42 protein-coding genes, 1 tRNA gene and 1 pseudogene (1 of these 44 only partly in view) are annotated in these 49,886 nt (G+C 72.0%); 25 read left to right on the top strand and 19 right to left on the bottom strand.

What is annotated here, in order from left to right:
• Positions 1–129 precede the first annotated feature (129 nt).
• From ppk2 to ACIGAN_RS24295, 5 genes are all read right to left on the bottom strand, one after another.
• Positions 130–1,086, bottom strand: coding sequence for a polyphosphate kinase 2 (ppk2, locus tag ACIGAN_RS24315; protein ID WP_365086031.1), 957 nt, complete (start codon positions 1,084–1,086; stop codon positions 130–132).
• A 30-nt stretch (positions 1,087–1,116) separates the two neighbouring features.
• Positions 1,117–1,359, bottom strand: a complete 243-nt coding sequence (locus ACIGAN_RS24310) for a DUF6411 family protein (RefSeq protein ID WP_365740488.1) — start codon at positions 1,357–1,359, stop codon at positions 1,117–1,119.
• 99 nt (positions 1,360–1,458) lie between these two features.
• Positions 1,459–3,144: a thiamine pyrophosphate-binding protein gene (locus tag ACIGAN_RS24305; protein ID WP_399860430.1), complete on the bottom strand. Its 1,686-nt coding sequence runs from the start codon at positions 3,142–3,144 to the stop codon at positions 1,459–1,461.
• Positions 3,141–4,121 (bottom strand): agmatinase, encoded by a 981-nt coding sequence (gene speB / locus ACIGAN_RS24300; protein WP_365740491.1) that lies wholly within the window; start codon positions 4,119–4,121, stop codon positions 3,141–3,143. The genes ACIGAN_RS24305 and speB overlap by 4 nt, the downstream gene beginning before the upstream one ends.
• Positions 4,122–4,177: 56 nt before the next feature.
• Complete coding sequence (locus ACIGAN_RS24295) at positions 4,178–5,635, bottom strand: sodium:solute symporter (protein WP_399860427.1); 1,458 nt, start codon at positions 5,633–5,635, stop codon at positions 4,178–4,180.
• A 132-nt stretch (positions 5,636–5,767) separates the two neighbouring features.
• Between ACIGAN_RS24295 and ACIGAN_RS24290 the strand changes: the two genes are divergently transcribed.
• Together ACIGAN_RS24290 and ACIGAN_RS24285 are read left to right on the top strand one after the other, a co-directional pair.
• Complete coding sequence (locus ACIGAN_RS24290; RefSeq protein WP_399860424.1) at positions 5,768–7,246, top strand: PucR family transcriptional regulator; 1,479 nt, start codon at positions 5,768–5,770, stop codon at positions 7,244–7,246.
• Between the two features lie 146 nt (positions 7,247–7,392).
• Positions 7,393–8,181, top strand: a complete 789-nt coding sequence (locus ACIGAN_RS24285; RefSeq protein WP_365086048.1) for a phosphatase — start codon at positions 7,393–7,395, stop codon at positions 8,179–8,181.
• Positions 8,182–8,464: 283 nt separating this feature from the next.
• Here the strand turns inward: ACIGAN_RS24285 and ACIGAN_RS24280 are convergent, their stop codons facing one another.
• The 3 genes from ACIGAN_RS24280 to ACIGAN_RS24270 form a co-directional block, all read right to left on the bottom strand.
• A complete protein-coding gene (locus tag ACIGAN_RS24280; RefSeq protein ID WP_399860422.1) occupies positions 8,465–9,349 on the bottom strand; it encodes an acyl-CoA thioesterase in 885 nt (294 codons plus the stop codon).
• A 44-nt stretch (positions 9,350–9,393) separates the two neighbouring features.
• The gene (locus tag ACIGAN_RS24275) at positions 9,394–10,551 is read right to left on the bottom strand and encodes an acyl-CoA dehydrogenase family protein (protein WP_365086054.1); all 1,158 of its coding nucleotides are present in this window, start codon (positions 10,549–10,551) and stop codon (positions 9,394–9,396) included.
• Between the two features lie 1,183 nt (positions 10,552–11,734).
• On the bottom strand, positions 11,735–12,334 hold the full coding sequence (locus ACIGAN_RS24270; RefSeq protein ID WP_365086057.1) for an SACE_7040 family transcriptional regulator: 600 nt from the start codon (positions 12,332–12,334) through the stop codon (positions 11,735–11,737).
• An 86-nt stretch (positions 12,335–12,420) separates the two neighbouring features.
• On the opposite strand from ACIGAN_RS24270, the gene ACIGAN_RS24265 reads away from it, so the two are divergent.
• Genes ACIGAN_RS24265 through ACIGAN_RS24250 form a run of 4 tightly spaced genes read left to right on the top strand, consistent with a single transcriptional unit; the run spans position 12,421 to position 18,081 of the window.
• Positions 12,421–14,037, top strand: coding sequence for a carboxyl transferase domain-containing protein (locus ACIGAN_RS24265; RefSeq protein ID WP_365086060.1), 1,617 nt, complete (start codon positions 12,421–12,423; stop codon positions 14,035–14,037).
• A gap of 14 nt (positions 14,038–14,051) precedes the next feature.
• On the top strand, positions 14,052–15,968 hold the full coding sequence (locus ACIGAN_RS24260; RefSeq protein WP_399860418.1) for an acetyl/propionyl/methylcrotonyl-CoA carboxylase subunit alpha: 1,917 nt from the start codon (positions 14,052–14,054) through the stop codon (positions 15,966–15,968).
• On the top strand, positions 15,965–16,915 hold the full coding sequence (locus ACIGAN_RS24255; RefSeq protein WP_399860417.1) for a hydroxymethylglutaryl-CoA lyase: 951 nt from the start codon (positions 15,965–15,967) through the stop codon (positions 16,913–16,915). Before ACIGAN_RS24260 ends, ACIGAN_RS24255 begins: the two co-directional genes overlap by 4 nt.
• Before the next feature lie 5 nt (positions 16,916–16,920).
• On the top strand, positions 16,921–18,081 hold the full coding sequence (locus ACIGAN_RS24250) for an acyl-CoA dehydrogenase family protein (RefSeq protein WP_365086069.1): 1,161 nt from the start codon (positions 16,921–16,923) through the stop codon (positions 18,079–18,081).
• 102 nt (positions 18,082–18,183) lie between these two features.
• Here the strand turns inward: ACIGAN_RS24250 and ACIGAN_RS24245 are convergent, their stop codons facing one another.
• Positions 18,184–18,495, bottom strand: coding sequence for an Imm53 family immunity protein (locus tag ACIGAN_RS24245; RefSeq protein ID WP_399860414.1), 312 nt, complete (start codon positions 18,493–18,495; stop codon positions 18,184–18,186).
• 570 nt (positions 18,496–19,065) lie between these two features.
• On the opposite strand from ACIGAN_RS24245, the gene ACIGAN_RS24240 reads away from it, so the two are divergent.
• From ACIGAN_RS24240 to ACIGAN_RS24215, 6 genes are all read left to right on the top strand, one after another.
• On the top strand, positions 19,066–20,109 hold the full coding sequence (locus ACIGAN_RS24240) for an ABC transporter substrate-binding protein (protein WP_365740499.1): 1,044 nt from the start codon (positions 19,066–19,068) through the stop codon (positions 20,107–20,109).
• A gap of 121 nt (positions 20,110–20,230) precedes the next feature.
• Positions 20,231–21,085: a siderophore-interacting protein gene (locus ACIGAN_RS24235; RefSeq protein WP_399860412.1), complete on the top strand. Its 855-nt coding sequence runs from the start codon at positions 20,231–20,233 to the stop codon at positions 21,083–21,085.
• Positions 21,086–21,261: 176 nt separating this feature from the next.
• Positions 21,262–22,704 carry a lysine decarboxylase DesA gene (gene desA / locus ACIGAN_RS24230; RefSeq protein ID WP_365086078.1) on the top strand — a complete coding sequence of 481 codons (1,443 nt, stop codon included), beginning with the start codon at positions 21,262–21,264 and terminating at the stop codon, positions 22,702–22,704.
• Positions 22,688–23,965: a lysine N(6)-hydroxylase/L-ornithine N(5)-oxygenase family protein gene (locus tag ACIGAN_RS24225; protein WP_399860409.1), complete on the top strand. Its 1,278-nt coding sequence runs from the start codon at positions 22,688–22,690 to the stop codon at positions 23,963–23,965. Before desA ends, ACIGAN_RS24225 begins: the two co-directional genes overlap by 17 nt.
• Entirely contained in the window at positions 23,962–24,492 is a 531-nt protein-coding gene (locus ACIGAN_RS24220; RefSeq protein WP_399860406.1) for a GNAT family N-acetyltransferase, read from the top strand. Before ACIGAN_RS24225 ends, ACIGAN_RS24220 begins: the two co-directional genes overlap by 4 nt.
• Entirely contained in the window at positions 24,489–26,261 is a 1,773-nt protein-coding gene (locus ACIGAN_RS24215; RefSeq protein WP_399860403.1) for an IucA/IucC family protein, read from the top strand. Before ACIGAN_RS24220 ends, ACIGAN_RS24215 begins: the two co-directional genes overlap by 4 nt.
• A 123-nt stretch (positions 26,262–26,384) precedes the next feature.
• Here the strand turns inward: ACIGAN_RS24215 and ACIGAN_RS24210 are convergent, their stop codons facing one another.
• Positions 26,385–27,983: a beta-N-acetylhexosaminidase gene (locus ACIGAN_RS24210; RefSeq protein ID WP_399860401.1), complete on the bottom strand. Its 1,599-nt coding sequence runs from the start codon at positions 27,981–27,983 to the stop codon at positions 26,385–26,387.
• Between the two features lie 80 nt (positions 27,984–28,063).
• Between ACIGAN_RS24210 and ACIGAN_RS24205 the strand changes: the two genes are divergently transcribed.
• A complete protein-coding gene (locus ACIGAN_RS24205; protein WP_399860398.1) occupies positions 28,064–28,948 on the top strand; it encodes a DUF4429 domain-containing protein in 885 nt (294 codons plus the stop codon).
• Between the two features lie 18 nt (positions 28,949–28,966).
• Here the strand turns inward: ACIGAN_RS24205 and ACIGAN_RS24200 are convergent, their stop codons facing one another.
• Positions 28,967–30,532 (bottom strand): purple acid phosphatase family protein, encoded by a 1,566-nt coding sequence (locus tag ACIGAN_RS24200; protein WP_399860395.1) that lies wholly within the window; start codon positions 30,530–30,532, stop codon positions 28,967–28,969.
• 186 nt (positions 30,533–30,718) lie between these two features.
• Between ACIGAN_RS24200 and ACIGAN_RS24195 the strand changes: the two genes are divergently transcribed.
• Positions 30,719–30,976, top strand: coding sequence for a hypothetical protein (locus ACIGAN_RS24195; RefSeq protein ID WP_031130491.1), 258 nt, complete (start codon positions 30,719–30,721; stop codon positions 30,974–30,976).
• 12 nt (positions 30,977–30,988) lie between these two features.
• On the top strand, positions 30,989–32,806 hold the full coding sequence (glmS, locus tag ACIGAN_RS24190) for a glutamine--fructose-6-phosphate transaminase (isomerizing) (protein WP_094052335.1): 1,818 nt from the start codon (positions 30,989–30,991) through the stop codon (positions 32,804–32,806).
• A gap of 113 nt (positions 32,807–32,919) precedes the next feature.
• On the opposite strand, the pseudogene ACIGAN_RS24185 reads toward glmS, so the two are convergent.
• Positions 32,920–33,236 (bottom strand): annotated as a pseudogene (locus ACIGAN_RS24185) (hypothetical protein).
• Between the two features lie 125 nt (positions 33,237–33,361).
• Positions 33,362–33,889, bottom strand: a complete 528-nt coding sequence (locus ACIGAN_RS24180) for a universal stress protein (protein ID WP_010047889.1) — start codon at positions 33,887–33,889, stop codon at positions 33,362–33,364.
• A 333-nt stretch (positions 33,890–34,222) separates the two neighbouring features.
• On the opposite strand from ACIGAN_RS24180, the gene ACIGAN_RS24175 reads away from it, so the two are divergent.
• From ACIGAN_RS24175 to ACIGAN_RS24160, 4 genes are all read left to right on the top strand, one after another.
• A complete protein-coding gene (locus ACIGAN_RS24175; protein ID WP_365740507.1) occupies positions 34,223–34,555 on the top strand; it encodes a hypothetical protein in 333 nt (110 codons plus the stop codon).
• Positions 34,556–34,932: 377 nt separating this feature from the next.
• Positions 34,933–36,177 (top strand): helix-turn-helix domain-containing protein, encoded by a 1,245-nt coding sequence (locus ACIGAN_RS24170; RefSeq protein ID WP_399860392.1) that lies wholly within the window; start codon positions 34,933–34,935, stop codon positions 36,175–36,177.
• Positions 36,178–36,417: 240 nt separating this feature from the next.
• A complete protein-coding gene (orn, locus tag ACIGAN_RS24165; protein WP_365740509.1) occupies positions 36,418–37,020 on the top strand; it encodes an oligoribonuclease in 603 nt (200 codons plus the stop codon).
• A gap of 115 nt (positions 37,021–37,135) precedes the next feature.
• A tRNA-His gene (locus ACIGAN_RS24160) sits at positions 37,136–37,208 on the top strand.
• 114 nt (positions 37,209–37,322) lie between these two features.
• On the opposite strand, the gene ACIGAN_RS24155 is transcribed toward ACIGAN_RS24160, so the two are convergent.
• Positions 37,323–38,378: a LacI family DNA-binding transcriptional regulator gene (locus ACIGAN_RS24155; RefSeq protein WP_365086109.1), complete on the bottom strand. Its 1,056-nt coding sequence runs from the start codon at positions 38,376–38,378 to the stop codon at positions 37,323–37,325.
• Between the two features lie 410 nt (positions 38,379–38,788).
• On the opposite strand from ACIGAN_RS24155, the gene ACIGAN_RS24150 reads away from it, so the two are divergent.
• The 4 genes from ACIGAN_RS24150 to ACIGAN_RS24135 all read left to right on the top strand — a co-directional run bounded on the left by ACIGAN_RS24150 (position 38,789) and on the right by ACIGAN_RS24135 (position 43,601).
• On the top strand, positions 38,789–40,111 hold the full coding sequence (locus ACIGAN_RS24150) for an ABC transporter substrate-binding protein (RefSeq protein WP_399860388.1): 1,323 nt from the start codon (positions 38,789–38,791) through the stop codon (positions 40,109–40,111).
• Positions 40,112–40,116: 5 nt separating this feature from the next.
• Positions 40,117–41,130, top strand: coding sequence for a carbohydrate ABC transporter permease (locus ACIGAN_RS24145; RefSeq protein WP_365740511.1), 1,014 nt, complete (start codon positions 40,117–40,119; stop codon positions 41,128–41,130).
• A gap of 11 nt (positions 41,131–41,141) precedes the next feature.
• Complete coding sequence (locus tag ACIGAN_RS24140; RefSeq protein WP_365086118.1) at positions 41,142–42,047, top strand: carbohydrate ABC transporter permease; 906 nt, start codon at positions 41,142–41,144, stop codon at positions 42,045–42,047.
• 117 nt (positions 42,048–42,164) lie between these two features.
• Positions 42,165–43,601 (top strand): GH1 family beta-glucosidase, encoded by a 1,437-nt coding sequence (locus ACIGAN_RS24135; RefSeq protein WP_365086121.1) that lies wholly within the window; start codon positions 42,165–42,167, stop codon positions 43,599–43,601.
• Positions 43,602–43,866: 265 nt separating this feature from the next.
• On the opposite strand, the gene ACIGAN_RS24130 is transcribed toward ACIGAN_RS24135, so the two are convergent.
• Positions 43,867–45,255, bottom strand: a complete 1,389-nt coding sequence (locus ACIGAN_RS24130) for a HAMP domain-containing sensor histidine kinase (RefSeq protein ID WP_399860385.1) — start codon at positions 45,253–45,255, stop codon at positions 43,867–43,869.
• Positions 45,252–45,956: a response regulator transcription factor gene (locus ACIGAN_RS24125; protein ID WP_365086127.1), complete on the bottom strand. Its 705-nt coding sequence runs from the start codon at positions 45,954–45,956 to the stop codon at positions 45,252–45,254. Before ACIGAN_RS24125 ends, ACIGAN_RS24130 begins: the two co-directional genes overlap by 4 nt.
• 132 nt (positions 45,957–46,088) lie before the next feature.
• Between ACIGAN_RS24125 and ACIGAN_RS24120 the strand changes: the two genes are divergently transcribed.
• A complete protein-coding gene (locus ACIGAN_RS24120; protein WP_365086130.1) occupies positions 46,089–46,601 on the top strand; it encodes a hypothetical protein in 513 nt (170 codons plus the stop codon).
• Positions 46,602–46,616: 15 nt separating this feature from the next.
• Here the strand turns inward: ACIGAN_RS24120 and ACIGAN_RS24115 are convergent, their stop codons facing one another.
• Positions 46,617–47,486 carry a spermidine synthase gene (locus ACIGAN_RS24115; RefSeq protein ID WP_399860382.1) on the bottom strand — a complete coding sequence of 290 codons (870 nt, stop codon included), beginning with the start codon at positions 47,484–47,486 and terminating at the stop codon, positions 46,617–46,619.
• Positions 47,487–47,561: 75 nt separating this feature from the next.
• Positions 47,562–47,957, bottom strand: coding sequence for a hypothetical protein (locus tag ACIGAN_RS24110; RefSeq protein ID WP_399860379.1), 396 nt, complete (start codon positions 47,955–47,957; stop codon positions 47,562–47,564).
• A gap of 301 nt (positions 47,958–48,258) precedes the next feature.
• On the opposite strand from ACIGAN_RS24110, the gene ACIGAN_RS24105 reads away from it, so the two are divergent.
• Complete coding sequence (locus tag ACIGAN_RS24105; protein ID WP_399860378.1) at positions 48,259–49,710, top strand: hypothetical protein; 1,452 nt, start codon at positions 48,259–48,261, stop codon at positions 49,708–49,710.
• Positions 49,711–49,769: 59 nt separating this feature from the next.
• Here ACIGAN_RS24105 and ACIGAN_RS24100 read toward each other — a convergent pair whose 3' ends face one another.
• A protein-coding gene (locus ACIGAN_RS24100) for a histidine phosphatase family protein (protein ID WP_399860375.1) crosses the window boundary here: on the bottom strand, positions 49,770–49,886 show its final stretch. The gene runs 477 nt beyond the window's last position; the window shows 117 of its 594 coding nt (coding positions 478–594); the start codon falls outside the window, past its right edge; its stop codon occupies positions 49,770–49,772.

The following is a 49,886-nucleotide window of genomic DNA, read 5'->3' as shown; positions in this document are numbered from 1 at the left end:
AGGGCGGGGGGGGGGGGGGGCCCCCCCCCCCGCCCGCCCCCCCCCCCCGGGGGGGGCGGGGCCCCCCCCCCCCCCGCCCGCCCCCCGCCCCGCCCCCCCCCGCCCCCCCCCCCCGGCACGTGCGCGGCGTCAGTCCGGCTCCGGGTGCCGTCCGGGGCCCTCGGCGCCGGCGGACAGCGGGGTGGGTGACAGCTTGCTGTCTTCCTCACCGGGCTCCAGGAGGGTGTCGGCGGCCCCGACGATGAGCGGGTCGGGGGTGCCGACCGCCTCACGGTCCTTGTTGGCGTAGTCGATGCGCGACAGCAGACTGCGCATCGTCTCCAGCCGGGCGCGCCGCTTGTCGTTGCTCTTGACGACGGTCCACGGGGCGTGCGCGGTGTCCGTGGCGCGGAACATGTCGACCTTCGCCTCGGTGTAGTCGTCCCACAGGTCCAGCGAGGCCACGTCGGTCGGGGAGAGCTTCCACTGGCGCACCGGGTCGACCTGCCGTATCGCGAACCGGGTGCGCTGCTCCGAGCGGGAGACGGAGAACCAGAACTTCACCAGCAGGATGCCGTCCTCGACCAGCATCCGCTCGAAGGCCGGGCACTGGTCGAGGAACAGCTCGTACTCGTCCTTGGAGCAGAAGCCCATCACCCGCTCCACGCCGGCCCGGTTGTACCAGGAGCGGTCGAAGAAGACGATCTCCCCGGCCGTGGGCAGGTGCGCGATGTACCGCTGGAAGTACCACTGGCCCGTCTCGCGCTCGGTGGGCTTGTCCAGGGCGACCACGCGGGCGCCGCGCGGGTTGAGCCGCTCGGTGAACCGCTGGATCGTGCCGCCCTTGCCCGCCGCGTCGCGTCCCTCGCACACCACGACCAGGCGCGCGCCGGTGTCCTTGACCCACCGCTGCAGCTTGAGCAGCTCGATCTGCAGGATGCGCTTGGTGCGCTCGTACTCCTTGCGGCTCACCTTGCGGTCGTACGGGTAGTTCTCGCGCCAGGTGCGGGTGGGACGTCCGTCGGCGTCCAGGACGATCGGCTGTTCGCGTCTGCTGTCGTCGACGGTGAGCCCGTCCAGCAGCTTGTCGGCGTCTTCGGCGTTCATGTCCTTGCTCCCGCTGTGCCGGTGCGCCGGTCAGAAGGGCAGGCGGCCGCGGGTGCGGCGACCCGCCGAGCCGCTGCGGCCGACCGCGCGCGAGCTGGTGTGGAAGGGCTTGCTGAAGAGCCGGCCCAGGGGGCCGGGCGCCTTGCCGCCGGCCCGGGCGCCGGCACCGAGCGTGCGCTGCGTGCCGCGTTCGGGACGGCGGGAGAGGCGGGGGACGAGGAAGGCCAGGACGGCCAGGACGACACAGACGCCTATGACGGCGGCGATCACCATGATGTGCTCCCCTTCACTGGTCGGCGGATACACAGGTGCCCCGTCCCGGCTCTCCCATGTGAGGAGCGGGAAACTCCGCCCGGCCGGTCCGGCCGCGCCTCAGCCCAGATGCGTCGGCGCGAACATCCGCAGCACGGCCGGGAGCAGGACCACCGCGGGCCCGGGTGTGCGCAGCGCCTTCGCGAGGTCCTGCTCCAGGTGCTCCGGGGAGGTGCGCACCCCCGGTACGCCGAAGGACTCGGCCAGGGCCACGTAGTCGGGCCGGGTCAGTTCGGTCGCGGTGGCCTCGCCGAACGCGTCGGTCATGTACTCGCGCAGGATGCCGTAGCCGCCGTCGTCGACGATCAGCCAGGTGACGTCCAGGTCGTACTGGCGGGCCGTCGCCAGCTCGGCGATCGAGTACAGGGCGCCGCCGTCCCCGGAGACGGCCAGCACCGGGCGGGTGGGGTCGGCCACCGCTGCGCCGAGGGCGGCCGGGAAGGCGTAGCCGAGGCCGCCGGCGCCCTGGGCGGAGTGCAGCTGGTTGGGGCCCTTGGCGTCGAAGGCCGACCAGGCCCAGTAGGCCAGGATGGTCATGTCCCAGAAGGAGGGGGAGTCGGCGGGCAGGGCCCGGCGCACGGACGCCAGCACGTCCTGCTCCAGGGTGAGGTCCTGGGCGGCGATGCGGTCGGAGACCTTGGCGAGCACGGCCCGGACGCGGTCCGCCGCCGACGGGTCCTCGCGGGGCGTGACCGTCTCCAGCAGGGCCTGCAGCGCCAGGCGGGCGTCCGCGTGGATGCCGAGGGCCGGGTGGTTGGACTCCAGCTTGCCGAGGTCGGCCTCGATCTGGATCATCCGGCCGCGCGGCTGGAACGTGTGGTAGTTCGAGGAGAGTTCGCCGAGCCCCGAGCCGACGACCAGCAGGACGTCGGCGTCCTCCAGGAAGTCGGTGGTGTGCCGGTCCTCGATCCAGGACTGGAGCGAGAGCGGGTGGTTCCAGGGGAACGCGCCCTTGCCGCCGGGGGTCGTGACGACCGGCGCGCGCAGCGCCTCGGCCAGCTGCCGCAGCTTGCCGGAGGCGTCCGCGCGGACCACTCCCCCGCCCGCGATGATCGCCGGGCGGGCCGCGTTCGACAGCAGGTCGGCGGCGACGGCGGTGAGTTCGGGGCGCGGCGGCAGCTCCTCCGGGAAGGCGTCGCCGCCCGTCACCACGGGTATCGCCGTCCGCGCGAGCAGCACGTCCTGCGGGATCTCCACCCACACCGGCCCGTGCGGGGCGGTCAGCGCCGACTTCCAGGCCGCCTCGATCGCGGAGGGGATCTGCGACTGGGTGCGCACGGTGTGCACGGACTTGACCACCCCCCGGAACGAGGCCGCCTGGTCGGGCAGTTCGTGCAGGTAGCCGTGGCGGCCGCCGCCGAGGCCCGCCGTCGGGACCTGGCTGCTGATCGCCAGCACGGGCGCGGACGCGGCCGCCGCCTCCTGCAGCGCGGGCAGGGACGTCAGCGCGCCCGGCCCGGTCGACAGCAGCAGCGGCGCGGCCTCGCCGGTGATCCGGCCGTAGGCGTCGGCCGCGAACCCGGCGTTGTTCTCCACGCGCAGGCCGACGTAGCGCAGGCCGGAGCGGCGCAGCGCGTCGAACATGCCGAGGGCGTGCTGGCCGGGCAGGCCGAAGACGGTCGTCGCGCCCAGGGCGGCCAGGGTCTCCACGACCAGGTCTCCGCCGTTGCGGCCGCCGGGAGGGTTGAGGGCGGCCTCCGTCTGGGCGGGCGTCGGGCGGAGCACCAGGTCGTGGTCGTGGGTCACTTGGCTTCCGAGTCCTTCCGGGCCGCGGCGATCTGGCGGGACATGATCGTGGTCAGTTCGTACGCCGTGTGGGACGCGGCCACCGATGTGATCTCCGCGTGATCGTACGCGGGGGCCACCTCGACGACGTCCGCCGAGACCAGGTTGCAGGACGCGAGGCCGCGCAGGATCTCCAGCAGCTCGCGCGAGGTCATGCCGCCGGCCTCGGGCGTGCCGGTGCCGGGGGCGTGGGCGGGGTCGAGGCAGTCGATGTCGATGGAGATGTACAGCGGCCGGTCGCCGATGCGCTGGCGGAGCTGGTCGGCGACCTCGTCGGCGCCGCGCCGGTAGACGTCCGCCGAGGTGACGATGCCGAAGCCCATCTTCTCGTCGTCGGTGAGGTCCTGCTTGCCGTAGAGCGGGCCGCGGGTGCCGACGTGGGAGAGCGCGGAGGTGTCGAGGATGCCCTCCTCGACGGCGCGGCGGAACGGGGTGCCGTGCGTATACTCGGCGCCGAAGTAGGTGTCCCAGGTGTCCAGGTGGGCGTCGAAGTGCAGCAGGGCGACGGGGCCGTGCTTCTTCGCGACCGAGCGCAGCAGGGGCAGCGCGATGGTGTGGTCGCCGCCGAGGGTCATCAGCCGGGCGCCCGTGCCGAGCAGGTCGTCCGCGGCGGCTTCGACGGTCTCCACGGCCTCGTTGATGTTGAACGGGTTCACGGCGATGTCGCCGCCGTCCGCGACCTGCGCGAGGGCGAACGGGGAGGCGTCCTGCGCCGGGTTGTACGGGCGCAGCAGCCGGGACGCCTCGCGGATCGCGTTGCCGCCGAAGCGGGCACCCGGCCGGTACGAGACACCGGAGTCGAACGGCACGCCCACGACGGCGACGTCGGCGCGGCCGACCTCGTCCAGCCGGGGCAGCCGGGCGAAGGTCGCGGGACCGGCGTACCGGGGCACGCGGGAGGAGTCGACGGGCCCGCGGGGAGTCTCGGTGCTGCTCATGGAGAAATGCCTTCTTTCCTACGCTTCATCGCGTATGTACTGCTTGCCTTATGACTCTACTGGGAAGCCGGGACCGGTTCGGACGCGAGTTCGGGGGACCGTCCGGCGAGCCGCTCGCGCCAGGCGGCCAGGACGGCGGCGTCGGTGGCCGGCGAGGCCAGGGAGACGATCACGTAGGCGGCCAGCGAGGCGAGCAGGCCGTAGTAGACGGGCTCGTTGGCGAGGATGCCGTGGGTCGCCATCAGCACCACGACCGCGACGCCGCCGACCACCACGGAGGAGAGCGCGCCGTAGACCGTGCCGCGCCTCCACACCAGGCCGCCGAGGATCGGCACGAGCAGTCCGCCGACGAGGAGGTTGTAGGCGACGGTCAGGGCCTCCACGACGTTGTCGATGGCGATGGCCGTGGCGATCACGGCGAGACCCATGAGCAGGATGAAGGCCCGGTTGCCGCGCACCTCGTCGCGTTCCCCCTCGGCGGCCCTCCCCCGCAGCCTCGACCAGATGTCGTTGTTGGCGACGGTGGCGCAGGCGATCAGCGCGCCGGAGGAGGTCGACATCACGGCGGCCAGCGCGGCGGCGAGCACCAACCCGCGCACGCCGACGGGCAGTTCGTCCTTCACGATGGTGGCGAAGGCGTCGTCCGGGCTGCCGAGCTTCGGGTACAGCACCTTGGCGGCGGTGCCGATGACGGCTCCCGCGAGTGCGTAGGCGAGGCAGTAGGTGCCGGCGACGGTGCCGCCCCACTTGGCGGTGCGGTCGCTGCGGGCGGTGAAGACGCGCTGCCAGATGTCCTGCCCGATGAGCATGCCGAACGTGTAGATCAGCACGTACGTGAAGATCGTCTCGCCGCCGATGCCGAGCGGGTCGAAGTACTCGGTCGGCAGCTGCGCCCTCATCTCGCCGAACCCGCCGGCCTTCACGACGGCGATGGGCAGCAGCAGGAGCAGCACGCCGACGGTCTTCACGACGAACTGCACCATGTCGGTCAGCGTGATCGACCACATGCCGCCGAGGGTGGAGTACGCGACGACGATCGAGCCGCCGAGGACGATCGCCAGGGTGCGGTCGAGGTCGAACAGGACGTCGAAGATCGTGGCGTAGGCGATGGTTGAGGTCACCGCGAGCATGAGGGTGTAGGCCCACATGACGAGCCCGGAGATGACCCCGGCGCGGCCGCCGCCGTAGCGCAGGTCGAGCATCTCGGAGACGGTGTACACCTTCAGCCGGGCGATGCGGGCGGAGAAGAAGACGGACAGGGCGAGCAGGCCCAGGCCGATGGTGAAGACCATCCAGGCGCCGGACAGGCCGTACTGGTAGCCCAGTCCGACCCCGCCGATGGTGGAGGCGCCGCCGAGGACGATCGCCGCCATGGTGCCGGAGTACATGGCCGGGCCGAGCCGCCGGCCGGCCACCAGGAACTCGCTCTTGGACCGGGCGCGGCGCATGCCCCACCAGCCCATGGCCAGCATCCCGGCCAGATAGACGACGATCACGAGGTAGTCGACGGCCATGGGGCCTCCTTCGCACGCGCTCGCTCGCCCGGGGACGAGGGGGACGAGGACTGACCCTAGGTGGCCGGAAAGCGACTGCGAAGTGTACGTTTCATCCATTCGAGGCGGCCGTGGATGGAGGGAACGCACACCGTGCCGGAGCCTGCCGTCCCCCCGACCCCGCCGGTGGAGCTGCCCGCCCTGCTGGCCCGCGAGGACCTGGCGCTCACGCAGATCGCGGGACCGCCCGCCGCCGGCACCGTCGTCCACTGGGTGCACACCTCGGAGATGTCCGACCCGTACCCGTATCTGCTGGGCGGGGAGCTGCTGCTCACGGCGGGCGTGCACATCCCGGAGGCGGCGGGGTCCGGCACCTACTTCGACGACTACGTGTCCCGGATCGTCGCGGCGGGCGGCGCCGCCCTCGGCTTCGGGGTGGCCCCGGTGCACGACACGGTGCCGAGGGCGCTGGTCGAGGCCTGCGAGGCGCACGGCCTGCCGCTGCTGGAGGTCCCGCCGCAGACCACCTTCTCGGGCGTGGCCCGCGCGGTGTGGCAGCTGATGTCCCGGGCCCGCCTGTCCGAGCTGCGCCGGGTGACCGAGGCCCAGCAGAGCCTCGCCTCGGCCGCGTCCCGGCCCGACCCTGTCCCGTCCGTGCTGCGCGGGCTGGCCCGGTGGCTGGGGGGCTGGGCGGTACTGCACGGTCCGGAGGGGTCGGTGGTCGCGGCCGGCGGTCGCGAACCGGACGACGCCACGCGTGCGGCGCTCGCCCGGCTTGCCGAGGTGGTGCGGCCGGCCGCGGACGGGGCCGGCCGCCCCGCGCCCACGTCCGCCGCGGACACCGTCGCCGGCACGCACCTGGCCTCCTACGCGCTCGGCGCCGGGCACGGCTTCGTCCTCGGGGTCGCCGCCCCGCGCCGGGCGGCCGGTGACCACACCATCGCCTCCGTCGCCGCCGTGCTGCTGTCCCTGCTCACCGGGGAGCAGCACAGCGGGACCGGAGCGGCCCGTTCCGCCGCGCTGGTGCGGCTGCTGCTGGGCGCCTCCCCCGAGGAGGTCGCCGGGCTGCTCGGCGGCGGGCGGTGGCTGGTCGTGCACGGGCGGCCCGAACCGGACGGCGCCCCGGACCCGGTCGCCGCCTCCGCGCTGGGAGCCGCCCTCGGCTCCGCCCTGGTCGACCCCGCGGGCGACGTCGTCCGCGTCCTGGTCCCGGCCGGCCGGGAGCCCGCCCCGCTGCCCGGCTGGACCCTCGGCGTCAGCACCGCCGTCGCCCCGGCCGGCTGGCCCCTCGCCGACGCCCAGGCCGCCCGCGCCCTGGCCCGGGCCCGCGCCACCCGGGCCCCGCTGGTGCGGCACGGCGCACGCCCCGCGCTGGCCGACCTGGTGCCGGGCGAGGAGGCGGCGGCCCACGCCCGGGCCCTGCTGGCCCCCGTCGCGGCGCATCCCGCGCTCACCGAGACCCTGCGCACCTGGCTCTCCCTGCACGGCAGCTGGGACCGCACGGCCGTCGCGCTGTCCGTGCACCGCAACACCGTCCGCCAGCGCATCGCCCGCTGCGCGCGAATGCTGGAGACGGACCTCGACGACCCGGACGTCCGCATGGAACTGTGGTTCGCGCTGCGGCACGTCTGAGTACGTGATCCGAGGACACTATCTGAGTACGTGATCCGAGGACATGATCTGAGTACGTGAGCGGGGGTCCCGCTGAGTACGTGACGCACGTCCCAGGGTGCGATACGCCAGGGGCGCCCCCGCAGGGCTGCCTCACAATGGATGCCATGCCGATATCCGGGACACCCAGCCGCGCCGAACTCGTCGAGCACCTCGTCGCCACGCGCATCGCGGGCGACGTCGCCACCCCGCGCGAGAACAACCTCTCCCACTACCGCAAGCTGGCCAACGGCGACCGGCACTACTGGCTCGGCCTGGAACTCGGCGACCGCTGGACCGACGAGCAGGACGTCCTCGCGGTGATGGCGGAACGCGTCGGCGTGAACGACGACCCCGGGCACCGGTACGGCCAGGACACGATCGACCCCGAGCTGACCGTGGCCGGGCTGGAGCGGCTGGCCGGGCGGCTGCGCAAGGCGGCGGACGGGCAGCAGCGGGTCCTCTTCGCCACCGGCCACCCCGGCGGCCTGCTCGACGTGCACCGCGCGACCGCGGCGGCCCTGCGCGCGGCCGGCTGCGAGATCGTCGTCATCCCGGACGGCCTGACGACGGAGGAGGGCTACGTCATGCAGTTCGCGGACGTGGCCGTCCTGGAGCACGGCGCCACCCTCTGGCACACCCACTCGGGCGAACCGATGAAGGCGATCCTGACGGCCCTGGAGCGCGAGGGCCGCCCGCTGCCCGACCTGGTCGTCGCCGACCACGGCTGGGCCGGCTACGCCGGACAGCACGGCGTGGACGCGGTGGGCTACGCCGACTGCAACGACCCGGCCCTGTTCCTCGCGGAGGCGGAGGGCACCGTCCAGGTCACGGTCCCCCTGGACGACCACGTGGTCAGCCCCCGCCACTACGACCCGATGACGGCGTACCTGCTGGCGGAAGCGGGGCTGGACTAGGGCGGGGCTTCGGCCGGGCCGGGACCGGGCTGGGGCCGGGCCGGGGCCGGGCCGGGGCGGAGGAAGTGGGGCTCGGGCCGGAGGAAGTGGGGCACGGGCCGGAGGAAGTGGGGCCCGGGCCGGCCGGTGAGCGCGAAGGCGGGGCGAGGGCGGCGGCGTACCCGCCGCGCGTAGCGGGGCCCGCGCAGGCCGCTGTCCGGTCGGCGCGAAAGCGGGGGCGGATGCGGGGCTCGGTCGGGGCCGGGCCCGGTGAGTGCGGAGGCCGGGCGGCGGGCCCGGGCCGTCAGCCTCCGTCGCGCGGGACGCGGACCACGCCCTCCTGGATCACCGTGACGGCCAGCTGTCCGTCCTGCGTGTAGATGCGGGCCTGCCCCAGCCCTCGGCCGCCGTGCGCGGACGGGGACTCCTGGTCGTACAGCAGCCACTCGTCGGCGCGGAACGGCCGGTGGAACCACATCGCGTGGTCCAGCGACGCCCCGACGACGTCCCCGACGGCCCAGCCGCCGCGCCCGTGCGCGAGCAGCACGGAGTCGAGCAGGGTCATGTCGGAGACGTAGGTGGCGAGGACGACGTGCAGCAGCGGGTCGTCGACCTCGCTGTCGAGCTTGCCGTTGGTGCGGAACCACACCTGCGAGTGCGGCTCGCGCGGCTCGCCGTACTGCCCGTAGGGCGGCTCGTCGACGTACCGCAGGTCGACGGCGGCCCGGGCCTCCAGGAACCGCTCGACGACCTCGGGGTCGAGGTGCCCGTAGCCGCGCAGCCGCTCCTCACCGGTCGGCAGCGTCGCGGGGTCGGGCGAGGCGGGCATCGGCGCCTGGTGGTCCAGCCCGTCCTCGTGGACCTGGAACGACGCCGACAGATGGAAGATCGGCTTGCCGTGCTGGACGGCGACGACCCGGCGCGTGGTGAAGGAACGGCCGTCGCGGATCCGGTCCACGGTGTAGACGATGGGCGCGCCGGGATCCCCGGGGCGCAGGAAGTACGCGTGCAGCGAGTGCGCGGGCCGGTCCGCGGGGACGGTCCGCCCGGCGGCGACGAGCGCCTGGGCCGCGACCTGCCCGCCGAAGACCCGGGGGACGACGGCGGACCGGGACCGGCCGCGGAAGATGTCCTCCTCGATCTGCTCCAGGTCGAGCAGATCGAGGAGGTCCTGAAGTGCCTGGCTCATGAGGTAGTGTACCGGCCAGTGAGCGCGTGCCGGTGTCGGGGGCCTTACAGGCCCATGTCCTTGGCGATGATCGTCTTCATGATCTCGCTGGTGCCGCCGTAGATGCGGTTGACGCGGTTGTCCGCGTACAGGCGGGCGATCGGGTACTCGTTCATGTAGCCGTAGCCGCCGTGCAGTTGGAGGCAGCGGTCGATGACGCGGTGGGCGACCTCGGTGCAGAACAGCTTCGCGGAGGCGGCCTCGGCGGGGGTCAGCTCACCGGCGTCCAGCGCCTCGGTCGCGCGGTCCGCGACGGCCTCGGCCGCGTCCACCTCGGCCTGGCAGGCGGCCAGCTCGAACTTGGTGTTCTGGAAGTGGGCGACCGGCTTGCCGAAGACCGTGCGCTCCTGCACGTACTGCTTGGCGAAGCGGACCGCGGCCTTGGCCTGGGCGTAGGCGCCGAAGGCGATGCCCCAGCGCTCGGAGGCGAGGTTGTGGCCGAGGTAGTAGAAGCCCTTGTTCTCCTCGCCGAGGAGGTCCTCGACGGGCACCTTGACGTCGACGAACGCGAGCTCGGCGGTGTCGGAGGTCTTCAGGCCGAGCTTGTCGAGCTTGCGGCCGACGGAGTAGCCCTCGGACTTGGTGTCGACGGCGAACAGGGAGATGCCGTGGCGGCGGTCCTCGGCGGTCGGGGCGGACGTCCGGGCGCAGACGATGACCCGGTCGGCGTGCACACCGCCGGTGATGAAGGTCTTGGCGCCGTTGAGGACGTAGTGGGTGCCGTCCTCGCTGAGCTTGGCGGTGGACTTCATGCCCGCAAGGTCGGAACCGGTGCCCGGCTCCGTCATCGCGATGGCCCACATCTCCTCGCCGGTGACGAACTTCGGCAGGTACCGCTTCTTCTGCTCGTCCGTCGCCAGCATCTTGATGTAGGGCAGGGCGAGCAGCACGTGCACACCGGAGCCGCCGAACTGGACACCGGCGCGAGCGGTCTCCTCGTACAGCACGGCCTCGAACTTGTGCGTCTCCAGGCCGGCGCCGCCGAACTCCTCCGGCACGTTGATGCCGAAGATGCCCAGCTCACCGAGCTTGTAGTAGAAGTCACGGGGTGCCTGACCCGCCGCGAACCACTCGTCGTACACGGGTACGACCTCGGCCTCGATGAAGGCGCGGATGGTCTCCCGGAACGCCTCGTGATCCTCGTTGAACACCGTACGGCGCACGCCGCCACCTCCACGACCTCTGTCTAAGCGCTTGCTCAGCCAAAGATACCGGCGAGTATCAACGACCGTCCAGGGTGAGGACGGGGTGGCGCTCGTCACGGTGGGGTGCGGGGTTGGGGGTCGGGGGTGGGAGATGGGCGGGGTTCGGCCGTACGACGGGAGCCCAGGGCCGGGCGAGACGGGCGGGGCCCGGAGGTACGGCGGGTCGCAGGGTCGGAGGGAGATGGGCGGGCTCGGCGGTGCGGCGGGACGCAGGGCCGGGGAGGACGAGCGGGGCTCGGAGGTACGGCGGAACGCAGGGCCTGCGAGACGGGCGGGCTCAGAGGTACAGCGGAGCGCAGGCCGGGCGAGACGGGCGGCCCGGAGGTACAGCGGAGCGCAGCGCCGGGGCCGGGCGCAGCCCATGGCGGCGCAGGGGTGAAGCCCCACCGAGCCCCGGGGCGGAGCCCCGAGGCGAGGCCGGCCTCTTGGCCGACCACATCGGGCAAACCGGGGGGTGCGGGGGGGCGAAGCCCCCACCGGGGCCGGGGGCAGCCCCCGGGACGAGCCCGGCCTCCCGGCCGACCGCGTCGGGCGGGTGCGCCACTCCCGGAGGTGCAGGGGCGAAGCCCCCGCCAACGCCCGGGGCGCAGCCCCGAGGCGAGCCCGACCTCTCGGCCGACCGCGTCGGGCGGACGGGTGCGCAAACTCCCAGGGCGCAGGGCGCAGCCCTCGCCGGGATCCGGGGCACAGCCCCGGGAGAACCCGGCCTCCCGGCCAACCGCATCGGGCGGGTGCGCCACTCCCGGAGGTGCAAGGGGCGAAGCCCCCGCCAACGCCCGGGGCGCAGCCCCGAGGCGAGCCCGGCCTCCCGGCCAACCGCGCCGGGCGGGCGGGTGGGGAAATCCGGGGGCGCAGAGGGGCGAAGCCCCAACCGGGGCCGGGGGCGCAGCCCCGGGACGGGCCCGGCCTCTCGGCCAACCGCGTCGGGCGGGCGGGTGGGCGAACCCGGGGCGCAGAGACAAGCCCCCGCCAACGCCCGGGGCGCAGCCCCGAGGCGAGCCCGCCCTCCCGGCCAACCGCGCCGGGCGGGCGGGTGCGCAAACCCGGGGGCGCAGGGGCGAAGCCCCCGCCAACGCCCGGGGCGCAGCCCCGGGACGAGCCCGGCCCTCCGGCCAACCGCGTCGGGCGGGCGAAGAACCCCTCAGACCCCCGCCGCCGCAAACGCCCCCCGGGCCATCCGGTGCAGCAACTCCGCCGTGGCCCCCCGCCCAGGCAACGACCCACCCCTCCCCAGATGCGGCGTCGAGTTCAGCAACCCGAACACCGAGTGCACGGCCGACCGCGCGGCCGGCTCCCCCAACCCCGGGTACACCCTCCGCACCACCCCCACCCACAGCTCCACGTACTGCCGCTGCAGCTGCCGCACCATCTTCCGGTCGCTGTCCCGGAGGCGATCCAGCTCCCGGTCGTGCAGGGTGATCAGAGGCCGGTCGTCGAGCGCGAAGTCGATATGCCCCTCGATCAGCGAGTCGAGGACCGCCTCAGCCCCCGCCCCACCCCCGTCCGCCTCGGCCACCCTCCGCTTCGCCCCGGTCAGCAACTGCCCACTGATCCCCACCAGCAGCTCCGCGAGCATCGCGTCCTTGCCCGCGAAGTGCCGGTACAGCCCGGGCCCGCTGATCCCCACCGCGGCGCCTATCTCGTCGACTCCGACCCCGTGGAAGCCCCGCTCGGCGAACAGCCGCGCGGCCTCCTTGAGGATCTGCTCACGGCGGGTGGGGGCGTCGGTTCTGGTGGCCATGAAATCAATTCTAGACAGCGAGGTTAGCGGTCGTTAACCTGAAGGAAATGCGTTAACGCTCATTAACAAGTGAGGGGACCCGCAGGATGCACGAGGCACCGGAGCTCACGAGCGCGGCAGACCCCGCGTCGGAGGCCTTTCGGGCCAACGAGGAGGCGCACCGCACCCTCGTGGACGAGCTGCGCGCCAAGCTGGCCGCGGCCGCTCAGGGCGGCGGCGAGAAGGCCCGCGCCCGCCACACCGCGCGCGGCAAGCTGCTCCCCCGCGACCGCGTCGACACCCTCCTCGACCCCGGCTCACCCTTCCTGGAGCTGGCCCCGCTCGCGGCCGACGGGATGTACGACGGCCAGGCCCCGGCCGCGGGCGTCATCGCCGGCATCGGCCGGGTCAGCGGCCGCGAGACGGTGGTCATCGCCAACGACGCCACGGTCAAGGGCGGCACGTACTACCCGATGACGGTCAAGAAGCACCTCCGCGCCCAGGAGGTCGCCCTCGACAACCGCCTGCCCTGCGTCTACCTGGTGGACTCCGGCGGCGCCTTCCTGCCCATGCAGGACGAGGTCTTCCCGGACCGCGACCACTTCGGCCGGATCTTCTACAACCAGGCCCGCATGTCCGGCGCCGGCATCCCCCAGATCGCCGCGGTCCTCGGCTCGTGCACGGCCGGCGGCGCGTACGTCCCGGCGATGAGCGACGAGGCGGTGATCGTCCGCAACCAGGGCACGATCTTCCTCGGCGGCCCGCCCCTGGTGAAGGCGGCCACCGGCGAGGTCGTCACGGCGGAGGAGCTCGGCGGCGGCGAGGTCCACTCCCGCGTCTCGGGCGTCACGGACCACCTCGCGGAGAACGACGCCCACGCCCTGCGCATCGTCCGCACGATCGTCTCCACCCTCCCCGCACGCGGCACACCCCCCTGGGAGGTCACGGAGGCGACGGAGCCCAAGGTCGACCCGCACGGCCTTTACGGCGTGGTCCCGGTCGACTCGCGCACGCCGTACGACGTGCGCGAGATCATCGCCCGGGTGGTCGACGGCTCCCGTTTCGCCGAGTTCAAGTCCGAGTTCGGCCAGACCCTGGTCACCGGCTTCGCCCGGATCCACGGCCACCCGGTGGGCATCGTCGCCAACAACGGCATCCTGTTCGCCGAGTCCGCCCAGAAGGGCGCCCACTTCATCGAGCTGTGCGACCAGCGCGGCATCCCGCTGGTGTTCCTGCAGAACATCTCGGGCTTCATGGTCGGCAAGGACTACGAGGCGGGCGGCATCGCCAAGCACGGCGCCAAGATGGTCACGGCCGTGGCGTGCACGCGCGTACCGAAGCTCACGGTCGTGGTCGGCGGCTCCTACGGCGCGGGCAACTACTCGATGTGCGGCCGGGCCTACTCCCCCCGCTTCCTGTGGATGTGGCCGAACGCCAAGATCTCGGTCATGGGCGGCGAGCAGGCCGCCTCGGTCCTCGCCACGGTCAAGCGGGACCAGCTGGAGGCCCGCGGCGAGTCCTGGCCGGCGCAGGACGAGGAGGCCTTCAAGGCCCCGATCCGCGCCCAGTACGAGCGCCAGGGCAACGCCTACTACGCGACGGCCCGCCTCTGGGACGACGGTGTGATCGACCCGCTGGACACCCGTCAGGTCCTGGGCCTGGCCCTGACCGCCTGCGCCAACGCGCCCCTGGGTGATCCCCAGTTCGGCGTCTTCCGGATGTGAGGGGACGGACGACGATGTTCGAGACAGTGCTGGTGGCCAACCGGGGCGAGATCGCCGTACGCGTCATCCGGACGCTGCGGTCGATGGGCGTGCGCTCGGTGGCCGTCTTCTCCGAGGCGGACGCCGACGCCCGGCACGTCCGCGAGGCGGACACGGCGGTGCGGATCGGCCCGGCCCCGGCCTCCGAGAGCTACCTGTCGGCGGAGCGCCTGCTTCAGGCCGCGGCGCGCACGGGCGCGCAGGCGGTCCACCCGGGCTACGGCTTCCTCGCGGAGAACGCGGCCTTCGCGCGCGCCTGCGCCGATGCGGGCCTGGTCTTCATCGGCCCTCCGGCGGACGCGATCGCGCTCATGGGCGACAAGATCCGCGCCAAGGAGACGGTCCGCGAGGCCGGGGTGCCGGTCGTCCCGGGCGGCCGGGACCCGGAGCTGGCCGAGGCGGCCCGCGAGCTGGGCGCGCCGGTGCTGCTGAAGCCCAGCGCGGGCGGCGGCGGCAAGGGCATGCGCCTGGTGCGGGACCTGACCCGCCTGGAGGACGAGATCGCCTCCGCCCGCCGCGAGGCGCGCGCCTCCTTCGGCGACGACACGCTCCTGGTGGAGCGCTGGATCGACCGGCCCCGCCACATCGAGATCCAGGTCCTCGCCGACGGCCACGGCAACGTGGTCCACCTGGGCGAGCGCGAGTGCTCCCTGCAGCGCCGCCACCAGAAGATCATCGAGGAGGCGCCGAGCGTCCTGCTCGACGAGGCCACGCGTGCCGCGATGGGCGAGGCGGCGGTCCAGGCGGCGCGCTCCTGCGGCTACCGGGGCGCGGGCACGGTGGAGTTCATTGTCCCGGGCACCGACCCGTCGTCGTACTACTTCATGGAGATGAACACCCGCCTCCAGGTGGAGCACCCGGTCACGGAGCTGGTCACGGGCCTGGACCTGGTCGAGTGGCAGCTGCGTGTCGCGGCCGGGGAACCCCTGGCCTTCGCCCAGGAGGACGTACGCCTGACCGGGCACGCCGTGGAGGCCCGCATCTGCGCCGAGGACCCGGCCCGCGGCTTCCTCCCCTCCGGCGGCACGGTGCTCAGGCTGCGCGAGCCCCAGGGAGAGGGCGTGCGCACCGACTCGGGCCTCACCGAGGGCACGGAGGTCGGCAGCCTCTACGACCCGATGCTCTCCAAGGTCATCGCCTACGGCCCCGACCGCGCGACGGCCCTGCGCAAGCTGCGCGCGGCCCTGGCGGAGACGGTCACGCTCGGCGTGCAGACCAACGCAGGCTTCCTGCGCCGCCTGCTGGCCCACCCGGCGGTGGTCTCCGGCGACATGGACACGGGTCTGGTCGAGCGCGAGGTGGAGAGCCTGGTCCCGGCGGACGTGCCCGAGGAGGTCTACGAGGCGGCGGCGGCCGTCCGTCTGGAGGCCCTGAAGCCCGAGCCGGGCGGCTGGACGGACCCGTTCTCGGTGCCGAGCGGCTGGCGCCTGGGCGGTGCCCGCAAGCCACCCGCCTTCTCCCTGAAGGTGCAGGACCCGCTGGAGTACACCCCGCGCGGCACGGCGACGGTCACCGACGACCGGGTCGCGGTGACCCTGGACGGCGTCCGGCACACCTTCCACCGCGCGGCCGACTGGCTCGGCCGCGACGGCGACGCCTGGCACGTGCGCGACCACGACCCGGTCGCCGCGTCCCTCACCCGGTCGGCGCACGCGGGGGCCGACTCCCTCACCGCCCCCATGCCCGGCACGGTGACGGTCGTCAAGGTCGCCGTCGGCGACGAGGTGAGCGCCGGTCAGAGCCTGCTGGTGGTGGAGGCGATGAAGATGGAGCACGTCATCTCCGCGCCGCACGCCGGCAAGGTCGCCGAGCTGGACGTGGCGCCGGGCACCACGGTCGCCATGGACCAGGTCCTGGCGGTCATCGCACCGAACGAGGAGGCGGCGCCATGACAGTCCCGGGGCTCCCGATGGCCGTCCCGGCCGGGAACCTGCCCGCTCGCGTCCGCATCCACGAGGTGGGCGCGCGCGACGGCCTGCAGAACGAGAAGGCGACGGTGCCCACGGAGGTCAAGGCGGAGTTCATCCGCCGCCTGGCCGACGCCGGCCTGACGACGATCGAGGCGACGAGCTTCGTCCACCCCAAGTGGGTCCCCCAGCTGGCGGACGCGGAGCGGCTGTACCCGCTCGTCGGCGATCTGCCGGTGGCGCTGCCGGTCCTCGTCCCGAACGAACGGGGCCTGGACCGCGCCCTGGCCCTCGGCGCCCGCCGGGTCGCGGTCTTCGCCAGCGCCACGGAGTCCTTCGCCAAGGCCAACCTCAACCGCACGGTAAACGAGGCCCTGGCCATGTTCGAGCCGGTGGTGAGCCGGGCGAAGACCGAGTCGGTCCATGTCCGCGGCTACCTCTCCATGTGCTTCGGCGACCCCTGGGAGGGCCCGGTCCCGATCCCGCAGGTGGTGCGGGTCTGCCGGGCCCTGATGGACATGGGCTGCGACGAGCTGAGCCTCGGCGACACCATCGGCGTCGCCACCCCCGGCCATGTGGTCGCGCTCCTGGCGGCCCTGGACGAGGCGGGCATCCCCCCGTCCGCCCTCGGCGTCCACTTCCACGACACCTACGGCCAGGCCCTCGCCAACACCCTCGCCGCGCTCCAGCAGGGTGTGACGACGGTCGACGCCTCGGCGGGCGGCCTGGGCGGCTGCCCGTACGCGAAGTCGGCGACGGGCAACCTCGCCACCGAAGACCTCGTGTGGATGCTGCGGGGCCTCGGCATCGACACCGGCATCGACCTCGGCCGCCTCGTCGCCACGAGCACGTGGATGGCCGCCCACCTGGGCCGACCCAGCCCGTCCCGCACCGTCCGAGCTCTGTCCCACGAGGGCACCGAGGAGCAGTGATCACCATGGACTACCGTCTCTCCCCCGAACTGGAGGAACTCCGCCGCACGGTGGAGGAGTTCGCCCACGAGGTGGTGGCGCCGAAGATCGGCGACTTCTACGAGCGGCACGAGTTCCCGTACGAGATCGTCCGGGAGATGGGCCGCATGGGCCTGTTCGGCCTGCCGTTCCCCGAGGAGTACGGCGGGATGGGCGGCGACTACCTGGCCCTCGGCGTGGCCCTGGAGGAGCTGGCGCGGGTCGACTCCTCGGTGGCCATCACCCTGGAGGCAGGCGTCTCCCTCGGCGCGATGCCGATCTTCCTCTACGGCACGGAGGATCAGAAGCGGGAGTGGCTCCCCCGCCTCTGCTCGGGCGAACTCCTCGGCGCGTTCGGCCTGACGGAGCCGGACGGCGGCAGCGACGCGGGAGCGACGCGCACCACGGCCCGCCTGGACGAGTCGACGGACGAGTGGGTCATCAACGGCACGAAGTGCTTCATCACCAACTCGGGTACGGACATCACCGGCCTGGTCACGGTCACGGCGGTCACGGGCCGCAAGCCCGACGGCAAGCCGCACATCTCCTCCATCATCGTCCCGTCGGGCACCCCCGGATTCTCGGTCGCGGCCCCCTACTCCAAGGTCGGCTGGAACGCCTCGGACACCCGCGAGCTGTCCTTCACGGACGTGCGCGTCCCGGCGGCGAACCTCCTGGGCGAGGAGGGCCGCGGCTACGCCCAGTTCCTGCGCATCCTCGACGAGGGCCGCATCGCGATCGCCGCCCTGGCGACGGGCCTGGCCCAGGGCTGCGTCGACGAGTCCGTCAAGTACGCCAAGGAGCGGCACGCGTTCGGCCGGCCGATCGGGGCGAACCAGGCGATCCAGTTCAAGATCGCGGACATGGAGATGAAGGCCCACACGGCCCGCCTCGCCTGGCGCGACGCGGCGGCCCGCCTGGTCGCGGGCGAGCCCTTCAAGAAGGAAGCGGCCCTCGCCAAGCTCCACTCCTCCACGGTCGCGGTCGACAACGCCCGCGACGCCACCCAGATCCACGGCGGCTACGGCTTCATGAACGAGTACCCGGTCGCCCGCATGTGGCGCGACTCCAAGATCCTCGAAATCGGCGAGGGCACGAGCGAGGTCCAACGCATGCTGATCGCCCGCGAGTTGGGCCTGGCGGGCTGACTCCGAGCGATGCCTGCGCCGACCTCGGTACAGGCCACCCCCAAGCACAGGGAAGGGGGCCTTCCCGCACTCCGTGCGGGAAGGCCCCCTTCCTTTTGTACTTCAGCGCTCCGACTGTTCCGCCTCACCAGTAGCGGCGCCCTCAGCGACGTGCTCGAAAAGGGCATCCACATCACGAAGCCCCAGAGGACTACAGGCCGCCTGGAAGACCTTCCCGTCACTCCAGGCGATCATCCATTCTCCGCCGGAGAGATCGCGCCTTTCGCGCGGAACGAGGACACCTTCCAGCTTCGTTTCGCTCACATCAATCTGAATGTGCCACCCGGGGTTGTCCGTTGTAGCCATCCTGATGCCGAACTCATGCTCCCATTCACCGTCGCAGTTGGATGCGTACCAGGATTGGATATAACGCATACCCCGGCCCTCATCAGGGGCAACCGAGGGGCTTCTCCCAGTCTTCCGGCGCACGCGCGTCACCCCCATTCGGAAGATTGATGTGCGGCGTTTCCACAATTACGGCGCCGTCCGCATTCGCATGCGCGGGCCCTTCGAGGTCGAACCTCATCACAGTTCGAAGGGAGCCGGATTCTTGATCTGCCCCGTTCCTCCGTAGCGACCAAACGTAGCGTGCGGACCTCCGGCATCATAATTAGGTCAGATCGCGAACCCCTCGCGGCTCCGCAGCCACGCTCTAGCCGCCAGATCAGCGGCGTTGAGGCCGTCTTCGAGCCCTTCGTGCCGTCGGTGTACACCGTGATCTTGACAGGTGCTCGGCCTCAACTCCTAGACGGAGCCGCCGAGAAGCCTCGGCACCCCGTGATCCGGATCACTGCGCCCGTCGGCATGTCCGCCCCTGCCCTCGGGCACGGATATCAGGGCCCCCCTGGACAAGATCTGAGGTTAGGCTAACCTAAGCCTGATTCCAGCCAAGCGGCTCTCCGTCGCGCCCGCAGTGGCTCCGTACGTATGAAAGCAGACCCACCCATGTCGAACGCCAGAACCGCCCGCTTCTCCCGCCGCGGCCTCCTCGCCGCCGGTGGTGCACTCGGACTCGGCGCCCTCGTGACCGCGTGCGGCGGCGAGGACTCCAAGGACGGCGGCTCGGAATCGACGGCCGGTGCCCAGTCCGGCCCGTGGTCCTTCAAGGACGACCGCGGCAAGACCGTCAAGCTCGACAAGGCGCCCGCGAACATCGTGGCCTTCACCGGCGTCGCCGCCGCCCTCTACGACTACGGCGTCTCGGTCAAGGGCGTCTTCGGCCCCACCAAGACCCAGGACGGCAAGCCCGACGTCCAGGCCGGCGACATGGACATCAGCAAGGTGACCATCCTCGGCAACACCTGGGACCAGTTCAACGTCGAGAAGTACGCCGCCCTCGCGCCCGACGTGCTGATCTCCACGATGTTCGACGACGCCGGCACCCTGTGGTACGTCCCCGAGGCCTCCAAGGACAAGATCGCCAAGCTGGCCCCGAGCGTCGGCATCTCCGTCTACGACCGGCAGATCACCGCCCCGCTGCAGCGCATGTGGGAGCTGGCCGAGTCCCTCGGCGGCGACATGAAGTCCGCGAAGGCCACCGACGCCAAGAAGCGCTTCGAGGAGGCCTCCGAGCGGCTGCGCAAGGCCGCCAAGGCGCACCCCGACATCAAGGTGATGGCCGGTTCCGCGAGCCAGGAGCTGTTCTACGTCTCCGGCACCAACCTCTCCATCGACCTGGAGTACTTCAAGGCCCTCGGCGTGAACTTCGTCGAGCCCCCGGAGAAGGCCAAGGCCCAGGGCGGCGGCTGGTTCGAGAGCCTGAGCTGGGAGAACGTCGACAAGTACCAGGCCGACATCATCATGATGGACGACCGCTCCTCCGCCATCCAGCCGGCGGACATCACCGAGGCCACCTGGAAGAAGCTGCCCGCGGTCAAGGCCGGTCAGGTCATCGCGCGTTCGGCCGAGCCGATCCTGTCCTACGACAAGTGCGTGCCGCTGGTGGAGAACCTCGCCAAGGCCATCGAGACCGCGAAGAAGGTCAGCTAGCCGCTCGGCGTCGCGGGGGCGGGCCCGGGGTCCGCCCCCGCGGGCCCCGGGCGGCCGTGCGCCGCTCCCCGCGCCCCCGAGGGGGCGCCCCACACCCTGACGACGACTCAGGAGCCTCGCCATGACCACCGCCGTAGCCGCTCCGTTCCGCTTCTTCTCCCTCCAGGTCGCGCGGACGAGGCGGCTCGGGCCGTCCCTGGTCCGCGTCACCTTCACCGGGCCCGATCTGCACGCCTTCCACTCCGACGGCCGCGACCAGTCGCTGTCGCTGTTCCTGCCGCACCCGGGCCAGCCCGAGCCGGTGGTGCCGCTGGAGCTCGGGGACGGCTGGTGGCAGGGCTGGCGCGAACTGCCGGACGACGTACGGGCCGTGATGCGGTCGTACACGCTGCGCGCGCTGCGCCGCGACCCGGACGAGATCGACGTCGACTTCGCCCTGCACGGCATCGAGCCGGACGCCCACGTCCAGGCCGGCCCCGCCTCCCGCTGGGCCGCGCGGGCCGCCGCCGGGGACCGGGTGCTGCTGCTCGGCCCGGCCGTCGCCGACAACCGCGCCATCCGCTTCCGGCCGCCCGGGGACACCGACCTCGTGGTGGTCTGGGGCGACGAGACCGCCGTGCCGGCCGCCTCGGCCATCGTCGAGTCGCTGCCCGCCGGCACCCGCGCCCGGGTCTGGCTGGAGGTCCCGCACGCCGGGGACATCCAGGACCTGGTGACCGAGGCCGACGCCGAGATCACCTGGCTCGTCCGGGAGCACGAGGGCGCCGACGGGTCCCCGCTGGCCCTCGACGCCCTGCGCGCGGCCGAACTCCCGCCCGCCGAGCGCCCGTACGTCTGGATCGCCGGTGAGTCGGGGTGCGTGAAGGAGCTGCGCCGCCACTTCGTGCGCGAGCGCGGGATCGACCGGCGGCGGGTCACGTTCGTCGGCTACTGGCGGCGTGGCGTGACCGAGGAGCAGCTGCGCGCCGAGGGCTAGGCCGTGTCCGCGGCCGTCGGGCCCTGCCGGCCGAAGCATCCCGAGTGACGTGAGTGACCACGGTCACGGCAGGGTCCGGTTTCCCGTGATCGAAGTTAGGTTAGGCTTACCTAAGTTGAATGCGGAGCAGCCCGCTCCTGTCCCGCACCGGACTGTCCCCACCGGAGGACCCCCACATGCGCTCGCACCTGCTCAACGACACCACCGCGGAGCAGTACCGCCGCTCCGTGACCGAAGGAGTCGAGCGGGTGGCCGCCAAAATCGCCGCCACCGACCGGCCGTTCACCGGCATCAGCGTCGACGCCCTCGCTCCCCGCATCGACGAGATCGACCTCGACCAGCCGCTGCACGACACCACCGCGGTGCTCGACGAACTGGAGGAGGTCTACCTCCGGGACGCGATCTACTTCCACCACCCGCGCTACCTGGCCCACCTCAACTGCCCGGTCGTCATACCGGCCGTGCTGGGCGAGGCCGTGCTGTCCGCCGTGAACTCCTCGCTGGACACCTGGGACCAGTCGGCCGGCGGCACGCTCATCGAGCGGAAACTGATCGACTGGACGACGGCCCGCATCGGTCTCGGCGAGAACGCCGACGGCGTGTTCACCTCCGGCGGCACCCAGTCCAACCTCCAGGCGCTGCTGCTCGCCCGTGAGGAGGCCAAGACCGAGGACCTGGCGAAACTGCGCATCTTCGCCTCCGAGGTCAGCCACTTCAGCGTGAAGAAGTCCGCCAAGCTCCTCGGGCTCGGCCAGGACGCCGTGGTGTCGATCCCCGTCGACCACGACAAGCGCATGCAGACCGTCGCCCTGGCCCGGGAGCTGGAGCGCTGCGCGCAGGACGGCCTCGTGCCCATGGCCGTGGTCGCCACCGCCGGCACCACCGACTTCGGCTCCATCGACCCGCTGCCCGAGATCGCCGAACTCGCCGCGCAGTACGGCACCTGGATGCACGTCGACGCCGCCTACGGCTGCGGCCTGCTCGCCTCGCTCAAGCACCGCGACCGCATCGACGGCATCGAGCGCGCCGACTCGGTCACCGTCGACTACCACAAGTCCTTCTTCCAGCCGGTCAGTTCGTCGGCCGTGCTGGTCCGCGACGCCGCGACGCTGCGCCACGCCACGTACCACGCCGAGTACCTGAACCCGCGCCGCATGGTGCAGGAACGTATCCCCAACCAGGTGGACAAGTCCCTGCAGACCACCCGCCGCTTCGACGCCCTCAAGCTGTGGATGACGCTGCGCACCATGGGCGCCGACGGCATCGGGCAGCTCTTCGACGAGGTGTGCGAACTGGCCCGGGAGGGCTGGAAGCTGCTCGCCGCCGACCCGCGCTTCGACGTCGTCGTCGAGCCGAGCCTGTCCACCCTGGTCTTCCGCTACATCCCGGCCGCCGTCACCGACCCGGCCGAGATCGACCGCGCCAACCTCTACGCCCGCAAGGCCCTGTTCGCCTCCGGTGACGCCATCGTCGCGGGCACCAAGGTCGGCGGCCGCCACTACCTGAAGTTCACCCTGCTCAACCCCGAGACGCAGGCGTCCGACATCGCCGCCGTCCTCGACCTGATCGCCGGCCACGCCGAGCAGTACCTGGGAGAATCCCTTGACCGCGCGTCCTGACAACCCGACCACCACCCACGACTTCGTGGGCATCGGGCTCGGCCCCTTCAACCTCGGCCTGGCCTGCCTGACCGAACCCATCGCCGAACTCGACGGCGTCTTCCTGGAGTCGAAGCCCGACTTCGAGTGGCACGCGGGGATGTTCCTCGACGGCGCCCACCTGCAGACGCCGTTCATGTCGGACCTGGTCACCCTCGCCGACCCGACGTCGCCGTACTCCTTCCTGAACTACCTGAAGGAGAAGGGCCGGCTGTACTCGTTCTACATCCGCGAGAACTTCTACCCGCTGCGCGTCGAGTACGACGACTACTGCCGCTGGGCCGCCGGCAAACTGAGCAGCATCCGCTTCGGCACGACGGTGACGGAGGTGACCTTCGAGGACGACGTCTACGTGGTGCGGACCACGGCCGGGGACACCTACCGCGCCCGCCACCTGGTCCTCGGCACCGGCACCCCGCCCCACATCCCCGAGGCCTGCCGGGGCCTGGGCGGCGACTTCATCCACAACTCCCGCTACCTCCAGCACAGGGCGGAGCTGCAGAAGAAGGACTCCATCACCCTGGTCGGCTCGGGCCAGTCGGCCGCCGAGATCTACTACGACCTGCTCGGCGAGATCGACGTCCACGGCTACCGGCTGAACTGGGTGACCCGCTCCCCGCGCTTCTTCCCGCTGGAGTACACCAAGCTCACGCTGGAGATGACGTCCCCCGAGTACGTCGACTACTTCCGCGAGCTGCCCGAGGCGACCCGCTACCGCCTCACGGCCGAGCAGAAGGGCCTGTTCAAGGGCATCGACGGCGACCTGATCAACGAGATCTTCGACCTGCTCTACCAGAAGAACCTCGGCGGCCCGGTCCCGACGCGGCTGCTCACCAACTCCGCGCTCACGGCGGCACGGTACGACAACGGCACGTACACGCTGTCCTTCCGGCAGGAGGAGCAGCAGAAGGACTTCGAGCTGACCTCCGAGGGCCTGATCCTGGCCACGGGCTACAAGTACGCCGAGCCGGAGTTCCTCGAGCCGGTCCGCGACCGCCTGCGCTACGACTCCCACGGCAACTTCGACGTGGCGCGCAACTACGCCATCGACGTCACCGGCCGGGGCATCTTCCTGCAGAACGCCGGTGTCCACACGCACAGCATCACCAGCCCCGACCTGGGCATGGGCCCCTACCGGAACGCGTACATCATCCGCGAGCTGCTCGGCACCGAGTACTACCCGGTGGAGAAGACGATCGCGTTCCAGGAGTTCTCGGTATGACGTTCACGTTCCGCCCCCTCGACCCGCTGAAGGACGCCGAGCTGCTGCACGCGTGGGTCACCCACCCCAAGGCCGCGTTCTGGATGATGCAGGACGCGCGACTGGAGGACGTCGAGCGCGCCTACATGGAGATCGCGGCCGACGAGCACCACCACGCCGAACTCGGCCTGCAGGACGGTGTCCCCGCCTTCCTGATGGAGAAGTACGACCCGGCCCACCGCGAGCTGGTCGGCCTGTACGAGCCGCTGCCGGGCGACATCGGCATGCACTTCCTCACCCCGCCGACCGACACGCCCGTGCGCGGCTTCACCCGGTCCGTCATCACCGCCGTGATGGAGCACCTCTTCGAGGACCCGGCGGTGGAGCGTGTCGTCGTGGAGCCCGACGTGGACAACAAGGCCGTCCACGCGCTGAACGAGGCCGTCGGGTTCGTACCCGAGCGCGAGATCCAGAAGCCGGAGAAGCGCGCACTGCTCAGTTTCTGCACGCGCGCACAGTTCCTGGCCGCCCGAGGAGTAGCCGTATGACCCTGTCCGACGCCGTAGCGCATCTGTCCCCCCACCGCTGGGCGCGGGCCAACCGCCTCCTGATCCGCAAGGCGCTCGCCGAGTTCGCGCACGAGCGCCTCATCACGCCGGAGGCCACCGCCGACGGCACCTACGTCGTCCGCAGCGACGACGGCCTGACCCGGTACACCTTCACGGCGACAGTCCGCGCCCTGGACCACTGGCAGGTCGACGCCGAGTCGATCACCCGCCACCGGGACGGCGCCGAACTCCCGCTCGCCGCGCTGGACTTCTTCATCGAGCTGCAGCAGTCCCTGGGCCTGAGCGACAGCATCCTGCCGGTCTACCTGGAGGAGATCTCCTCCACCCTCTCCGGCACCTGCTACAAGCTCACCAAGCCGAGGACGACGGCGGCCGAGCTGGCCCGCGCCGACTTCCAGACCATCGAGACGTCGATGACCGAGGGCCACCCCTGCTTCGTGGCCAACAACGGGCGGCTCGGCTTCGGCATCCACGAGTACCTGGCGTACGCCCCGGAGACGGCGAGCCCGGTCCGGCTCGTCTGGCTGGCGGCCCACCGCTCGCGGGCGGCGTTCACGGCCGGCGTCGGCATCGAGTACGAGTCCTTCGTACGGCAGGAGCTGGGCGCGCAGACCGTCGAGCGCTTCCACGCCGTCCTGCGCGAGCAGGACCTCGACCCGGCCGACTACCTGCTCATCCCCGTCCACCCCTGGCAGTGGTGGAACAAGCTCTCCGTCACCTTCGCCGCCGAGGTCGCCCGCAGGCACCTGGTGTGCCTGGGCGAGGGCGACGACGAGTACCTGGCCCAGCAGTCCATCCGGACCTTCTTCAACCGGACGAGCCCCGAGAAGCACTACGTGAAGACGGCCCTGTCCGTCATCAACATGGGCTTCATGCGCGGTCTGTCGGCGGCCTACATGGAGGCCACGCCGGCGATCAACGACTGGCTGGCCCAGCTCATCGAGGGCGACCCGGTGCTGAAGGCCTCGGGCCTGTCGATCATCCGCGAGCGCGCGGCCGTCGGCTACCGGCACCTGGAGTACGAGCAGGCGACGGACCGGTACTCGCCGTACCGCAAGATGCTGGCCGCGCTGTGGCGGGAGAGCCCGGTGCCGTCCCTCCAGGAGGGCGAGCAGCTGGCCACCATGGCCTCGCTGGTCCACGTCGACGACGAGGGCGCCTCCGTCGCGGGCGCGCTGATCGAGCGGTCGGGCCTGGCCCCCACCGAGTGGCTGCGCCGCTACCTCCAGGCGTACTTCACCCCGCTGCTGCACAGCTTCTACGCCTACGACCTGGTCTTCATGCCGCACGGCGAGAACGTCATCCTCGTGCTGAAGGACGGGGTGGTGCAGCGGGCGATCTACAAGGACATCGCCGAGGAGATCGCGGTCATGGACCCGGACGCGGTGCTGCCGCCGACGGTCGAGCGGCTGCGCGTGGAGGTCCCGGAGGACAAGAAACTCCTGTCGATCTTCACGGACGTCTTCGACTGCTTCTTCCGCTTCCTCGCGGCGAACCTCGCCACCGAGGGGATCCTGCCGGAGGACGACTTCTGGCGCACGGTCGCGGAGGTCACCCGCGCCTACCAGGAGTCGGCGCCCGAACTGGCCGACAAGTTCGAGCAGTACGACATGTTCGCCCCCGAGTTCGCCCTGTCCTGCCTGAACCGCCTGCAACTGCGCAACAACCAGCAGATGGTGGACCTCGCCGACCCGTCGGGCGCCCTCCAGCTGGTGGGCAACCTGAAGAACCCGATCGCTAAGTTCTGACCCGGAAGCAGACGGGCCCCCGGTGTACGGTCCACCGGGGGCCCGTCCTTTTCAGGGGCCGGGACATCTCCCTCCAGGGGCGCGGGGAACTGCGCGCTCAGCCCCCACCGGCCCGCGGACGCCTCACTGCGCACCCCACGGCACCTGCGGCGACCGATACCACTGGATCCCCAGGGCGTCCCACCGCTCGGCCTGCGCAGCCAGCCGCACCTTGTACCGCTCCCAGTCGTGCGTGGCGGCCGGCGACCACCCCAGCTCGGCCACCCCGGGCAGCCGCGGGAACGCCATGTACTCGAGCTGCGCGAAGTTCTCCAGGGTCTCCGACCACAGCGGCGCCTCCACTCCCCGCACGGCACCGGCCGGCACCCCGGGCAGATACGCCCCCGGGTCCCAGTCGTAGGACCGCTGCACCTCGACGTAGCCCGCCCAGGACAGGCCCAGCGGGGTGTCCTTGGTGTACTTCATGTCGAGGTAGACCCGGTCCGCCGGGGACAGGATCAGCCCGGTCCCGTGCTGCGCGGCCTGCACGACCCGCGCCTTCTCCTCGGGGCTCGTCCGGTCCAGGCCCCAGTACTGCGCGAGCGCGCCCTTCGCCGGGGTGGCCCCCGTCAACTGGTGCCAGCCGACGACCGTCTTGCCGTACTTCGCGACGACCGGCTGCACCCGGTCCATGAACGTCACGTAGTCCTCGTGGCTGGTGGAGTGCGCCTCGTCACCGCCGATGTGCAGGTACCGGCCCGGGGTGAGCGCGGCCAGCTCCCGGATCACGTCGTCGACGAAGTCGTAGGTGATCTCCTTGCCGACGCACAGCGAACTGAAGCCGACCTCGGTGCCGGTGTACAGCGGCGGGGCCACCCCGTCGCAGTTCAGCTCGGCGTAGGAGGCGAGGGCCGCGTTGGTGTGGCCGGGCATGTCGATCTCGGGGACGACCTCCAGGTAGCGGGAGGCGGCGTAGCGCACGATCTCCTTGTACTGCGCCTTGGTGTAGTAGCCGCCCGGGCCGCCGCCGACCTCGGTGGAGCCGCCGTAGGTCGCCAGGCGCGGCCAGGAGTCGACGGCGATGCGCCAGCCCTGGTCGTCGCTGAGGTGCAGATGCAGCTTGTTGATCTTGTACAGGGCGAGCTGGTCGATGTACCGCTTGACCTGGTCGACGGTGAAGAAGTGCCGGGAGACGTCGAGCATGGCACCGCGCCAGCCGTAGCGCGGGGTGTCCTCGATCGTGCCGCCGGCGACCAGCCAGGGCCCGGGCTGCACGGTGTCCTTCTCGACGGCCGCGGGGAGCAGCTGGCGCAGGGTCTGCACACCGTGGAAGAGGCCCGCGGGAGTCCTGGCGCTGATCGTCAGGGACCGGGCGTGGCTGTCGAGGCGGTAGCCCTCGGGGCCGAAGTCGCCGTGCGCGAGCCGGAGCTGGATGCCGCCGCGCCCGTGCGTGGTGACCGGCAGGCGGTAGCCGGTCGAGGGCCGCAGCAGGTCCGCGAGGTACTCGGCGACGCCGTGCGCCTGTCGCGAGCCGTCGACGCGGATGTGCGTGGAGCGGGTGATCCGGTACGGATCGCCGCCGGGCTCGGCCGAGGCCGGTGCGGGGACGACCCGGTCGAGCGGGGTGGGGTCCGCCGCCCGGGCCGGGGCGGCCTGGGTGACGCCGACGCCCACCGTGACGAGCAGCAGGGAGCCGAGAAGGCGAAGTGTTCTGTGGCGCTGTCTGACAAGACCGTCTCTCACAAAACCGTCCCTTCCGTGAGCCGTTGAGCTCCAAGAGGTCTGGACCACTATCCCGGGACATGGGTGAAACAATCCACCCCATGGCGGAAATCATCCAGAAGGACGGCTCGTGGACCTTCGACGGCGACGCCCTGCGGCTGACCCCCGGGCGGGACAAGAACGTCAGTCTGCTGCGCAGGGAACTGGGTGAACTCATCGTCCCGCTGGGTGCGTTGGCGGGCATCTCGCTGGAGCAGGGGAAGAAGAGCGGCCGGCTGCGGCTGCGCCTGCGCGACGGCGCCGACCCGCTGCTGCACGCGACCGGCGGGCGGCTCACCGAGCCCCACGACCCGTACCAACTGATCGTCGAGTCCGACCGCTACGGGGTCGCCGAGTACTTCACGGACGAGGTCCGCAACGCGCTGCTGCTGGACCAGGTGCCGTCCGGCCCGGTGACCGAGTACCTGCTGCCGGGCCCGGCCGTGCCGCTGTCGGTCACCGCCGGGGACGGCACCGCGAGCTTCGACGGCGAGCGCGTACGCCTGGAGTGGAACTGGAAGACGGAGGACGCCAAGGCCGCCGCCGGTGTGCGCACGCTCGCGCTCGCCGACATCACGGGCGTGGAGTGGCACCCGGCGGTGGGCCTGGAGAACGGCTGTCTGCGCTTCTCCGTGCACAACGCGCCGGTCAGGACTCCGGCCAAGTACGACCCCAACGCCGTGGAGCTGTGGGGGTTCAGGAAGGACCCGCTGATGGCACTGGTCGCCGCGGCGGTCCAGGCCCGGCTTCCGCACCCGGCCCGGGCCGCCGCCGACGGCGTGGCGGACGCGCGACCGGAACTGCCCTCTGCCCCGGCCCCTGCCGCCGAGGACGACCACGACGCCCTGCTGCGCCGGCTGCGCGAGCTAGGTGAGCTGCACCGCACGGGCGTGCTCACGGACGACGAGTTCGCGCTGGCCAAGCAGGCGGTCCTCAAGCGGATGTAGCTCCTGGCCGGGAGCGTGCTACTTCGCCCGGCGGGCCACCGTGAAGTGGTCCACCCGCTCCCCGTTCTCGGCGATGCCGCGCACCGTCAGGGTGGCGAGGCGCCCCTTCGGCGCGGGGGTGACGTCCACGCGCAGGAAGGAGTAGTCGAGGTAGCGCACCCGGGACCAGTCGACGGTCTCGTTCCGCTTGCCGTCCTTCAGATGGACGAAGGAGGCCACGGAGTCGACCTCGTGCTCGTGGCCCTCGTAGGACTGCGGGGCGCTGAACGCGTAGAGGCTGCGCCCGGCCGCACCGGCCGTCACGTAGACCACACCCTCGGTCTCGGGGTAGGCCGTGCCGCCGATCGGGAGCTTCTTGGCGACCGTGCCGCCCTTGATGACGTCGGTGCGCTCGTACTGGTGGTTGTGGCCGTTGACGACCAGGTCCACCGTGTACTTCTCGAACAGCGGCACCCACTCCTGCCGCACCCCGCCCTCGGAGGCGTGCGCGGTGGAGGTGCAGTAGGCGCAGTGGTGGAAGAAGACGACGACGAAGTCGATGTCGCGCGCGGCCCGGTACTTCTTGAGCCGGGCCTCCAGCCACGTCGTCTGGGTGCCGCCGGAGATGCCCAGGTTGGCGGGGATCTCGAAGGAGACGTCGTTGGCGTCGAGCGCGATGACGGCCGTGTTGCCGTAGGTGAAGGAGTAGACGCCCGGGAGGTTCTGCCGGTCGGGGCCGTTGTCCGGGAGACTCCAGCGGGCCTCCTCGCCGCCGTAGCCGTGGGGCGCGTACCAGGCCTCCATGTCGTGGTTGCCGTAGGCGGGCATCCACGGCACGGACTTGGCGACGGACTCGGTCTGGGCGAGGAACTGGTCCCACACGCGCGCGTCGAAGCCGGTGTCGTCGGCCCGGCCCTGCCCGGCCGGGTCGCCGTAGGCGATGTCGCCGGCGTGCAGGTGGAAGGCCGGGTTCTGGCCGAGCAGCAGGCTGTTGCTGGCGAGCGCGTGGTAGCTGACGCCCTCGTCGCCGAAGGCGGTGAAGGTGAACGGCTGCGGGTGGGCGGGGGCGGTGGTGAAGGTGCCGAGGGTGCCCAGCAGGTGCGGCTCGGCCGGGTCGAAGCCCTGGTGGCCGACGCCGTAGTAGTACGTCCGGCCCGGGCGCAGGTGGGTCAGCCTGGCGTGGAGGTAGTACTGCGTGTGGTTCCCGCCGGTGCCGACGCCGGCGGGCGTGAAGAGGGTGCGGACCTCGGCGTCGATCCTGCGGGAGAGGTCCCACGGGTGGGCGCCGATACGGATGAAGGGCTTCCGGACGGCGACCGGGACCTGCCAGGAGACGGTCATCTCCGTGCGCGGGTCGGTGCCGTAGGCGAGGTGGCGGCCGAAGGGGGCGGCGAGCGCCCCGTCGACGGTCTCGGTGGCGGGTGCGGTGCGGGCGGTGGGCACGGCGGCCCGGGCGGTGGCGCCGGGCACGAACGCGCCACCCGTGACGGCGCCGAGCGTCACGGCGCCGCCCCTGATCATCGTGCGCCGGGAGAACCGGGCGCGCAGGTACTCGTGCTGCTCGGCCATGCTCATGCGCCCAGCGAGCCGCTCGGGTACGCCCATACGAGGAGTGTCCATGGCGTCCAAAAGTCGACGCCTCGGGCAACGGGACACGGGACGTCCGGTGGACGCCCCACGAACAGGCCCTCATGAGCGGTTCAACGTTCTCCCAAAGAACCCCCACAGCCGCCTGCCCGAAATCGGGCAGAATTCTTGCGAAAGCGCCGCCGGTACCCCAGGATCTAGCGAGTGCACGACGAACTCGTTGATCATCTGACGCGGTCCACCGCCCTCAGCCGGGGCGAGGCGCTGCGCGTGATCCAGGACGTGCTCGCCTACTTCGACGAGACGACCGAGGAGTACGTCCGTCGCCGCCACCGCGAGCTCCAGGCCCAGGGCCTGGTCAACGCGGCGATCTTCGAACGGATCGAGGCGGACCTCAAATACCGCGCGGTAGCCCCGCCGGAGCTCTCGCTCCGGCAGCTGCGGCGCATCGTCTACGGCTAGGAATACGTATACATGTGCGGAATCGTCGGTTACATCGGGAAGCGTGACGTCGCGCCCCTGCTCCTGGAGGGCCTGCAGCGCCTGGAGTACCGCGGCTACGACTCCGCGGGCATCGTCGTCACGTCCCCGAAGACCTCCGGCCTGAAGATGGTCAAGGCCAAGGGCCGGGTGCGCGACCTGGAGGCCAAGGTCCCGGCCCGCTTCAAGGGCACGACCGGCATCGCCCACACCCGCTGGGCCACCCACGGCGCCCCCTCCGACGTGAACGCCCACCCGCACCTGGACGCCGAGGGCAAGGTCGCCGTCGTCCACAACGGCATCATCGACAACGCCTCCGACCTGCGCCGCAAGCTGGAGGCGGACGGCGTCGAGTTCCTCTCCGAGACGGACACCGAGGTCCTGGTCCACCTCATCGCCCGCTCGCAGGCGACCAAGCTGGAGGACAAGGTCCGCGAGACCCTCCGGCTCATCGAGGGCACCTACGGCATCGCCGTGATGCACGCCGACTTCCCGGACCGGATCGTCGTCGCCCGCAACGGCTCGCCGGTCGTCCTCGGCATCGGCGAGAAGGAGATGTTCGTCGCCTCCGACATCGCCGCGCTGGTCGCCCACACCCGCCAGATCGTCACCCTCGACGACGGCGAGATGGCCACCCTCAAGGCCGACGACTTCCGCACCTACACCACCGAGGGCACCCGCACCACCGCCGAGCCCACCACCGTCGAGTGGGAGGCCGCCTCCTACGACATGGGCGGCCACGACACCTACATGCACAAGGAGATCCACGAGCAGGCCGACGCCGTGGACCGCGTGCTGCGCGGCCGCATCGACGACCGCTTCTCCACCGTGCACCTCGGCGGCCTCAACCTGGACGCCCGCGAGGCCCGGCGCATCCGCCGCGTGAAGATCCTCGGCTGCGGCACCTCGTACCACGCGGGCATGATCGGCGCCCAGATGATCGAGGAGCTGGCCCGCATCCCCGCCGACGCCGAGCCCGCCTCGGAGTTCCGCTACCGCAACGCCGTCGTCGACCCCGACACCCTCTACGTCGCCGTCTCCCAGTCCGGCGAGACCTACGACGTGCTGGCCGCCGTGCAGGAGCTCAAGCGCAAGGGCGCCCGCGTCCTGGGCGTGGTCAACGTGGTCGGCTCGGCCATCGCCCGCGAGGCGGACGGCGGCATCTACGTGCACGCCGGGCCCGAGGTCTGCGTCGTGTCCACCAAGTGCTTCACCAACACCACGGTCGCCTTCGCCCTGCTCGCCCTGCACCTCGGCCGCACCCGCGACCTCTCGGTCCGCGACGGCAAGCGGATCATCGAGGGCCTGCGCAAGCTGCCCGCGCAGATCGCCGAGATCATGGAGCAGGAGGAGGACGTCAAGAAGCTGGCCCAGCAGTTCGCCGACGCCCGCTCGATGCTCTTCATCGGCCGCGTCCGGGGCTACCCGGTGGCCCGCGAGGCGTCCCTGAAGCTCAAGGAGGTCTCGTACATCCACGCCGAGGCCTACCCCGCCTCCGAGCTCAAGCACGGCCCGCTGGCCCTGATCGAGCCGGCCCTGCCGACCGTGGCGATCGTCCCCGACGACGACCTGCTGGAGAAGAACCGCGCCGCCATGGAGGAGATCAAGGCCCGCAGCGGCAAGATCCTCGCGGTGGCCCACCAGCACCAGGAGAAGGCCGACGAGACGATCGTCGTCCCGAAGAACGAGGACGAGCTGGACCCGATCCTGATGGGCATCCCGCTCCAGCTCCTCGCCTACCACACGGCGCTGGCCCTCGGCCGCGACATCGACAAGCCCCGCAACCTCGCCAAGTCGGTGACGGTGGAGTAGAAGCCTTCCCGCAAGGGGCGCGGGGAACTGCGCGAGCAACCCCAACGCCCGCGCACCGGCCGACGAACGACAACGGACCCCCACGTGCTGCCACCACGCACGGGGGGTCCGTTTCATCGCCGGGAAGCCGCCCAACTCCCCGGCCGGCGCAGCTGACCGGTGGCCGTCACACCCCGGCCGGCAGCGCGTCGCGGAAGTGCCGTCGGCCAGTGCGCCTGAGCCGCGGTCGCCGGTGTGAGGGACAGCGCCGCCAGGGCGAACAGCAGCAGGAACAGCCCCGCTCGTACGGGGCGATTGACGCCGCGTCAGAGGTCGAGACACCGTCGATCACGGCGGTGTTGCCCAGCCCGAAGGCCAACAGGGTGATGCCCGGGGCGAGTCGACCGGCCACGGTCGTGGTGCCGCTTCCCGCGGAGACGTCTTCGTCCACGGCGGGCTCCCTTCGCGCAACTGCGGTCGTGCGGTGTTCCGTATATGCCCTTCACAAGGGCACAAACACCTCTACGCGCGAGTAGATTCGCGCGTGCACAAGGGAGTTGGCCGACTGCGGCCGGATCAGGGGATGACGATCACGGGCCGCTGCGCCCGCTTGGCGAGCCGCCCGGCGACGGAGCCGAAGATGCGGCCCACGATGCCGTGCGTGGACCCGACGACGATGGCGTCGGCCTCGTACTCCCGCCCGACCTCTTCGAGTTCGTGGCAGATGTCGCCGCCGCGCTCCACCAGGATCCAGGGCACCTCGGCGAGGTAGTCCGCACAGGCCAGCTCCAGACCGAGCACCTCCGTGCGGTGGTCCGGGACGTCCACGAAGACGGGCGGCTCGCAGCCGGCCCACACGGTGGTCGGCAGCCGGTTGGCGACATGAACGATGATCAGGCCCGACCCGGAGCGATGGGCCATGCCGATCGCGTAGGCCAGGGCGCGCTCGCTGGACGTGGAGCCGTCGAAGCCGACCACGACCCCGTGCTTGAAGGCGGGATCGCAGGAATGGCGTGGCTCTTCCGCCGCCAGGGGCTCGGCCGCCGTGGGATCGGCGACGGGCCGCTTGCGGTCCGCGGGTTCGAAGAATTCGTGACCGGCCATGGCTGTCTCGGCGTTGTGATCCTTTGATGGGTGGCCCGCGAGCGGAGCTCGCTGACGAGTGCAGCGGTGAGCGGCGGAGCTGTGTCCGGGAATGGTCTTCCCAAGCCCTTACCCTCAAGGGTACGGCGGCACGCCTCCTTAGCCCAGATCCCGCCCGCCGTGCGTGCGGGTTCCAGGGAGCATGCACGAGCCGACGCCCGTAACGCAATGGTTGCTGCGCTGTACAGGCGGTTTGCACGGGATTCACTTACCCGCGGGGGTGATCCGGCCGCACAGTGACCGACGTCCCGGCCGCGCGTTGATCTCCGTGAGCCACGCCACAGGGAGCACACCATGTCCGGACCCCGTCCCGCCTCCGAGGCGGGCCGCGCGACCCCGCCGCCGCGGGACAGCGCCACGGAGGTGGTCCGCTGGGCGGCCTTCAGCTGTCTGCTCGTCCCGGTCGTGCTCCTCGCCTACGGCACCTCGCTCGCCGGCGCCGCCGGCACGGCCCTCGGCCTCGCCGCCGTCACGGGCGCGTGCCGGGTCCTGCTGCGCCAGTCCGAGCGGGGCGCGGCCCGGCTGGCCGCCGAGGACCGGGCGCCCCACCGGGGCCGGCGCCACCGCACCGGAACGGGGTCGCACCGGGGCGGACGGCACACTGGAGGGGATACACCGGTCGGTTGACCGGTTTCCGTGCACGCGCACGGCGGTTTTCAGCCAACTTCCGGCACCCCCGCATCCCCCTGCCGGAACACCCCCCAACCCCCGTTCGACCTGCACGGAAAGGGCCTCAGGGGCCCTGCGCACCCTACGTGGATTGGCCACCGCGACAAGGCGCACTTCCCTGCACGCCCCACGAGTGCAACGCTTCGTGATCGAATGCTTCACGCCAAGTTGCCAAGTCGACAATGTGCCGAGTGCCGAACCGGCCACTCCGGCACGACGGGACACAGTAGATTCGATCTTGACTGTCTACGGCGGGGGACTCGTGCAGGACCGAGGGGAAACGTGCAGGAGCGACACAACCGAGGAGCCGCGACCACCGAGGGGGGCTTAGCAGTATGAGCCACGACTCCACTGCCGCGCCGGAAGCCGCGGCCCGGAAACTCTCCGGGCGACGCCGCAAGGAGATCGTCGCGGTGCTGCTGTTCAGCGGCGGCCCCATCTTCGAGAGTTCCATACCGTTGTCGGTGTTCGGGATCGACCGCCAGGACGCCGGCGTGCCGCGCTACCGACTGCTGGTGTGCGGCGGTGAGGACGGCCCACTGCGGACCACAGGGGGCCTGGAACTCACCGCACCGCATGGCCTGGAGGCGATCTCGCGCGCGGGCACGGTCGTCGTGCCCGCCTGGCGCTCGATCACCTCACCGCCACCGGACGAGGCGCTCGACGCGCTGCGCCGCGCCCACGAGGAGGGTGCCCGCATCGTCGGGCTGTGCACCGGCGCCTTCGTCCTCGCGGCGGCGGGCCTGCTGGACGGCCGCCCGGCGACGACACACTGGATGTACGCGCCGACGCTGGCCAAGCGCTACCCGTCCGTGCACGTCGATCCACGGGAACTCTTCGTGGACGACGGCGACGTGCTCACGTCGGCGGGCACGGCGGCCGGAATCGATCTCTGTCTGCACATCGTGCGGACGGACCACGGCAACGAGGCGGCCGGGGCCCTGGCCCGCCGCCTGGTGGTCCCACCGCGCCGGTCCGGCGGGCAGGAGCGCTACCTCGACAGGTCTTTACCCGAGGAGATCGGCGCCGACCCGCTCGCCGAGGTCGTCGCCTGGGCGCTGGAGCACCTCCACGAGCAGTTCGACGTGGAGACCCTGGCGGCACGCGCGTACATGAGCCGGCGTACGTTCGACCGCCGCTTCCGCTCGCTGACCGGGAGCGCGCCGCTGCAGTGGCTGATCACGCAGCGGGTGCTCCAGGCGCAGCGCCTGCTGGAGACGTCGGACTACTCGGTGGACGAGGTGGCGGGCCGCTGCGGCTTCCGCTCACCGGTGGCTCTGCGCGGCCACTTCCGCCGCCAGCTGGGCTCGTCCCCGGCCGCCTACCGGGCGGCGTACCGCGCCCGGCGCCCGCAGGGCGAGCGGCCCCAGGACAGCGAGGCCGCCCCGGGCGGCTCCGGGCCCGGCGTCCAGGGCCACCCCGGCCACGGCGGGCACCCCGGCCAGTCCGGCCAGTCACCGGCCCCGCTGCACCCGGAGCACCCGGTTCCGCTCCAGTCCCGCCGTACGGCGGCCGCGAGCGCGGTCGGAGCGTCCCCGGCCCTGTCGGCCAGCCTCCCGGGCCAGCGCAGCGCGACGTGAACGGCCGGCGGGGCCCGCGAGGAGCACACCTCCTCGCGGGCCCCGCCGCTTTTCCCCGGGCGGCGGAGTCCGCAGGGCCCCCGGGCGCGGGGCCCCTGCGCCCTTCCGACGGGCAGACCGCGGGCATGATCGCGCGCGCCCCGCCGCCTCACCTCTCGTGTCCCCCGTTCCCCACGGCCCCCGCCCGTCATTGCCCCACGGCCGGTCCGGCCCGGGCCGGGGCGCCGTAAGGTGAGGGACATGAACGATCGCATGGTGTGGATCGACTGCGAGATGACCGGCCTCTCGCTGTCGGACGACGCGCTCATCGAGGTGGCCGCCCTCGTCACGGACTCCGAGCTGAACGTGCTCGGCGACGGCGTGGACATCGTCATCCGGCCGCCGGAGCGGGCGCTGGAGACGATGCCGGAGGTGGTGCGTCAGATGCACACCGCGTCCGGGCTGCTCGACGAGCTGCCCAACGGCACGACGCTGAAGGACGCCGAGGAGCAGGTGCTGGCGTACGTGAGGGAGTTCGTCAAGGAGCCGGGCAAGGCCCCGCTGTGCGGCAACTCCGTCGGCACCGACCGCGGCTTCCTGCTGCGCGACATGCCGACGCTGGAGAACTACCTCCACTACCGCATCGTCGACGTGTCGTCGATCAAGGAGCTGGCCCGCCGCTGGTACCCGCGGGCGTACTTCAACAGTCCGCAGAAGAACGGCAACCACCGCGCGCTCGCCGACATCCGCGAGTCCATCGCCGAGCTGCGCTACTACCGCGAGGCCGTCTTCGTCCCGCAGCCCGGACCCGACTCCGACACGGCCAAGTCGATCGCGGCGAAGCACGTCCTGCCTGCTCAGTAGGTACGCGAGGGGCCCGACGGGGGCCGCCCGGAAAGCCGGGCGCGAGCACCCCTTCGGACCCTGTACACTTTTTCTCGGCCGGTCGGGGAACACACTGATCTCCACGCCGGTCATGGTGGGTGTAGCTCAGCTGGTAGAGCACCTGGTTGTGGTCCAGGATGCCGCGGGTTCGAGTCCCGTCACTCACCCTCGATGACGAAGGGGCCGACCCGGGAGACCGGGTCGGCCCCTTCGTCGTGTCCTCTCTGGGTCAACGCCGTCCGGCACAGGCGCCCTTGGCCCTCCCCTCGGCGGGGCCGGCCTCAGGACGACGACCGCGGCACCAGCTCCGTGGCCAGGACCAGCTGCCGCCGCTCCAGTCCCCGGGACGCGAGCGGGCGGCGGTCGGCGATCTCCGTCAGCAGCAGGTCGATCATCCGGCGGCCCATCTCCTCGATGGGCTGGCGGACGCTGGTGAGCGGCGGATCCAGATGACGCGCTATGGCCGAGTCGTCGTAGCCGACGAGCGCCACGTCGTCCGGGATGCGGCGCCCCGCCTCGCGCAGCGCCTGGCGCGCGCCGGCCGCCGTGACGTCCGACGCGGCGAAGACCGCGTCCACGTCCGGCCGGCGCTCCAGCAGCGCCGCCATCGCGCGGCGGCCGCCCTCCTCCGTGAAGTCACCGCCCTCGATCAGCGACTCGTCCACCTCGTGCCCCGCGTCGCTCAGCGCCGCGCGGTAGCCGTCGACACGGCGCTGGGCACCGTAGACGTCCACCCGGCCGGTGATGTGGGCTATCCGGCTGCGGCCACGGGACAGCAGGTGCTCCACGGCCTGGCGGGCGCCCCCGTAGTTGTCCGAGTCGACCGACGGCAGGGACTCCGCCGCCGAGCGCGGGCCGCTGATCACGGCGGGGATCTCCAGCTGCGCCAGCAGGTCGGGCAGCGGATCGTCCGCGTGCACCGAGACCAGCAGGACGCCGTCCACCCGGTGGGCCGCCAGGTACTGGGCGAGCCGCTGCCGCTCCCGGTCGCTGCCCGCGAAGATCAGCAGCAGCTGCATCTCCGTCTCGGACAGCTCCGCGCCGACGCCCTTGAGCATGTCGGAGAAGTACGGCTCGGCGAAGAACCGGGTCTCCGGCTCGGGCACGACCAGCGCGATGGCGTCCGTGCGGTTGGCGGCCAGGGCGCGCGCCGCGGTGTTGGGCACGTAGCCGAGCTCCGCCACCGCCGCCTCGACGGCCGCGCGCGTGGCGTCGCTGACCCGGGGCGAGCCGTTGATCACCCGGGAGACCGTGCCGCGGCCGACACCGGCGCGCGCCGCCACCTCTTCGAGGGTGGGCCGGCCACCGCTTCGGCCCCGCGCTCCGTGGCTTGCCATGGGCTCCGCCTTCCCGTCCAGACCCGCACTCTGCGGCTGGCCTGGAATTTAACAGGCCCGCCGGCTCCGGTGACCGGTACCGACGGCTTGCCGCCCGGCCTTCCGCTTCCGCCCGGCGCACAGCTACCGCGGGCGCCCGACTGGCTTGATACTGCCGACCGGGCACTCAAGGAAGCCCGGCCGCGGTCCAGTTAACGTCCCGATAACTGAACGCATCTCTCCCTGTCCGGTCCCTTGACACCCCCGCTCCGACCCGCGAACCTTCAACACATCACTGGTGGGAGCGCTCCCACAGTACCTGACACATACACAACCCGCACGTTCCCCGCCCGAGCCGCAGCGAGTGAAAAAACGGGTCCAACAATGCAGTTGGCCGGGGGGTCGGCACGTCAGGGCAACAGGAGGACGACATGCGAGCACGCATCCGAACCGCCCGCAAGGCGATGGCCGTCGCGGCCGTCGCGTCGCTGGGCGCCGGGCTGCTGGCCGGCTGTGCCGACGACGGTGGAGACGACAGCTCCGGCTCGTCGTCAGGCGGCAAGGGCAAGACCACGATCACCCTCGGACTCTTCGGCACGATGGGCTTCAAGGAAGCCGGTCTCTACGCCGAGTACGAGAAGCTCAACCCGAAGATCAAGATCGCCGAGAACGTCGTCGAGCGGAACGAGAACTACTACCCGGCGCTGCTGAACCACCTGACCACCAACAGCGGCCTGCAGGACGTCCAGGCCGTCGAGGTCGGCAACATCGCCGAGATCGTCAACACCCAGGCCGCCAAGCTGGAGGACCTCTCCAAGGTCTCGGGCGTGGACAAGGCCGACTGGCTGGACTGGAAGTGGCAGCAGGCCACCACCAAGGACGGCCAGACGATCGGCCTCGGCACCGACATCGGCCCGATGGCGATCTGCTACCGCAAGGACCTCTTCGAGAAGGCCGGCCTGCCCACCGACCGCGCGGAGGTCGGCAAGCTGTGGGCGGGCGACTGGGGCAAGTTCGTCGACGCCGGCGAGCGGTACAAGAAGAACGGCCCCGAGGGCACGACCTTCATGGACTCCCCCGGCGGTCTGATCAACGCGATCCTCAGCAGTGAGAAGGAGAAGTTCTACGACGCCTCCGGCAAGGTCGTCTACAAGACCAACCCGGCCGTCAAGAACGCCTTCGACCTGACCGCCGAGGCCGCCGAGAAGGGCCTGGTCGGCGCGCAGACCCAGTTCCAGCCGGCCTGGGACCAGACGATCGCGAACAACAAGTTCGCCGCGATGGCCTGCCCGCCGTGGATGCTCGGCTACATCAAGGGCAAGTCGCAGCCCGACGCCAAGGGCAAGTGGGACGTGGCCGTGGCGCCCAAGTCCGGCAACTGGGGCGGCTCCTTCCTGACCGTGCCGAAGAACGGCAAGAACGTCGAGGAGGCCAAGAAGCTGGTCGCCTGGCTGACCGCGCCCGAGCAGCAGGCGAAGCTGTTCAAGGTGCAGGGCAGCTTCCCGAGCGCGCAGGCCGCCTTCGACAGCCCCGAGGTCACGGGCGCCAAGAACGACATGACCGGCGACGCCCCCATCGGTGAGATCTTCGCCGAGGCCGCCAAGCAGATCCCGGTCCAGGTCATCGGCCCGAAGGACCAGATCATCCAGCAGGGTCTGACGGACAACGGCGTCATCCTCGTCACGAAGGGCAAGTCCGCGAAGGAGGCCTGGGAGACGGCGACGAAGACCATCGACAACAACCTGGACCAGTGACCCGCATGGCCACCCGTCACGACACCGCCGCGCCCCCCGCAAAGGAGGGGGGCGCGGCCCCGGGCCGCCCGCCCGCCGCTCCCGTCTCCGAGCAGGAGCAGCGTCACCGGGCCAAGCTCTCCCGCCGCTGGCAGCGGGACGTGCGCTGGAGCCCGTACGCCTTCGTCTCGCCGTTCTTCCTGCTGTTCGTGGCCTTCGGCCTGTTCCCGCTGATCTACACGGGATGGGCCTCGCTGCACCAGGTGGAGCTGACCGCGCCCACCGACATGAACTGGGTCGGGCTGCGCAACTACACCCGCATCTTCGACGACGAGTTCTTCTGGAACGCGGCGAAGAACACCCTGACCATCGGCATCATCTCCACCGTCCCGCAGCTGCTGATGGCGATGGGCATCGCCCACATCCTCAACTACAAGCTGCGCGCCTCGACCTTCTACCGGGTCGCGATGCTCGCCCCGTACGCCACCTCGATCGCCGCCGCCTCCCTGGTGTTCGTGCTGCTCTTCGGGCGTGACTACGGCATGATCAACTGGGCGCTGGACTTCGTGGGCGTCGACCCGGTCGACTGGCAGGGCGACAAGTGGCCCTCGCAGATCGCCGTCTCGACGATCATCATCTGGCGGTGGACCGGCTACAACGCGCTGATCTACCTGGCCGCGATGCAGGCGATCCCGCAGGACCTGTACGAGTCGGCCGCGCTGGACGGGGCGAGCCGCTGGCAGCAGTTCCTGCACGTCACGCTGCCGTCGCTGCGTCCGACGATCCTGTTCACGGCCGTGGTGTCGACCATCGGTGCCAGCCAGGTCTTCGGCGAGCCGCTGCTGTTCGACGCCAACAAGGGCGCCTCCGGCGGTGCGGAGCACCAGTTCCAGACGCTCGGCCTGTACCTGTACGAGCAGGGCTGGGTGAACCAGCACCTGGGCCGTGCCTCGGCGATCGCCTGGACGATGTTCCTGATCCTGATCGTCATCGGCATCGTCAACTACGTCATCTCGCGCCGGCTGCGCGCCAGTAGTTAGGAGGTGTGGCCGTGACGACGACTGTGACGCCCCCCGAGACCTCGCCCGCCCGGCAGGCCAAGCGTTCGCGCCTGCCGAAGTCGGCGCGGGCCGGCGGAACCCTGCACGGCGGTCCGATCGCGTACGCGATCCTGATCCTGTTCACGATCGTGTCGCTGTTCCCGCTGGTGTGGACCGCGATCGCCGCCTCCCGTGACAACCAGCGCCTGGCGCAGACGCCGCCGCCGTTCTGGTTCGGCTCCAACCTGTTCAAGAACCTGGAGATCGCCTGGACGGACGCCAACCTGGGCGAGGCGTTCCTCAACACCACGATCGTGGCGGGCATCTCGGCCCTCACCATCGTCGTGCTGTCGACGATCGCCGGGTTCGCCTTCGCCAAGCTGCGCTTCAAGGGCCGCAACGCGCTGATGCTGATCGTCATCGGCACGATGATGGTGCCGCCGCAGCTGAGCGTGATCCCGCTGTACATGATGGTCGCCAAGCTGGACTGGACCGACCAGCTCCAGGCGGTGATCTTCCCGTCGCTGGTGAGCGCGTTCGGTGTGTTCTTCATGCGGCAGTACCTGCTCCAGGCGCTGCCCGACGAGATCATCGAGGCCGCCCGGGTGGACGGCGCGAGCAGCTGGCGGGTGGTGTGGCACGTGGTGTTCCCCGCCGCCCGGCCCGCGATGGCGGTGCTCGGCATGCTGATGTTCGTGCAGACCTGGAACGACTTCCTGTGGCCGTTCCTGGTGCTCACCCAGACCGGCAACCCGACCGTCCAGGTCGCCGTGGCCGGCCTCGGCCGCGGCTACACGCCCGACCAGTCCCTGATCATGGCGGGCGCGCTGCTGGGCACGCTGCCGCTGCTGCTGGTCTTCGCGATCTTCGGCAAGCAGATCGTGGGCGGCATCATGCAGGGCGCCGTCAAGGGCTGACGCCCTGTCCCCAGGGGCCGGGCCGGCACCGCTCCGGCCCCTCCCCTTCCCTCCCTCCTCTTCCTCTCCTCCTCCCCCTCCACCGTCGGTCTCCACGACCCCAATGGGAGCGCTTCCATGCCTGACTCCGAGAACCCGGCCACCCCGGTGACCTTCCCTCCCGCCTTCCTCTGGGGCGCGGCGACCTCCGCGTACCAGATCGAGGGCGCGGTGCGGGAGGACGGCCGTACGCCGTCGATCTGGGACACCTTCAGCCATACGCCGGGCAAGACGGCCGGCGGTGACCACGGTGACATCGCTGTCGACCACTACCACCGCTACCGCGAGGACGTGGCGCTGATGGCGGAGCTGGGCCTGGGCGCCTACCGCTTCTCCGTCTCGTGGTCGCGGGTGCAGCCGACCGGGCGGGGCCCGGCCGTGCAGAAGGGCCTGGACTTCTACCGCCGGCTGGTGGACGAGCTGCTGTCCAAGGGCATCAAGCCGGCCGTCACGCTCTACCACTGGGACCTGCCGCAGGAGCTGGAGGACGCGGGCGGCTGGCCGGAGCGCGACACGGCGTACCGGTTCGCCGAGTACGCGCAGATCGTCGGCGAGGCCCTGGGCGACCGGGTGGAGCAGTGGATCACGCTCAACGAGCCGTGGTGCAGCGCGTTCCTGGGCTACGCCTCCGGGGTGCACGCGCCGGGCCGGACGGATCCGGCGGCGTCGCTGCGTGCCGCCCACCACCTGAACCTGGCGCACGGGCTGGGCGCGTCCGCGCTCCGGTCGGCGATGCCGGCCCGCAACTCGGTGGCGCTCAGCCTCAACTCCTCGGTGGTGCGGCCGCTTTCGCAGGACCCGGCGGACCTGGCGGCGGCCCGCCGCATCGACGACCTGGCCAACGGCGTCTTCCACGGGCCGATCCTGCACGGCGCCTACCCGGAGACGCTGTACGAGGCGACGGCGAGCCTCACGGACTGGGACTACGTCCTCGACGGCGACCTGGCGCTGATCCACCAGCCGCTGGACGCGCTGGGCCTCAACTACTACACGCCCGCCCTGGTGTCGGCGGCGGACGCGTCGGCGAAGGCGCCGCGGGCCGACGGGCACGGGTCGAGCGAGCACTCGCCGTGGCCGGCCGCGGACGACGTCGCCTTCCACCAGACGCCCGGCGACCGCACCGAGATGGGCTGGACGATCGACCCGACCGGCCTGCACGAGCTGATCATGCGCTACACCCGGGAGGCGCCGGGCCTGCCGCTGTACATCACCGAGAACGGCGCGGCCTACGACGACAAGATGGACTCCGACGGCCGGGTGCACGACCCGGAGCGGGTCGCCTACCTGCACGGCCACCTGGCGGCGGTCCGCCGGGCGATCTCCGACGGCGCGGACGTCCGGGGCTACTTCCTGTGGTCCCTGATGGACAACTTCGAGTGGGCGTACGGCTACGGCAAGCGCTTCGGCGCGGTGTACGTGGACTACGCGACGCTGGAGCGCACGCCGAAGACCAGCGCCCTCTGGTACGCGCAGGCGGCGCGGACGGGGACGCTGCCGGCGGTCGACGCGGTCTGACCGGGGACGGGGGGCGGGGCGCGGCACGATCAGGGTGGTGCCGCGCCCCGGTCACGCCTCGGCCCGTGCCGGCGCCGGGAGGGACGAGCCGTCGCCCCACCGGCGCCGCGTCACCGCTCCTTGCGCCCAGTGCCGCCACGCGCCGGGTGTCGAAGCGTGACCGGCCCGGGGGCCGAAGCCTCAGGTCGGTCGGGCACCGGTGCCTCGGGTCAGCCCGGGCCGCGCCTCAGGCCCGGGTCTCTCAGACCAGGCCGGGGTCGAAGCATCAGGTCGGTCCGGAGGCGGTGGTCGGTCTGCCGCGTCGTCGGCGCCGCAGTTGCCGGTGGCCTCCGCGGGACGGGGCGCGCCCGTCCAGCTGGATCCAGATCCGCACCTCGGTCCCGCCGAGCACCGAGGAGCCGATACGCACGTCGCCGCCGGTGGACTCCGCGAGCCGGCGCACGATGTCGAGGCCGAGCCCGGTCGAGCCGTCGCTGCCGGAGCCGCGCCCCCGCGCCATGGCGGCCTCGGGGTCGGGTATGCCGGGTCCCGCGTCGGACACGAGAACGATCACCGCGTCCTCGGCGTTGTGCACGTCGACCGCGAAGGCCGTGCCCTCCGGGGTGTGCCGGAAGACGTTGCCGAGCAGCGCGTCCAGCGCGGCGGCCAGGTCGGCGCGCGCCACGGGGATGCGCACCGGCCCCTCGGCCCCGGCCACCCGCCACTTGCGGCCCTCGTCCTCCGCGAGCGCGGACCAGAACGCCATCCGCTCCCGCACCACCTCGGCCGCGTCGCAGCCCGCGCCCGGGCCCGCCGCGGCCGTCTGGGGCTTGGCCTCCCGGGCCGTACGGATGATGGTGTCGACCTCGCGCTCCAGCTGCGCGACCGCGGTCCGGGTCTGCTCAGCGGCCGGTCCCTCGCCGAGCGAGGCGGTGTTGAGCCGCAGCACGGTCAGGGGCGTGCGCAGCCGGTGGGACAGATCGGCCGCCAGCTCCCGCTCGTTGGCCAGGAGTTGCACGACCTGGTCGGCCATCGAGTTGAACGCGGCCGCCGCGAGCCGCAGTTCGCTCGGCCCCTCCTCCGGGACACGGGCGCCGAGCTTGCCCTCGCCCAGTTCGCGCGCCCCCTCGACCAGGCGCCGGGCGGGCAGGACCATGCGCACACCGAGCCGGTCGGCCACCGCGACGGAGCCGACGACCAGCGCGAGACCGACCCCGGCGAGCACCGCCCAGGCCGTGCCCACGCCGTTGGTGACCTCGGACTCCGGCACGTAGACCTCGACGACGGCGATCTCGCCGGTGCTGAGCGCGACCGGCTGGAGCAGCGTGGAGCCGCCGCGAACGCCGGTGGTGGAGGCGCGGCCGAGTCTGCGGACGGCCGCTATGTCCTGGTCGGCGGCGCGCTGCCGCCCGAGTTCGAGGGCGCGCTGGCCGTCGCCCGCGGGGATGTGCACGGCCATCCCGGCGTCGGAGCCGGCCGCGGCGACGACCCGCTCCAGCTGGTCCCGGTCGGTGGTGATGGACAGGGCGGGGGCGACGGCCGCGGCCTCCCGCTCGGCGTTGGAGAAGGCACGGTCCCGGGCCATCTCGCGGATGACGAGGCCGAGCGGCACGGCGAACGCCAGCACGACCATCGTGGTCACGGCCAGCGACACCTTGACCAGGGCCCACCTCATCGCGGTGCCTCCGCCCCCGGCGGTTCGAGCTTCACGCCGACGCCCCGCAGGGTGTGCAGATAACGGGGGTTGGCGGCCGTCTCGCCCAGTTTCCGCCGGAGCCAGGACAGATGGACGTCGATGGTCTGGTCGTCGCCGTAGGACTGCTGCCAGACCTCGGCGAGCAGTTCCTTGCGCGGGACGACGACTCCGGGGCGGCGGGCCAGGAAGGCCAGCAGGTCGAACTCGCGGCGGGTGAGGTCCAGGCGCGCGCCGTCCAACTCCGCCTGCCGGCGCAGCGGGTCGACGGTCAGGCCGCCGACCCTGAGCACGGGGGACGGCTCCGTCTCCCCGGCACGAGAGCGGGCGCGGCGCAGCACGGCGGCCATGCGGGCCGAGAGGTGTTCGACCGAGAAGGGCTTGGTGAGGTAGTCGTCCGCGCCGGCGTTCAGCAGCCGGACGATCTCCGTCTCGTCGTCCCGGGCGGTGGCGATGATCACCGGTACGTCCGTGATACCGCGCAGCATCTTCAGGGCCTCGGACCCGTCGAGATCGGGCAGTCCGAGGTCCAGCACGACCACGTCGAAGCGGAAATGGGCGACCTCGCGCAGCGCTTCCAGCGCCGTCCCGACACTGCGCACGGTGTGCGAGGCGTCGGTCAGATGCCGGATGAGCGCCGAGCGTACGAACGGGTCGTCCTCGACCACGAGCACACTTGCCATGCGCCGCACCGTACGCCATCCCGAACAGCCGGGTGCGGGCCTGTGGACAACTTCCGTGGTGGGGACAACGAGTGCACCCGGAGGGTTGGTGTGTGGACAACGCGTGGGGCCGGTGAGGCAGGATGGCCCGCGATGCGCAGAGGACTCGTTCACGTACTGGCCTGGCTGCTCGCCACGGGCGCGGCGGTCACGCTGTCGTGGTGGGGTGTCCACACGGTGATGGCGGGCACGGCCTACGATCCGCCGCGGGCCCTGCCCATCAAGGCCGCCGAGGCGAGGGAGCCCGAGCCGGCGCCGCCGGCCACACCGCGGGAGCGGACACCCGAGCCGCGGCGGACGCCGTCGAGCCCGCCGCCCACGACGCCGAAGCCGGCCCCCTCCCCCACCCGGGCCCCCAGCCCCTCCCCCTCACCGGCGGCCACCGGCCGGGTCAAGAGCTACGACACCGACGGCGGCCGGGCGGTGTTCGACCTCGGGACGGCGTCCGCCTCCCTCGTGTCGGCGACTCCCGGCGCGGGCTGGTCGATGCAGGTGTGGAAGACGGAGTCGTGGATCCGCGTGGAGTTCTCCCGGGGCGCCGAGCGCGTGTCGGTGTTCTGCACCTGGCACGACGGGCCGCCGCGCGTGGAGATCGGAACCTACTGACCGCCGCCCCTGGAGTCATCGGAACACCGAGGCGGGCGGGGCCGGCGACGCCACCGCCGCGCGGTCCGTCACGGGCACGGCCCCACCGGTGAAGTCGGTGAGCGCCCTGCCGTGCTCGACCCGGCCGGGGTGCGGGTCGGAGGCGGCGCGGCGGGTCAGCTCGGCGATCGGCAGCGGCGCGTCGGAGGCGACCAGGACGGCGTTGCCGAAGCGTCTGCCGCGCAGCACCGCCGGGTCCGCGACCAGCGCGAGCTGCTCGAAGCGGGCGGCGGCGGTGGCGATCTGGCCGCGCAGGTGGGTCAGCGGCGGACCGTCGGCGAGGTTGGCGGCGTGCACCCCGCCCGGCTTGAGGGCCCTGCGGACGTCGTCGAGGAACTCGGCCGAGGTCAGGTGGGCCGGGGTCCGGGCCCCGCTGAACACGTCGGTGATGACGAGGTCGGCCCAGCCGTCGGGCACCTTGGCGAGTCCCTCGCGGGCGTCGGTGGAGCGCACCCGGATGCGTGCGGCGGGGTCCAGGGGGAGTTCGCGGCGCACGAGCCGGACGAGGGCCGCGTCGCGTTCGACGACCTGCTGGGTGGAGCGGGGGCGGGTGGCGGCGATGTAGCGGGCGAGGGTGAACGCGCCGCCCCCGAGGTGCACGGCGTGCAGCGGCCGGCCCGGCGGGGCGACGAGGTCGATGACGTGGCCGAGGCGGCGCTGGTACTCGAAGGACAGGTACGCCGGGTCGTCCGGGTCGACGTGCGACTGCGGGGCTCCGTCGATCACCAGGGTCCGGGCGCGGGGCCGGTCGCGGTCGGGTACGAGCTCGGCGAGCCCGCCGTCCACGCGCTCGGCGACGGCTTCCTCGTCGGCCTGCCGGCGCCGGCCGCTCCTGGACTTTCCCATGGGGTCATTATCGGGTCGCCCGGCAAGCGGACCGTACGCCCGCCGGAACGCGGCCCCGCCCCGGTGGCGGCCGCCTCAGCGGCAGCTGTCGGCCGCCTCGATCGTGCGGGCGGCCTCCCCCAGGGCCCTGCGCAGCACCGCCGGGTCCGTCGCGAGATCCGCCTCGCCCGGCGGCAGCAGCCAGTCCGAGCCCTCGACCGGGGGCCGGGGCGCGAGGGTCGGTCCGCGTCCGTCGGTCCCCGTGCAGGTGCTTCCCGGCACGTCCCAGGCCGCGGCCGTCCCCGGCGGGACGAGGAAGCCGAGCGTGCCGCCCCCGTCGTCGTGCAGCACGGGCCCGACGGCCTCTCCCGGTCCGCGCCGCAGGATGTCGACCGCCTCCAGCCCTTGCCGCGCCGGCACCGTCACCACATCGCAGCCCACCGCCGGTGTGCTCGGCGGCGTACGAGGATCGTTGATCCGGCTGGTTCCCATCCCGGCCTCCACCACGAGAACCCCTGCTTGGACGAGCGGTCGGGAGACGGGGGCCTCCTCCCGGTCCACCGGGTTCAACGCGGCGGCCCGTCAACGGCTACGGCGGAAGTCAGCCGCAAAGGATGGCAGTTCATGGCAGATCACGGAGGAGATATCCGGTTTGTAGCCAAACCCAGCGTGAGGAGTCCGGCACAGCAGGTACGTTCTTGCTCGCCGGACACAGGGCCGGCGAGGGGGGTGAACCACCCCAACTCGCCATGGTTCCGGCATGGTTCGACGGTTCGCACGAGAGGACCCGGCCATGGCGTCGTCAGCGGTGACCTCGTCCCGTCCCGACCGGCCGGCACGGCCGAATCTCGCCTTCCGGCGGCTGCGCGGGCAGCGCTCACCGGCCGAGTTCGCCGCGGCGATCCGCCGGGCCGCCCTGGAGATCGGCGAGCAGGTCAGCTGCGACGCTCGCTACATCGGCCGGGTCGAGGCGGGTGAGATCCGCTGCCCCAACTACGCGTACGAACGGGTGTTCCTGCACATGTTCCCGGGCCGCACACTCACCGACCTGGGGTTCGCGCCCCGCTCATCGGTACGCGGACGCCGGGCGCGCGACACCGACGACGCGCCCTGGACGCGCACCACGAACCGGGCGGACGCCACGCGTGAGACCAGCGGGGCGTGCGAGCCGTATGAAACGCAGCACCCGTACGACCCGCACCACCCGCACGACACCGACGAGGAGAGCGACGTGCTACGTCGCGCATTCATGACCGGCTCAGGCGCCACGGTGGCCGCCGCCTCCCTGGGGCCCGCCGGCCTCGCCCCCGACGCCTCGGCGGCTCAGCGCCCCGCGCGCCGCGCCGGGACGAGCGAGGCGGGCGCCCTGGAAGAAGCCGTGCGGCGGATCCGGCTGCTGGACGACCGGCACGGCGCCGACGGCCTCTACCGCCGCGCGGCCGCCCCGCTGCGCGCCGCCTACGCCCTGCTGGACGCCGGGGCGACCCGGCGGACGACGGCGGACCGGCTCTACTCGGGCGCCGGGGAACTGGCCATCTCGGTCGGCTGGCTGGCCCACGACTCGGGTCGCTTCGACGACGCCCGCTCCCACTACGCCGAGGCCCTGGCGACCGCCCGGATGACGGACGACCCGGGCCTGGAGGCGCACGCCTTCTGCAACACGGCCTTCCTCGCGCGCGACGCGGGCCGGCCGCGCGAGGCGGTCCGGGCCGCCCAGGCCGCGCAGCGCGCCGCCCGTCCGGTGGGCTCGGCCCGGCTGATGTCGCTGCTGGCACTGCGCGAGGCGGGCGGCTGGGCCGGCCTCGCCGACCGCGCCGGCTGCGAACAGGCCCTGGCCCGCGCCCAGGCCCTCTTCGAGCGGGGCCCCTCGGACGCGGACCCCGAGTGGATGAGCTTCTACGGCGAGGCCGAGCTGGAGGGCCTGGAGGCGCAGTGCTGGTCCACGCTGGGCGACTGGCCCCGCGCGGCACGGCACGCGCGGCGGGCGGCCGGGCTGCAGGACCCGCACTTCACGCGGAACATCGCGCTGTACACCGCGGAACTGGCGGACGACCTCGCGCGCGGCGGACGCCCCGACGAGGCCGCGACAGCGGGGATGCGGGTGCTGGACCTGCTGGAGGAGGTCCAGTCGTCCCGGATCCAGACGATGCTCGCGGCCACGGCACGGGTGCTCCGGCCGCACCGGCGGGCTTCGGGGGTCTCGGCCTTCCTGGACCGCTACGCCGCCCCGCCCCGAACGCCCTGAGCCGGGCCCGCCCGTCCCTCGCGCCCTCCGGGCGGGCGCGGGGACGTCGCGGCCAGGCCCTAGGCGAGGTGACCGAGGTCGTTCCAGCTCTCGATCGCGGGTTCGCCGTAGGCCCAGCCGAGCACCGACAGGGAGGTCGGGTTCAGCCGTATCCGGGCCGCGAAGTCGAGGGGGAG

Origin of the sequence: Streptomyces sp. NPDC085931, assembly GCF_044540565.1 — a bacterium.
Lineage (GTDB): Bacteria > Actinomycetota > Actinomycetes > Streptomycetales > Streptomycetaceae > Streptomyces.
Note: the sequence above shows the minus strand (reverse complement) of the source record. Positions and strands in the feature narration are given on the sequence as shown.

Coding starts and splice junctions, on each gene's coding strand:
- ppk2 (WP_365086031.1), bottom strand. CDS start 1,086: ATGAACGCCGAAGACGCCGACAAGCTGCTGGACGGGCTCACCGTCGAC.
- ACIGAN_RS24310 (WP_365740488.1), bottom strand. CDS start 1,359: ATGGTGATCGCCGCCGTCATAGGCGTCTGTGTCGTCCTGGCCGTCCTG.
- speB (WP_365740491.1), bottom strand. CDS start 4,121: ATGAGCAGCACCGAGACTCCCCGCGGGCCCGTCGACTCCTCCCGCGTG.
- ACIGAN_RS24295 (WP_399860427.1), bottom strand. CDS start 5,635: ATGGCCGTCGACTACCTCGTGATCGTCGTCTATCTGGCCGGGATGCTG.
- ACIGAN_RS24285 (WP_365086048.1), top strand. CDS start 7,393: ATGCCGATATCCGGGACACCCAGCCGCGCCGAACTCGTCGAGCACCTC.
- ACIGAN_RS24280 (WP_399860422.1), bottom strand. CDS start 9,349: ATGAGCCAGGCACTTCAGGACCTCCTCGATCTGCTCGACCTGGAGCAG.
- ACIGAN_RS24270 (WP_365086057.1), bottom strand. CDS start 12,334: ATGGCCACCAGAACCGACGCCCCCACCCGCCGTGAGCAGATCCTCAAG.
- ACIGAN_RS24265 (WP_365086060.1), top strand. CDS start 12,421: ATGCACGAGGCACCGGAGCTCACGAGCGCGGCAGACCCCGCGTCGGAG.
- ACIGAN_RS24260 (WP_399860418.1), top strand. CDS start 14,052: ATGTTCGAGACAGTGCTGGTGGCCAACCGGGGCGAGATCGCCGTACGC.
- ACIGAN_RS24255 (WP_399860417.1), top strand. CDS start 15,965: ATGACAGTCCCGGGGCTCCCGATGGCCGTCCCGGCCGGGAACCTGCCC.
- ACIGAN_RS24250 (WP_365086069.1), top strand. CDS start 16,921: ATGGACTACCGTCTCTCCCCCGAACTGGAGGAACTCCGCCGCACGGTG.
- ACIGAN_RS24245 (WP_399860414.1), bottom strand. CDS start 18,495: ATGCGTTATATCCAATCCTGGTACGCATCCAACTGCGACGGTGAATGG.
- ACIGAN_RS24240 (WP_365740499.1), top strand. CDS start 19,066: ATGTCGAACGCCAGAACCGCCCGCTTCTCCCGCCGCGGCCTCCTCGCC.
- ACIGAN_RS24235 (WP_399860412.1), top strand. CDS start 20,231: ATGACCACCGCCGTAGCCGCTCCGTTCCGCTTCTTCTCCCTCCAGGTC.
- desA (WP_365086078.1), top strand. CDS start 21,262: ATGCGCTCGCACCTGCTCAACGACACCACCGCGGAGCAGTACCGCCGC.
- ACIGAN_RS24220 (WP_399860406.1), top strand. CDS start 23,962: ATGACGTTCACGTTCCGCCCCCTCGACCCGCTGAAGGACGCCGAGCTG.
- ACIGAN_RS24215 (WP_399860403.1), top strand. CDS start 24,489: ATGACCCTGTCCGACGCCGTAGCGCATCTGTCCCCCCACCGCTGGGCG.
- ACIGAN_RS24205 (WP_399860398.1), top strand. CDS start 28,064: ATGGCGGAAATCATCCAGAAGGACGGCTCGTGGACCTTCGACGGCGAC.
- ACIGAN_RS24200 (WP_399860395.1), bottom strand. CDS start 30,532: ATGGGCGTACCCGAGCGGCTCGCTGGGCGCATGAGCATGGCCGAGCAG.
- glmS (WP_094052335.1), top strand. CDS start 30,989: ATGTGCGGAATCGTCGGTTACATCGGGAAGCGTGACGTCGCGCCCCTG.
- ACIGAN_RS24180 (WP_010047889.1), bottom strand. CDS start 33,889: ATGGCCGGTCACGAATTCTTCGAACCCGCGGACCGCAAGCGGCCCGTC.
- ACIGAN_RS24175 (WP_365740507.1), top strand. CDS start 34,223: ATGTCCGGACCCCGTCCCGCCTCCGAGGCGGGCCGCGCGACCCCGCCG.
- ACIGAN_RS24170 (WP_399860392.1), top strand. CDS start 34,933: ATGAGCCACGACTCCACTGCCGCGCCGGAAGCCGCGGCCCGGAAACTC.
- orn (WP_365740509.1), top strand. CDS start 36,418: ATGAACGATCGCATGGTGTGGATCGACTGCGAGATGACCGGCCTCTCG.
- ACIGAN_RS24155 (WP_365086109.1), bottom strand. CDS start 38,378: ATGGCAAGCCACGGAGCGCGGGGCCGAAGCGGTGGCCGGCCCACCCTC.
- ACIGAN_RS24150 (WP_399860388.1), top strand. CDS start 38,789: ATGCGAGCACGCATCCGAACCGCCCGCAAGGCGATGGCCGTCGCGGCC.
- ACIGAN_RS24145 (WP_365740511.1), top strand. CDS start 40,117: ATGGCCACCCGTCACGACACCGCCGCGCCCCCCGCAAAGGAGGGGGGC.
- ACIGAN_RS24135 (WP_365086121.1), top strand. CDS start 42,165: ATGCCTGACTCCGAGAACCCGGCCACCCCGGTGACCTTCCCTCCCGCC.
- ACIGAN_RS24130 (WP_399860385.1), bottom strand. CDS start 45,255: ATGAGGTGGGCCCTGGTCAAGGTGTCGCTGGCCGTGACCACGATGGTC.
- ACIGAN_RS24125 (WP_365086127.1), bottom strand. CDS start 45,956: ATGGCAAGTGTGCTCGTGGTCGAGGACGACCCGTTCGTACGCTCGGCG.
- ACIGAN_RS24120 (WP_365086130.1), top strand. CDS start 46,089: ATGCGCAGAGGACTCGTTCACGTACTGGCCTGGCTGCTCGCCACGGGC.
- ACIGAN_RS24115 (WP_399860382.1), bottom strand. CDS start 47,486: ATGGGAAAGTCCAGGAGCGGCCGGCGCCGGCAGGCCGACGAGGAAGCC.
- ACIGAN_RS24110 (WP_399860379.1), bottom strand. CDS start 47,957: ATGGGAACCAGCCGGATCAACGATCCTCGTACGCCGCCGAGCACACCG.
- ACIGAN_RS24105 (WP_399860378.1), top strand. CDS start 48,259: ATGGCGTCGTCAGCGGTGACCTCGTCCCGTCCCGACCGGCCGGCACGG.